62 protein-coding genes and 3 pseudogenes (2 of these 65 only partly in view) are annotated in these 56958 nt (G+C 42.4%); 20 read left to right on the top strand and 45 right to left on the bottom strand.

Going from position 1 to position 56958, the window contains the following annotated elements; all coding sequences use genetic code 11:
• Both LRS05_RS08860 and LRS05_RS08865 read right to left on the bottom strand, forming a co-directional pair.
• A protein-coding gene (locus LRS05_RS08860) for a 2'-5' RNA ligase family protein (protein WP_257867992.1) crosses the window boundary here: on the bottom strand, nt 1-331 show its 5' portion. It extends 215 nt beyond the left edge of the window; the window shows 331 of its 546 coding nt (coding positions 1-331); it begins with the start codon at nt 329-331; the stop codon falls past the left edge of the window.
• Nucleotides 312-839 (bottom strand): peptide-methionine (S)-S-oxide reductase, encoded by a 528-nt coding sequence (locus LRS05_RS08865; protein WP_257867993.1) that lies wholly within the window; start codon nt 837-839, stop codon nt 312-314. The genes LRS05_RS08860 and LRS05_RS08865 overlap by 20 nt, the downstream gene beginning before the upstream one ends.
• 126 nt (nt 840-965) lie before the next feature.
• On the opposite strand from LRS05_RS08865, the gene LRS05_RS08870 reads away from it, so the two are divergent.
• Nucleotides 966-2348 (top strand): exonuclease domain-containing protein, encoded by a 1383-nt coding sequence (locus LRS05_RS08870; protein WP_257867994.1) that lies wholly within the window; start codon nt 966-968, stop codon nt 2346-2348.
• Between the two features lie 73 nt (nt 2349-2421).
• On the opposite strand, the gene ligD is transcribed toward LRS05_RS08870, so the two are convergent.
• From ligD to LRS05_RS08905, 7 genes are all read right to left on the bottom strand, one after another.
• Complete coding sequence (gene ligD / locus LRS05_RS08875; RefSeq protein WP_257867995.1) at nt 2422-4848, bottom strand: DNA ligase D; 2427 nt, start codon at nt 4846-4848, stop codon at nt 2422-2424.
• On the bottom strand, nt 4842-5219 hold the full coding sequence (locus LRS05_RS08880) for a DNA polymerase ligase N-terminal domain-containing protein (protein ID WP_257867996.1): 378 nt from the start codon (nt 5217-5219) through the stop codon (nt 4842-4844). The genes ligD and LRS05_RS08880 overlap by 7 nt, the downstream gene beginning before the upstream one ends.
• A gap of 5 nt (nt 5220-5224) precedes the next feature.
• Nucleotides 5225-5896 (bottom strand): Ku protein, encoded by a 672-nt coding sequence (locus LRS05_RS08885; RefSeq protein ID WP_257867997.1) that lies wholly within the window; start codon nt 5894-5896, stop codon nt 5225-5227.
• Nucleotides 5797-6012, bottom strand: a complete 216-nt coding sequence (locus LRS05_RS08890) for a hypothetical protein (protein WP_257867998.1) — start codon at nt 6010-6012, stop codon at nt 5797-5799. Before LRS05_RS08890 ends, LRS05_RS08885 begins: the two co-directional genes overlap by 100 nt.
• Nucleotides 6013-6098: 86 nt before the next feature.
• Entirely contained in the window at nt 6099-7253 is a 1155-nt protein-coding gene (locus LRS05_RS08895; protein WP_257867999.1) for a zinc-dependent alcohol dehydrogenase, read from the bottom strand.
• A 28-nt stretch (nt 7254-7281) separates the two neighbouring features.
• On the bottom strand, nt 7282-7938 hold the full coding sequence (locus tag LRS05_RS08900) for a DUF6766 family protein (RefSeq protein ID WP_257868000.1): 657 nt from the start codon (nt 7936-7938) through the stop codon (nt 7282-7284).
• Nucleotides 7939-7999: 61 nt separating this feature from the next.
• Nucleotides 8000-8674 carry a ferritin-like domain-containing protein gene (locus LRS05_RS08905; protein WP_257868001.1) on the bottom strand — a complete coding sequence of 225 codons (675 nt, stop codon included), beginning with the start codon at nt 8672-8674 and terminating at the stop codon, nt 8000-8002.
• A 178-nt stretch (nt 8675-8852) separates the two neighbouring features.
• On the opposite strand from LRS05_RS08905, the gene LRS05_RS08910 reads away from it, so the two are divergent.
• The 4 genes from LRS05_RS08910 to LRS05_RS08925 all read left to right on the top strand — a co-directional run bounded on the left by LRS05_RS08910 (nt 8853) and on the right by LRS05_RS08925 (nt 10864).
• Entirely contained in the window at nt 8853-9368 is a 516-nt protein-coding gene (locus LRS05_RS08910) for a DNA-deoxyinosine glycosylase (RefSeq protein ID WP_257868002.1), read from the top strand.
• Nucleotides 9369-9668: 300 nt separating this feature from the next.
• Nucleotides 9669-10145, top strand: a complete 477-nt coding sequence (locus tag LRS05_RS08915) for a hypothetical protein (protein ID WP_257868003.1) — start codon at nt 9669-9671, stop codon at nt 10143-10145.
• Nucleotides 10146-10325: 180 nt separating this feature from the next.
• The gene (locus LRS05_RS08920; RefSeq protein ID WP_257868004.1) at nt 10326-10523 is read left to right on the top strand and encodes a hypothetical protein; all 198 of its coding nucleotides are present in this window, start codon (nt 10326-10328) and stop codon (nt 10521-10523) included.
• 74 nt (nt 10524-10597) lie between these two features.
• Entirely contained in the window at nt 10598-10864 is a 267-nt protein-coding gene (locus LRS05_RS08925) for a hypothetical protein (protein ID WP_257868005.1), read from the top strand.
• Nucleotides 10865-10916: 52 nt separating this feature from the next.
• Here the strand turns inward: LRS05_RS08925 and LRS05_RS08930 are convergent.
• From LRS05_RS08930 to LRS05_RS08940, 3 genes and pseudogenes are all read right to left on the bottom strand, one after another.
• Nucleotides 10917-11752: pseudogene (locus LRS05_RS08930) on the bottom strand (flagellar motor protein MotB).
• Nucleotides 11753-11815: 63 nt separating this feature from the next.
• Nucleotides 11816-12820, bottom strand: coding sequence for a glycosyltransferase family 2 protein (locus LRS05_RS08935; RefSeq protein WP_257868006.1), 1005 nt, complete (start codon nt 12818-12820; stop codon nt 11816-11818).
• Complete coding sequence (locus tag LRS05_RS08940) at nt 12817-13263, bottom strand: type I restriction enzyme HsdR N-terminal domain-containing protein (protein ID WP_257868007.1); 447 nt, start codon at nt 13261-13263, stop codon at nt 12817-12819. Before LRS05_RS08940 ends, LRS05_RS08935 begins: the two co-directional genes overlap by 4 nt.
• 49 nt (nt 13264-13312) lie before the next feature.
• Here LRS05_RS08940 and holA point away from each other — a divergent pair, with 49 nt between their 5' ends.
• The 5 genes from holA (at nt 13313) to LRS05_RS08965 (ending at nt 18321) form a co-directional block, all read left to right on the top strand.
• On the top strand, nt 13313-14317 hold the full coding sequence (gene holA / locus LRS05_RS08945; RefSeq protein ID WP_257868008.1) for a DNA polymerase III subunit delta: 1005 nt from the start codon (nt 13313-13315) through the stop codon (nt 14315-14317).
• A gap of 47 nt (nt 14318-14364) precedes the next feature.
• A complete protein-coding gene (locus LRS05_RS08950; RefSeq protein WP_257868009.1) occupies nt 14365-14547 on the top strand; it encodes a CAL67264 family membrane protein in 183 nt (60 codons plus the stop codon).
• Nucleotides 14548-14623: 76 nt separating this feature from the next.
• Nucleotides 14624-16318 carry an energy-dependent translational throttle protein EttA gene (gene ettA / locus LRS05_RS08955; RefSeq protein WP_257868010.1) on the top strand — a complete coding sequence of 565 codons (1695 nt, stop codon included), beginning with the start codon at nt 14624-14626 and terminating at the stop codon, nt 16316-16318.
• Between the two features lie 184 nt (nt 16319-16502).
• Entirely contained in the window at nt 16503-17840 is a 1338-nt protein-coding gene (locus LRS05_RS08960; RefSeq protein WP_257868011.1) for a BspA family leucine-rich repeat surface protein, read from the top strand.
• A gap of 61 nt (nt 17841-17901) precedes the next feature.
• Nucleotides 17902-18321 carry a T9SS type A sorting domain-containing protein gene (locus LRS05_RS08965; RefSeq protein WP_257868012.1) on the top strand — a complete coding sequence of 140 codons (420 nt, stop codon included), beginning with the start codon at nt 17902-17904 and terminating at the stop codon, nt 18319-18321.
• A 44-nt stretch (nt 18322-18365) separates the two neighbouring features.
• Here the strand turns inward: LRS05_RS08965 and LRS05_RS08970 are convergent, their stop codons facing one another.
• Together LRS05_RS08970 and LRS05_RS08975 are read right to left on the bottom strand one after the other, a co-directional pair.
• Nucleotides 18366-18869 carry a hypothetical protein gene (locus tag LRS05_RS08970; RefSeq protein ID WP_257868013.1) on the bottom strand — a complete coding sequence of 168 codons (504 nt, stop codon included), beginning with the start codon at nt 18867-18869 and terminating at the stop codon, nt 18366-18368.
• A gap of 93 nt (nt 18870-18962) precedes the next feature.
• Entirely contained in the window at nt 18963-19769 is an 807-nt protein-coding gene (locus LRS05_RS08975; protein WP_257868014.1) for a hypothetical protein, read from the bottom strand.
• A 119-nt stretch (nt 19770-19888) separates the two neighbouring features.
• Between LRS05_RS08975 and aroC the strand changes: the two genes are divergently transcribed.
• Complete coding sequence (aroC, locus tag LRS05_RS08980; RefSeq protein ID WP_257868015.1) at nt 19889-20956, top strand: chorismate synthase; 1068 nt, start codon at nt 19889-19891, stop codon at nt 20954-20956.
• Between the two features lie 162 nt (nt 20957-21118).
• On the top strand, nt 21119-22675 hold the full coding sequence (locus LRS05_RS08985) for a T9SS type A sorting domain-containing protein (RefSeq protein ID WP_257868016.1): 1557 nt from the start codon (nt 21119-21121) through the stop codon (nt 22673-22675).
• A gap of 59 nt (nt 22676-22734) precedes the next feature.
• Here the strand turns inward: LRS05_RS08985 and LRS05_RS08990 are convergent, their stop codons facing one another.
• Nucleotides 22735-23148, bottom strand: coding sequence for a thiol-disulfide oxidoreductase DCC family protein (locus tag LRS05_RS08990; protein WP_257868017.1), 414 nt, complete (start codon nt 23146-23148; stop codon nt 22735-22737).
• A gap of 2 nt (nt 23149-23150) precedes the next feature.
• Nucleotides 23151-25325 carry a DNA mismatch repair protein MutS gene (locus LRS05_RS08995; RefSeq protein WP_257868018.1) on the bottom strand — a complete coding sequence of 725 codons (2175 nt, stop codon included), beginning with the start codon at nt 25323-25325 and terminating at the stop codon, nt 23151-23153.
• 130 nt (nt 25326-25455) lie between these two features.
• Between LRS05_RS08995 and ung the strand changes: the two genes are divergently transcribed.
• Nucleotides 25456-26121 (top strand): uracil-DNA glycosylase, encoded by a 666-nt coding sequence (ung, locus tag LRS05_RS09000; RefSeq protein ID WP_257868019.1) that lies wholly within the window; start codon nt 25456-25458, stop codon nt 26119-26121.
• A gap of 159 nt (nt 26122-26280) precedes the next feature.
• Here the strand turns inward: ung and LRS05_RS09005 are convergent, their stop codons facing one another.
• The 12 genes and pseudogenes from LRS05_RS09005 to hutI form a co-directional block, all read right to left on the bottom strand.
• Nucleotides 26281-27213, bottom strand: coding sequence for a transglutaminase family protein (locus LRS05_RS09005; RefSeq protein WP_257868020.1), 933 nt, complete (start codon nt 27211-27213; stop codon nt 26281-26283).
• Nucleotides 27214-27230: 17 nt separating this feature from the next.
• A complete protein-coding gene (locus LRS05_RS09010; protein ID WP_257868021.1) occupies nt 27231-28076 on the bottom strand; it encodes a substrate-binding domain-containing protein in 846 nt (281 codons plus the stop codon).
• 1 nt (nt 28077) lies between these two features.
• Entirely contained in the window at nt 28078-28947 is an 870-nt protein-coding gene (locus LRS05_RS09015) for a nucleoside phosphorylase (protein ID WP_257868022.1), read from the bottom strand.
• 111 nt (nt 28948-29058) lie between these two features.
• Nucleotides 29059-29409, bottom strand: coding sequence for a translation initiation factor (locus tag LRS05_RS09020; RefSeq protein WP_257868023.1), 351 nt, complete (start codon nt 29407-29409; stop codon nt 29059-29061).
• A gap of 129 nt (nt 29410-29538) precedes the next feature.
• Nucleotides 29539-29919 (bottom strand): GxxExxY protein, encoded by a 381-nt coding sequence (locus LRS05_RS09025; RefSeq protein ID WP_257868024.1) that lies wholly within the window; start codon nt 29917-29919, stop codon nt 29539-29541.
• Nucleotides 29920-30046: 127 nt separating this feature from the next.
• Nucleotides 30047-30997: an isopenicillin N synthase family oxygenase gene (locus LRS05_RS09030; protein WP_257868025.1), complete on the bottom strand. Its 951-nt coding sequence runs from the start codon at nt 30995-30997 to the stop codon at nt 30047-30049.
• Between the two features lie 171 nt (nt 30998-31168).
• Nucleotides 31169-32281: a PIN-like domain-containing protein gene (locus LRS05_RS09035; protein ID WP_374707789.1), complete on the bottom strand. Its 1113-nt coding sequence runs from the start codon at nt 32279-32281 to the stop codon at nt 31169-31171.
• Entirely contained in the window at nt 32221-32547 is a 327-nt protein-coding gene (locus LRS05_RS17635) for a PIN-like domain-containing protein (RefSeq protein ID WP_374707766.1), read from the bottom strand. The genes LRS05_RS09035 and LRS05_RS17635 overlap by 61 nt, the downstream gene beginning before the upstream one ends.
• Before the next feature lie 121 nt (nt 32548-32668).
• Nucleotides 32669-32977, bottom strand: a complete 309-nt coding sequence (locus LRS05_RS09040; protein WP_257868026.1) for a hypothetical protein — start codon at nt 32975-32977, stop codon at nt 32669-32671.
• Between the two features lie 65 nt (nt 32978-33042).
• Nucleotides 33043-33354: a hypothetical protein gene (locus tag LRS05_RS09045; RefSeq protein WP_257868027.1), complete on the bottom strand. Its 312-nt coding sequence runs from the start codon at nt 33352-33354 to the stop codon at nt 33043-33045.
• 63 nt (nt 33355-33417) lie between these two features.
• Nucleotides 33418-34178: pseudogene (locus tag LRS05_RS09050) on the bottom strand (SDR family oxidoreductase).
• Nucleotides 34179-34488: 310 nt separating this feature from the next.
• Nucleotides 34489-35724 (bottom strand): imidazolonepropionase, encoded by a 1236-nt coding sequence (hutI, locus tag LRS05_RS09055; RefSeq protein ID WP_257868028.1) that lies wholly within the window; start codon nt 35722-35724, stop codon nt 34489-34491.
• A 71-nt stretch (nt 35725-35795) separates the two neighbouring features.
• Here hutI and corA point away from each other — a divergent pair, with 71 nt between their 5' ends.
• Both corA and LRS05_RS09065 read left to right on the top strand, forming a co-directional pair.
• On the top strand, nt 35796-36902 hold the full coding sequence (gene corA / locus LRS05_RS09060; RefSeq protein WP_257868029.1) for a magnesium/cobalt transporter CorA: 1107 nt from the start codon (nt 35796-35798) through the stop codon (nt 36900-36902).
• Entirely contained in the window at nt 36892-37584 is a 693-nt protein-coding gene (locus LRS05_RS09065; RefSeq protein WP_257868030.1) for a DUF1003 domain-containing protein, read from the top strand. Before corA ends, LRS05_RS09065 begins: the two co-directional genes overlap by 11 nt.
• A gap of 95 nt (nt 37585-37679) precedes the next feature.
• On the opposite strand, the gene LRS05_RS09070 is transcribed toward LRS05_RS09065, so the two are convergent.
• On the bottom strand, nt 37680-38171 hold the full coding sequence (locus LRS05_RS09070) for a GNAT family N-acetyltransferase (protein ID WP_257868031.1): 492 nt from the start codon (nt 38169-38171) through the stop codon (nt 37680-37682).
• A 97-nt stretch (nt 38172-38268) separates the two neighbouring features.
• Nucleotides 38269-39666: a class II fumarate hydratase gene (fumC, locus tag LRS05_RS09075; protein WP_257868032.1), complete on the bottom strand. Its 1398-nt coding sequence runs from the start codon at nt 39664-39666 to the stop codon at nt 38269-38271.
• Nucleotides 39667-39841: 175 nt separating this feature from the next.
• Here fumC and LRS05_RS09080 point away from each other — a divergent pair, with 175 nt between their 5' ends.
• Nucleotides 39842-40012, top strand: a complete 171-nt coding sequence (locus LRS05_RS09080) for a hypothetical protein (protein WP_257868033.1) — start codon at nt 39842-39844, stop codon at nt 40010-40012.
• Nucleotides 40013-40098: 86 nt separating this feature from the next.
• Here LRS05_RS09080 and LRS05_RS09085 read toward each other — a convergent pair whose 3' ends face one another.
• The 6 genes from LRS05_RS09085 to LRS05_RS09110 all read right to left on the bottom strand — a co-directional run bounded on the left by LRS05_RS09085 (nt 40099) and on the right by LRS05_RS09110 (nt 45016).
• Entirely contained in the window at nt 40099-42348 is a 2250-nt protein-coding gene (locus LRS05_RS09085; protein WP_257868034.1) for an ATP-binding protein, read from the bottom strand.
• 3 nt (nt 42349-42351) lie between these two features.
• Nucleotides 42352-42951 (bottom strand): biliverdin-producing heme oxygenase, encoded by a 600-nt coding sequence (locus LRS05_RS09090; protein ID WP_257868035.1) that lies wholly within the window; start codon nt 42949-42951, stop codon nt 42352-42354.
• Between the two features lie 8 nt (nt 42952-42959).
• Nucleotides 42960-43394 (bottom strand): response regulator, encoded by a 435-nt coding sequence (locus LRS05_RS09095; RefSeq protein WP_257868036.1) that lies wholly within the window; start codon nt 43392-43394, stop codon nt 42960-42962.
• A gap of 63 nt (nt 43395-43457) precedes the next feature.
• Nucleotides 43458-43892 (bottom strand): response regulator, encoded by a 435-nt coding sequence (locus LRS05_RS09100; RefSeq protein WP_257868037.1) that lies wholly within the window; start codon nt 43890-43892, stop codon nt 43458-43460.
• A gap of 113 nt (nt 43893-44005) precedes the next feature.
• On the bottom strand, nt 44006-44368 hold the full coding sequence (locus tag LRS05_RS09105; RefSeq protein ID WP_308224971.1) for a response regulator: 363 nt from the start codon (nt 44366-44368) through the stop codon (nt 44006-44008).
• Between the two features lie 96 nt (nt 44369-44464).
• Nucleotides 44465-45016: an AraC family transcriptional regulator gene (locus LRS05_RS09110; RefSeq protein WP_257868038.1), complete on the bottom strand. Its 552-nt coding sequence runs from the start codon at nt 45014-45016 to the stop codon at nt 44465-44467.
• A 163-nt stretch (nt 45017-45179) separates the two neighbouring features.
• Here LRS05_RS09110 and LRS05_RS09115 point away from each other — a divergent pair, with 163 nt between their 5' ends.
• Entirely contained in the window at nt 45180-45887 is a 708-nt protein-coding gene (locus LRS05_RS09115; RefSeq protein ID WP_257868039.1) for a hypothetical protein, read from the top strand.
• Here LRS05_RS09115 and LRS05_RS09120 read toward each other — a convergent pair whose 3' ends face one another.
• Nucleotides 45888-46490 (bottom strand): hypothetical protein, encoded by a 603-nt coding sequence (locus LRS05_RS09120; RefSeq protein WP_257868040.1) that lies wholly within the window; start codon nt 46488-46490, stop codon nt 45888-45890. It abuts the gene before it with no gap.
• 144 nt (nt 46491-46634) lie between these two features.
• On the opposite strand from LRS05_RS09120, the gene LRS05_RS09125 reads away from it, so the two are divergent.
• Both LRS05_RS09125 and guaB read left to right on the top strand, forming a co-directional pair.
• Entirely contained in the window at nt 46635-47498 is an 864-nt protein-coding gene (locus LRS05_RS09125; RefSeq protein WP_257868041.1) for a hydroxymethylglutaryl-CoA lyase, read from the top strand.
• 130 nt (nt 47499-47628) lie between these two features.
• Nucleotides 47629-49101 (top strand): IMP dehydrogenase, encoded by a 1473-nt coding sequence (guaB, locus tag LRS05_RS09130; RefSeq protein ID WP_257868042.1) that lies wholly within the window; start codon nt 47629-47631, stop codon nt 49099-49101.
• A 92-nt stretch (nt 49102-49193) separates the two neighbouring features.
• On the opposite strand, the gene LRS05_RS09135 is transcribed toward guaB, so the two are convergent.
• The 6 genes from LRS05_RS09135 to LRS05_RS09160 form a co-directional block, all read right to left on the bottom strand.
• Nucleotides 49194-51089 carry a monovalent cation:proton antiporter-2 (CPA2) family protein gene (locus tag LRS05_RS09135; RefSeq protein WP_257868043.1) on the bottom strand — a complete coding sequence of 632 codons (1896 nt, stop codon included), beginning with the start codon at nt 51087-51089 and terminating at the stop codon, nt 49194-49196.
• The gene (locus tag LRS05_RS09140) at nt 51079-51693 is read right to left on the bottom strand and encodes an NAD(P)H-dependent oxidoreductase (RefSeq protein WP_257868044.1); all 615 of its coding nucleotides are present in this window, start codon (nt 51691-51693) and stop codon (nt 51079-51081) included. Before LRS05_RS09140 ends, LRS05_RS09135 begins: the two co-directional genes overlap by 11 nt.
• A 17-nt stretch (nt 51694-51710) precedes the next feature.
• Nucleotides 51711-53063, bottom strand: a complete 1353-nt coding sequence (purB, locus tag LRS05_RS09145; protein ID WP_257868045.1) for an adenylosuccinate lyase — start codon at nt 53061-53063, stop codon at nt 51711-51713.
• Nucleotides 53064-53173: 110 nt separating this feature from the next.
• Nucleotides 53174-53860 carry an NAD-dependent deacylase gene (locus LRS05_RS09150; RefSeq protein WP_257868046.1) on the bottom strand — a complete coding sequence of 229 codons (687 nt, stop codon included), beginning with the start codon at nt 53858-53860 and terminating at the stop codon, nt 53174-53176.
• The gene (locus LRS05_RS09155) at nt 53860-54654 is read right to left on the bottom strand and encodes an anti-sigma factor (RefSeq protein ID WP_257868047.1); all 795 of its coding nucleotides are present in this window, start codon (nt 54652-54654) and stop codon (nt 53860-53862) included. Before LRS05_RS09155 ends, LRS05_RS09150 begins: the two co-directional genes overlap by 1 nt.
• Entirely contained in the window at nt 54651-55184 is a 534-nt protein-coding gene (locus tag LRS05_RS09160; protein ID WP_257868048.1) for an RNA polymerase sigma factor, read from the bottom strand. Before LRS05_RS09160 ends, LRS05_RS09155 begins: the two co-directional genes overlap by 4 nt.
• Nucleotides 55185-55236: 52 nt before the next feature.
• On the opposite strand from LRS05_RS09160, the pseudogene LRS05_RS09165 reads away from it, so the two are divergent.
• A pseudogene (locus LRS05_RS09165) lies at nt 55237-55908 on the top strand (TrmH family RNA methyltransferase).
• Between the two features lie 77 nt (nt 55909-55985).
• Here the strand turns inward: LRS05_RS09165 and LRS05_RS09170 are convergent.
• Both LRS05_RS09170 and LRS05_RS09175 read right to left on the bottom strand, forming a co-directional pair.
• On the bottom strand, nt 55986-56750 hold the full coding sequence (locus LRS05_RS09170) for a carboxypeptidase-like regulatory domain-containing protein (protein WP_257868049.1): 765 nt from the start codon (nt 56748-56750) through the stop codon (nt 55986-55988).
• A 91-nt stretch (nt 56751-56841) separates the two neighbouring features.
• A protein-coding gene (locus LRS05_RS09175) for a DEAD/DEAH box helicase (RefSeq protein ID WP_257868050.1) crosses the window boundary here: on the bottom strand, nt 56842-56958 show its final stretch. 1752 nt of this gene lie beyond the right edge of the window; the window shows 117 of its 1869 coding nt (coding positions 1753-1869); its start codon lies beyond the right edge, outside the window; its stop codon occupies nt 56842-56844.

The following is a 56958-nucleotide window of genomic DNA, read 5'->3' on the forward strand; positions in this document are numbered from 1 at the left end:
GTATAGGCTCGGGATTTTCTATCTCTAATATAACGGTTACGCTATGCCCATGGTCATAGTAATTCCATTTGCCGGTTTTAATCCAAAACGAATGCCGGCCACTGGCAAGATCTTGCGTTGTATCTTTTAAATTCTTGTCATCAGTAAGTTTGTCAAACAGCGTTATATGCGCAATAGACTGTACGTTTCGCTCGCCAATGTCAGCAATGGCATTAAGTTCTTTCTTTATTTTTGCAATGGCATCTTTTACCTCCGGCGGAGGAGACAACACAATCAGGTAAGCATATAGCGGCCCAAAAAGTGATGTCTGGTTATAAATACGCCTGGCCATTGCCCTGAAGGTGTTTCAGTTTCTCCATATCGGCAACATCACCAAAACGTTCCAGTATCACCTTTAGCTTAGGGTCTATATATGTCTTGCAGAAGGGGCGGTTCACATCAGTGTAATAGTAATCTTTTTGCTCATCAATATTCTCCCTGAAACCCCAATAGGGCAGTACCTGCGTAACAATAGGCATTTCAAACTCTGCCTGCAATACAAATAGTGCTGCTTTTATTTCGTGTATATCATTCTCATCAAAATAGTAAACAGCTGACCGGTACTTGCTGCGCATACTGTGCTGTGTAGTTGAGCTATGCGTATAAACATGTACTGCTATAAGGGTTTCAGTTGGTATAACAGATGGATCATATTCCACAATTACAGCTTCAGAATAAGCATCGTTGTCGCCTGTTGATGCTATCCAGCCCTGTTGTACAGATAACACGCCCTTGAGCGATGAAAACACCGCCTCAGTACACCAGTGGCATCCGCCGCCAAAGCCTATTTTTCTTACCATAGAGATAAAATTAATAAATTGTGTATAAATCCAAAATCAGGTTTAACATTTTTATAATCAAGAAAATTTAAGAATATTAACTTATGATGTATTATTTTCATATATTTGACGCGTAGCTGTTTCAAAATGAAAAGGAGAGAATATGCCATAGTTGATATTGAGACTACCGGGGGTAATGCCGGTGGCAGCCGCATTACCGAAATTGCCGTGATTATACATGATGGCTTGGCAGTTATTGACAGGTGGGAAACGCTTGTCAACCCTCAAAAAAATATACCACTGCCTATTTTTGCCTTGACAGGAATCAATAACGAAATCGTCAGTGATGCACCAATATTTGATGACATAGCCGAAAAGTTATTTGATATGCTTGACGGTCGCATATTTGTGGCACATAACGTAAACTTTGATTATTCTTTCATACGCCACCAGTTACATGAGTCAGGATTTAAATGGACTGCAAGAAAGCTGTGTACAGTGCGTGCCACGAGAAAGATAAGGCCGGGACTTTATTCTTACAGCCTTGGTAACCTGTGCCGCTCACTTGACATACCGCTTAATAACAGGCACAGGGCAGGAGGTGATGCCGATGCTACTGCCATATTATTTTCGCGCCTGCTGCAGTGGGATATAGATGGGGAAATAGAAAAGATGATCAAAAAAGCATCGTATGACCAACGCCTGCCACCCAACCTGCCGCCTGATGATTTTGAGCAGCTGCCTGAAAAGCCCGGAGTATATTATTTTTATAACCAGGCTAAAAAGGTAGTATATGTTGGCAAAGCGGTTAACCTGAAAAAGCGTGTGGCATCTCATTTTAGCGGGAATAACATAAGTCCCCAGCGGCAGCATTTCTTGCGTGATATCCACAGCATTACTTTTGAAGTTTGTGCCAATGAGCTTATGGCGCTGCTGCTTGAATGTACCGAAATCAAAAAACTGTGGCCTGCCTACAATAAAGCTTTAAAAAGGTTTGAACCTAAGTTTGGATTGTATGAATATGAGGCCCGCAATGGCTACCGGTATCTGGCTGTAGGCAAAGTAAGCAAAAGCCAGCCGTGTATAGAAATGTTCCATTCGTTGTATGATGCTACTGTGCTGTTACGCAGGCTTGCGGAAGAATTTGATATTGACTACAGATTTTGCAAATACGGCACCACATCAGATGAAGCCTTACCAAGACCAATAATTACAGATTTACCTACTGTAAATGAGCACAATAATAAAGTTGAAAACGCTCTTGATCATTACTTAAGCAACAGGCCAAGTTTTGCCATAATCGATAAAGGCAGAGCCGCCGACGAGAAAAGCTGTATCTGGGTTGAGAACGGGCATTTTTACGGTATGGGCTATGTATCTGCAGATATGGGATTTAGCCAGCCTGCAGAGGTTCGGGAGTATGTAACACCGTATAAAAGCAACCAGTATATTATGCAGCTTATCAACTCTTATGCGCAAAAATATCCAGGTAAAGTCTTGATGCAGAATACGCTATCTGAAGCGGTGTAACTTTACACTTAACAACCTCGCACACATAAACTAGTGCGATTAACATGTTGGGCGTAATTGGTTTCGCGGCAAATTATCCTAACTTCTCCAGCACCTTCTCCAAATCCACGGCATCATCGAAGAAATTCGCCCACAGGTCGCCCAATTTTTTAACGCGTTCGGGCAGGGTTTTAATGTTGTAGTCTTTCAGGTTGAACTTAGGGTTGTCAAGCTCTTCCCAGGCTAGCGGAGTACTGGCAGTGGCGCCTTCGCGCGGGCGGAGGGAGTAGGCGCAGCTCATGGTCTTGCCCTTGCCGTTCTGTAAAAAATCGAGGTACACCTTGCCCTTGCGCTTGTTGGGCATGCGCTCAAGGCTCGTGATATCGGGTAGCGCCGAGAGCACAAACTGACTTATGATGTGCGAGAAATCGCGGGTTTGGTCATACGTGTACTTGGGCAGCACCGGGATAAAGATATGCAGCCCCTTGCCGCCACTGGTTTTAAGGTAACCTTTAATGCCCAGGCTGTCCAGTATTTCCTTCACCTTTTTGGCTACGGTAACCAGTTCGGGTATGCCAATTTCATTCGGGTCGAGGTCAAAAATGATATAGTCGGGATTGTTGATGCTGCCCAGGCGGCTGCTCCACGGGTTGATCTCGATGCAGCCCAGGTTGGCCATATACATCAGCGTTTCCTTATCGTTGCAGATAAGGTACTCAATGCTCTCCTGCGTGCTCTTACTCTTTATCTTCTTGGTCTTGGACCACTTAGGCGCGTTACCCTGCATATCTTTCTGGAAGAAACCCTCACCCTGAATACCGTTTGGCGTGCGGCGCATACTCTGCGGACGCTCCTGTATGTAGGGCAGGAGGTACTCGGCCATCATATCGTAATATTCTATGACGTCGCCCTTGGTATAGCCCTCATCCGGCCAAAATATCTTATCCGGATTAGTAATCTCTACCTTGTCTTTATCATAGCCTTTCTTCATGGAGTATTTAGGCGAAATGTTCTTTTTAGTCGTTATTTTCTTTTTAGTCTCAGTCGCAGTCACAGTCACAGTCTCAGTTGTCTTATTCGCAGCTTTTGACTTGTCGCTCTTGGCTTCCGATTTCGGACTTTGGTCTTTTGACTTACTCGTGGCTTTTGGCTTGTCGCTAGTGGCTTTCTTTGAAACTTTCTTCTCAATAGCTTTTTCTGCTGTCGTCTCGTCAAGTTTTTGGCTGCTTGCTTGTGGCTTTTCCCTAACTACATCTTTCGGGTCTTTATCATTCCGCAGCGCAATAAACACCGGGTGGCGAAGCGAGTTGGTTTCGGTCCACTCCGTGTATTTTATCTGGGCAACGAGCTCGGGGTTAATGAAGTGGATACCGCGTTCCCGCGGTTTTACGGCGAAAGGCGAGTCCTTGATTTCCAGCTTCTTCAGTTTGGTGGCCATGTCTTTAAGCGACTCGTCATTAAAGCCTGTACCGCACTTACCGGCATAGATGAACTTATCACCTTCATAATACCCAAGCAGCAGCGAACCGAAGCCTGAGCGGCCGCCTTTTGGGTCGGTAAATCCGCCGATGACCATTTCCTGTTCTTTAGTGATCTTGATTTTGAGCCACTCTTTCGAGCGCTTATTTATGAGGTATTTGGAGTCTACCTTCTTCGCGATGAGGCCTTCGCCTTCCAGTTTTTCAGCTTCTTTCAGTGCCTTTGCACCTTTGCCAACGATATGTTTGCTGTAGATGATCTCGTCCGATTGGGGGAGAAGTGCTTCAAGTATCCGCTTGCGCTGGAGGAGTTTGAGTCCGGTCAGGTCAAACCCGTTGAAGTACAATATATCAAACACATAGCACTTAAGCTGGCCTCGGTCGGGGTTCTCGGCAAAGTACTGCAACCACTGGAAATGGCTCTTGCCTTTACTGTCTTCCACCACAATCTCACCGTCAAGGATAACATCGTCTTTAATCGCCTCAAAAGCTTTTACAAGCGGTTTGTATTTATCGTTGAAAGAAAGATTGTTACGCGAAACCAGGTCGACCTTGCCTTTATTGATGCGGATAAGCGACCGGTAACCGTCATACTTCGTTTCGAAAATCCAGTCGTCATTGTCGAATACTTCATCCGTAAGCGTGGCTAGCATCGGAAGCCAGGTACTAGGGAAGTTCTTCAACGGCTTGGCATCGGCAACGTCCTCGGCAGTAAATTTAGGTGTTTCGGTCTCAGTCTCAGTTGGCGCATCAGGCTCTAAAGTTTCTTCCTCATCAGCCAGGATGTTTTTATCATAGTCGGAATTTTTCTCTGCGCGGTTGCTTTTCCATACATTACTCTTCTTATCATTAGCAATTTCGTCAAGCGTACGGCCTGTAACCACTGACGTCTGGTCAAAATCCTTGCCATCGGCATATTCATCCTTGCCTTTCATCAGCAGCCAGGGGTCGCTGTCGTCTTTGCTTTTTATACGCACAATGTGATAGGAGCCCTTTAATTTTTTGCCGTTAAGCACAGCCTTGATGTTGCCTTCTTTCAGCATTTTTTTAGTATTTTCTCGCTTTCCACGGGGTCATCGCTGCCCTCGGCGAGAAAGGTTCCCGTATCCCAAACCATCACCGTACCACCGCCGTACTGCCCTTTTGGGATAGTCCCTTCAAAGTCAATATAATCCATAGGGTGATCCTCAACATGCATGGCAAGGCGTTTTACTTTTGTATCTGCCGACGGGCCTTTTGGCACTGCCCAGCTTACCAGCACGCCATCAATCTCCAGGCGATAGTCATAGTGCAGGCGGGAGGCATCGTGTTTCTGTACTACAAAATGCAGCTCTTTCCCTGGTTTTTTAACCTTACCCTTAGGCTCTGCAGTTTTCTTGAAGTCACGCTTACGGTTATATTCACTCAGCTTCATGGCGGTTAATTTTTAATAGTGGCAAGGCTGGCGCGCAGTTGTTCAAGCAGGTCATCTTTAGGTTCTGAGGCTTTTTTGCGGCGTGTTTTTGGTTCCGGAGCTTTAGCGCCCGGTTTTTCGGCTGCTTTTTTCTTAATCATCTTGATAAGGTCTTCCTTATAAGTATCCTTGTATTTCTTGGGGTCGAACTTATCTGTTAGCGAATTGATGATGCTCATCGCCAAATCAAGCTCCTTTTTGTTGATGGTAATGTCTCTGGGGATGAGCTCTACTTCTTTTGGGTCGCGCAGCTCGTCATTAAAGCGTATCTGTATGAGCAGTATGGCGTCATCCTCAACTTTTAAAATTCCCATGTGCTGGGCCGTACGCATTACAAATTTGCACAGGCCGACTTTACCCGACTTTTTCATCGCTTCCCTCAGCAGTGCATATACTTTTTTTGCTTCTTTAGCCGGCTCGCAGATGTATGGCTTCTCTAAATATTTACTCGGAATTTCTTCTTCTTTGATGAACTCGAAAATATCCAGCGTGCTGCTTTTCTCGGGTTGGACCTTAGCAAAGTCATCTTTGTCAAGCACTACATAGTCACCATTTTCCTTTTTGTAGCCTTTGGCAATATCATCCCACGATACTTCCTTACCATCTTTTTGCAGACACGCACATATTGTATTGCACATTTGTCTTTCGCGCGTATCATATCGAGATTAAGATTATGTGCCTGCGTGCCGCTGTATAGTTTTATGGGGATGTTTACCAGCCCGAAGCTGATACTCCCTTTCCATAATGCTTTCATGATGTTTTGTTTAAGGTTAATAACCGAAAAGGCAGCAACTATAACAGCTACTGCCTTTTAAAATTAAACACTATAGAATATAATACCTATGGTTTTAATACTACTTTCACACAGTTTTCTTCTTTATTGTTGAAAATGTCATACATCTTCGCGGCATCGGCCATTGGTACGTTGTGTGTGATAATGTCATTAAGCGTAACCTTGCCTGTCTGCACAAGATCAATCAGGTGGTCTATGTAGTTGTGTACCGGCGCCTGCCCTCCACGCATCTTGATTCCCTTATCAAACCACTGGTGCAGCGGGAAATTGTCAAACGGTGTACCGTACACGCCCACTACAGTTACCGTACCGCCTCTGCGAACGGCATCAAAACAGCGCTCTAATGTTTTCATTGTTCCCATTTCACCCTGGATGATGTTCTTGGCACTTGTCCATATAGAGTGGTCAGCTTCCATACCCACGGCGTCCACACATACGTCAGCACCGTAACCTCCGGTCATGTTGCGTATGGCTTCAACCGCATCAACATCTTTACCGTTGATAGTTTCCACATTGGCAGCAAGTCGCGCTTTTTCGAGACGATAGTCAAGTATATCTACGCCTATTACACGGCCTGCACCGCGCAGCCATGCCGATTTCATTGCCATGATACCCACAGGGCCGCAACCCCAAACCACAACCGTTTCACCACCCTTTAGCTCAGCCCAGTCAATGGCGCTCCATCCGGTGGGGAATATATCTGTCAAAAATAGCACTTGCTCATCAGTAAGGCCACTGCTTATTTTACGCGGGCCGTAATCAGCATAAGGTACGCGAACATATTCTGCCTGGCCGCCGCTGTAGCCGCCATACAAATCAGTATAGCCAAACAGCGCAGCACCTTTACCGGTTAGCAGCGCACCTTCAGGGCCATAATTGTCGTTTGAATTTTCACAATGCGTCGGCAAATCCATGTTACAAAAATGGCATGAACCGCACGAGATAGGGAAGGGCACTACCACGCGGTCGCCTTTAACCAGGTTGCGCACATTACTGCCTACTTCTTCGACAATGCCCATGAACTCGTGGCCCATAATCATATTTTTTGCCTGTGGCAGGTAGCCGTTATAAATATGCAGGTCACTACCGCATATGGCAGTTGATGTAACCTTAAGTATTACATCTCTCTGGTCTTCAATAATAGGGTCGTCAACAGTTTCAACCCTCATGTCTTTTGGTTTGTGGAAAACTACTGCTTTCATAAGTTGGATGGTTTTTTATTAGTAATTATTATTCTCCGGTTTCGTCATGCGGTGCATCTACCGGCTTTGATTGCGGTGAGCCCTGCTGGCGCAGGTAAATTGATAGTGTAATTATTGCAAACACCGATAAAAATTCGCTTTGCCAGTTCTGGAATGATTCAAACCAAAAACGTGAGTCAGCTATATATTCTCCCGCTGTTTCCAGTGGTTTTCCCTTTAAAGCATTTTGCTCATTTTCATCGGCTAAACTTCCGTAGAAATGTATAATGAATGATACAATGAACAGTAACAGCAATGACAGCGTTAGTGAGTGCTTATACACAGCCAGCAGCCATCCGCCTTTTTTAACCGGCCACGGGGCATCTTCCACAGTAGGGTCGGGCTCACGGTCAGATTCGTCTGTCCCGTCAAATCTTTTCGACTCAGAAGAGCCTTTCTGCATCAGGAAGATGGTAAACCAGACAAACAATGCCATCTGGAAAAATTCGCTTTCCCAGTTTTCAAATGTTGCCTGTATGAAATGGCCCGTGGTTAAATAGTCAGTTAAAGACACGGCAGCGCCGCCATCTTCAACCTGTTCTTTATTATGCTCCTGAAGGCCAAAAGCTACCTGCCCGATAATTGATGCCAAAAACAATAACAGGAAAGTAATGGAAAGCCCATTATTCCGAAAAAATGCTTTCATGTGGTTAAGTTGTGTAAAATAAAACGGGGCGTTAAAGCCCCGTCTTCATTGATGCTGCCAATTACATCATCTCTTCTTCCGCATCTTCGTCAGCAGCATCAAAATTGATGGTGTTGTAAGCGGCGTCTGTAAGTGTAGTGTCAGCTTCTTTTTCTTCAGCAAGAGTCATTTCAAGAAGTTGTGCAGCTTCTTCTTCGCCAAGTGTTTTGGCAAAAGCTACCAATGTTCCGTATGTTGCAATCTCGTAGTGTTCAATTTTTTGTGAAGCGGCAATGATGCCTGCATCACGCACAGGGCCCGGCTCAGTACTTTCCATAATGTCCTGGCCTTCTTTAATAAGCCCGTCCATAGCCTCGCATTTTTTTGCAGTAGCTTTTTTGCCCGCAAGTTCAAATACTTTTTCGAGGCGTGCTACCTGCTCTTCAGTTACTGCAGTGTGCTCATCAATAGCCATTACAAGGCTTTCAGTTTCAGCATTCTTAGCCATTTTAGGTAAAGCTTTTAAAAGTGCTTTCTCTGCCCAGTAAATATCCTTAAGGCTGTCAATATAAAGTTCCCTTAGTCCTTCAGCTGCGGTAGATTTTGCTTTTACCTTTCCGCGGCTGTCAGTTTTTGATGCCGTAGATTTTGATGCTGTTGCCTTTTTTGCAGTGGTTTTTGATGCTGTAGATTTTGATGCTGCTGTAGATTTAGTTCCGGTACTTTTCTTAGCAGTTGATTTTGTTGCTGTTTTCATGATAATGTTGGATGTTTGTAATTATTATTTTGTAATGCTCTCTAACAAATTTAGAAGTAACTTAGAGCGAGAAATCCTAATAATATATTAAAAATCAGCCGATAACAAATGTTTAACGCTGATTGTAGGAAAACCTTTCGCAGGTATTTGCAAGATTTTACATTTTTGTTGCATAATTATGAAACAGGCTTTTAAACCAGTAGCTGATAACGACTCAAAAATCATTATTTTAGGCACAATGCCGGGAGAAAAATCTCTTGAGCTGCAACAATACTATGGCAATCGCGGCAATCATTTCTGGAAAATTATTTTTGAAGTATTAGGAGAAAGTTTTTCGGCTGATTATGCTGAACGTATAAACCTTTTGCATAAGTACAAAATAGCATTATGGGATGTATTGAAATATTGTGAACGGGAGGGAAGCCTTGACAGCAACATCAAAAATGAAGTGCCGAATGATTTTGAAGCTTTTTACGCAATGCATCCGCAGATTAAGCATGTGTTTTTTTCCAGTAAAAATGCCGCAGCTTACTATGATAGATATGTTGGAAGGAGGGACGGTATTATTTATGATGTACTTCCATCGCCAAGCGGCGCAAATGCATCTATGCGGTTTCAGGAAAAGCTTGTGGTCTGGAGGGAAAAAATTTTGCCGCTGGTAGATAGCAGCGGCAAAAAATCTTTAAATCCGTAATGGTTGGTTACGAAATAAAATAACGCTGCAACCTTTTCTGCCTGTAGCTCCTAAGGCGCGACTGCACCATTGTCCTGACCATTTTTTTCAAAACTGCTAAATTCATAGTGGCTGTATTTATTTACAAAGCAAAATTCAGTATAATAAAATTGAATTGTTTTAAAACTATATTAAAATTTCATAAATAGCGTTATCATGTAACTCAAGGATATATTCTGCTGTAAAATTTTATAATCTTTTTCACACTAAAATATAAATCGATACATTTACTGCATTTGATACATTGTTTACATTTGTAGGATGAAACATTTTCTTCTGCTTTTATTCTTTACACTGCCTGTTTGCTCACAGACAAAGACTTTTGTTGTAAGAGATAATGCTGTAATTTGGGAAAATGTTTTTGTTACCAGCGAAACTAACATTGCATCAATATTAGAAAAGCATCCGAGCCTTACTATTATATCAGATAAGAATAATATTTATAAAGGTATCGCCAGGAATGTAAAAAATTCATGTCCCGGTACATCTGAAGCATTTGTGGATGCCCGGTATGATTTTAATTTTGAAATAGAAAGGAGCGCGGGCATGTATCGCGTTACTATCTCCAATCTAAAAATCCTCCCTGCGTCAAAAAAACAATCTGTTACAGCAGAGAGTTTCTTTCTTGAGAAATGCGAGATTAAAAACACGTCACAAGGCCAAACTGACCTCCAGTGCCTTGATGCACTTTTCAACCGGATTTTTACAGCAACCAGCCTGCTAAAAAATAAGCCTTAACTTACGTAAGCTGAATAATTTCATAACAATTTACTTAACAATTGTTTAAGAAGTTTTAGTATCTTTACCTTAATGATCCCGGGATTATATCCTGTCAGTTTTATTAATGTCTGCATACTATTGGTAAAACTTGGTTTAACGTACTCAAGATACTAGCGGTAAACTTAAAAATTATAGGATATGAGAAATTTCAGTTTTATTTTTTCACTCTCAGCTTTTATAGTTACAATGTATTTCCTGATAACAGATTTCCCTACATTAGATAGTAGTGAAGGCATTATTTACCTGAGCATGGTTATTGTACTGTTATTAATATGCATTACAGGCGTAATCATAAACAGGCCTGCCCTGCCACGCAGGCCATACAGTATGCGCTAAACATTAACTGTATTTTATAATATAGCTGTTTTATTGTTGGCTAACTTTGGTTAATAACCAAAAAATTAAACGCTATGAGTAATAGAGATGATGCTAATAAGCCTCATGATAGTGAGGAGGCAAATAAAGAAGCGACAGAAAAAATGGCCCAAAATCATGATGAGCAGTATGCTAAATTCCAGCAGTCGCAAAACAAAAAAACAAAAAGTGAACAGCCGGATAACCAACACATGCTGGAAAACCAAAACAACATTCCAGATGATGCCCTGCCGGTAGAACAACAAAACCGCAACAGGTTTAAAGATGAGAAGGATGACGACTTTGGTGTAGAGCAATTATAAAAACAAAAAAATCCGCCCTTTCAGGCGGATTTTTTATTTATAAGTCAGGCTTTTATTTACCTGACATATTTTTCATTTCTTTTTCTACCATGTCATAGAACTGGTCAATCTTAGGCAGTACAAGTATCCTTGTCCTCCTGTTTGTTGAACGGCCTTCTGCAGTATCATTACCGGTAAGCGGCACATACTCACCACGGCCCGATGCTACAAGGCGGCTAGGCTCAATACCGAAATCATTTTGAAGTATGCGCACAATAGATGTAGCACGTTTCACGCTCAAATCCCAGTTGTCCTGAAGCACAGGGTTTTTGATAGGCACATTATCAGTATGTCCTTCAACCATACATTCAAACGTTGGTTTATCTTTTACAATTAGTGCTACTTTACCAAGTATTTCTTTAGCTCTGTCAGTCACCTGGTAGCTTCCGCTCTTAAACAGTAACTTATCGGCAAGCGATATATAAACCACACCTTTTTCAACACTTACATTGATGTCAGGGTCATTTACACCAACAGCTCTCTTAATACTGGTAACAAGTGCCAGTGTAACACTGTCTTTACGTGTAAGGGCATCCTGCAGCCTGTTTATCTTCAGGTCTTTTTCACGTAGGCTCTCAAGTGATTTTTCGATGTTCTCTGCACCTTTTGTAGAAAGCGTTGCAAAATTGTCTTTTGAAACTTTAAGGTCCTGGTTGGCAGTCCTTAGGTCTTCAATGCGCGAAGCCATAACTTCTTTTTCAGCAAGGCAGGTATTAAGCTTAATAGTTGCCGTGTTCAGCAAATCCTGGATTTCCTTGTTTTTGGCTTCAAGCTCTGCAATCTTCTTTTTGTGCCGCAAGACGTTAGCGTAAGCACCGCTAATGAAAGTGTTAAGATGGCTCTCTTCATAAGAATAACATTTTGAATTTTAACAAAATTAGTAATTAAAGTATATATAGTAACGCAATAGTCTTATAAACTATTGTTAAAACCGGAATCAAAAATCCTGCCACCTTTCAGAAAATACTTATAAACGATGCTGTTAGTCTTGTAGTAATTTTTGTATTTTTTTGATTTTCTTTTGTTTAGGAATTTGAACTGTAGCGAATAAAATGAAAAATGTGCTTTTAAAATTGCAAAGCAATGCGCAAATTTCCCTTGGAATATAAAGTGTATACCTGCAACACCATCTAAACACAGGCGCGCGAAGATGATTGGGAAGACCATTTCGCGGGGCAGGTTTTTAAGCATTGAAAGCAGCGAATTCCTGAAATTAAGGAATGTTTTTCTTGGATTTGTATTTTGCAGCGTAGCCCCGCCCACATGATAGATTACGGATTTGTAGCAGTACTTCGCCTTATAATTAAGGTTGAAAGCCCTCCAGCAAAGGTCTATCTCTTCCTGGTGGGCAAAAAAATCTTCATCAAAGCCGCCAAGTTCGCGGTACACATCTTTCCTTATGAATAAACATGCTCCGGACGCCCAGAAAATCTCGCTGTTGTCATCATACTGCCCGCGGTCTTCTTCCAGCGTGTTGAAAATGCGGCCCCGGCAAAACGGGTATCCAAGCCTGTCTATAAACCCGCCCGCAGCACCGGCATATTCAAAATAAGATTTGTTTTTGTAATCAAGTATCTTAGGCTGAATAATAGCCGTTTCAGTATCAGATTCAAATAGTTCTAAAACAGGGTTAAGCCAGCCTTCGGTAACTTCAACATCGCTGTTTACAAGCGCGTAAATATCTTCTTCAACTTCACGCAGGGCATCGTTATATCCTTTGGCATAACCGTAATTGCCTGTGTTTTGAATGATCTTTACCTGTGGGTAAGCGTCCCTGACAAATGCCATAGAGTCATCGGTTGAGGCATTATCTGCCACATATATTGTTGCTTCCTGTGAGTAGGCCGTAACCGATGGTAAAAACTTTTCCAGCAATCCCTTCCCGTTCCAGTTTAATATTACAACCGCTATGCTCATTTTGTGTATTCAGGTATATCGGGCAAAAACTGATATTGTTCCTGCTCATTGTCAATGCGGCAAAAGTAGTGATTAATGCCGTTGGTCACCATCATGTTCTGTGCCTTCAGCTGCATATTGTAGCGCGCAATCTGGTCAAAAGTATTTTGTGAAATTGTAACCTCCGGCGCCTTGCACTCTACAAGTAAAAAGATGCCTCCATCAGGCTGATATACAACCACATCATAGCGCTTAACTAAACCGTTCATCCTAATGATTTTTTCAACATTTACATGGCTTACAGGGTACTTTTTGTCAACGGTAAGAAAACGTACCACATGCTGTCGCACCCATTCTTCAGGCGTAAGGATGATAAACTTTTTACGCGTCTCACAAAAAATAGCAATTTTGTTTTCACTATTTTTGAAACGGAAAGTATAGTCAGGGAAGTTAAGCTTCTGCATCGGCGCAAATGTACTGCTTTTCGCTAACAGCACAAATCACGATAACAGGGTGGACGAGGTTATAAAGATTGTAAACGATATAAAAGCGGGCAATATAAAGCCCATTTATTTCCTGATGGGGGAAGAGCCCTATTATATTGATAAGCTCACGGAATATATTGAAGAAAATATACTTTCTGAAGATGAGAAAGGCTTCAACCAGATGGTGCTTTATGGTAAAGATGTATCTATAGAAGATGTCATCTCAAACGCTAAGCGCTACCCCATGATGGCCGATAAGCAAGTGGTAATCGTGAAGGAAGCACAGGAACTGTCGCGCACTATTGACAAACTGGAATATTACGCCGAAAACCCACAGCCTACCACAGTTTTGGTTTTTGCTTATAAATACAAAACCCTTGATAAACGTAAAAAAGTAACCAAAGTGCTTGAAAAGGCTGGAGTAGTGTTTGAAAGCAAAAAGCTGTATGAGAATCAGGTAGCCGACTGGATTAAGCGCATACTTGCCGGTAAGAAATATGGCATTGAACCAAAGGCCGCTGCTATGCTGGTGGAGTTTTTGGGTAACGACCTGAGTAAAGTGAATAATGAGCTTGAAAAGCTTACAATTATACTACCAGAAGGCAGCACCATCACACCAAAAGACATCGAGGAAAATATCGGTATCAGTAAAGATTACAATGTGTTTGAATTCCGGAAAGCCATAGGGGAGCGCGACCAGCTGAAGGCTTATCGTATAGCTGACTATTTTGCACAGAACCCCAAAGACAATCCGCTGGTTATGACAACAGGGCTTGTGTTTGGCTTTTTCTCACAGCTGCTGCAATACCACGGACTTAAAGATAAATCGCAGGCGAATGTGGGTAAAGCGTTGCGTATCAATCCCTATTTCGTGAAAGATTATGATATTGCCGCGCGAAATTACCCAATGAAAAAAGTGAGCGCCATTGTAGCTGCCCTGCGTGATGTTGACGTGAAAAGTAAAGGCGTTGGCGCCAACAATATACCTACGGCAGATTTGCTTAAAGAGATGCTGGTAAAGATTTTTAATTAAGCGGTATTATCACGATATTTGCAGCCTTCTTAAACAGACATGAACTAATGGGGATGAATAAAAACACAATACTTGGCTGGGCTACTTTTATAATGATAATAATGGGGCTGCTGCTGATAGGCCTGGGCGTTTACCGCTATGCCGATGTTGCCGGATGGGGATTTTCAGCCGTGGGCGTTGGCTTTTTTGCCATAGCATGGGTATTTAGCTCGCTTAAAGGGCGGGTTTAATTATATATGTTACTATTTTGCAGGCTTAGAAACCTGAAACTTTAAACTTGAAACAAAAACTACAAACTTATTAAGTATGTCAGACGATAAGAAAGTTATATTTTCAATGTCGCGGGTAAACAAAACTTACCAGGGCGGCAACAAACAGGTACTTAAAGACATCTACCTTAGTTTCTTTTACGGAGCAAAAATCGGTATACTCGGTTTAAATGGCTCGGGTAAATCTACACTATTAAAAATTATCGCAGGCGTAGATAAAAGCTACCAGGGTGATGTGGTTTTCTCGCCGGGCTATACCGTAGGTTACCTTGAGCAGGAGCCTCAGCTTGACGAAAACAAAACTGTTATTGAAATTGTTCGTGAAGGTGTGGCGGAAACAGTAGCGCTTCTTGAAGAATTCAATAAGATAAATGACAGTTTTGGTGACCCTGAAGTATATGAAGATGCCGATAAGATGCAGAAGCTGATGGACCGCCAGGGCGAGCTACAGGATAAAATTGACGCAGCGGGCGCATGGGAGCTTGACACTAAGCTTGAAATTGCGATGGATGCACTGCGCACTCCGGATGCCGACACACCTATTAAAGTACTTTCGGGTGGTGAGAAAAGGCGTGTGGCGCTTTGCCGATTACTACTGCAACAGCCAGACGTGTTACTTCTTGATGAACCTACCAACCACCTTGATGCAGAAAGCGTGCTTTGGCTCGAGCAGCACCTTGCGCAATATGCAGGTACGGTGATTGCCGTAACGCACGACCGCTATTTCCTTGACAATGTAGCCGGCTGGATACTGGAACTTGACAGGGGAGAGGGTATCCCATGGAAAGGGAACTACTCATCATGGCTTGACCAGAAATCTAAGCGTATGGAGCAGGAAGAGAAAGTGGCAAGCAAGCGCAGGAAAACCCTTGAGCGTGAGCTTGACTGGGTACGCCAGGGAGCGAAAGGCCGCCAGACTAAGCAGAAAGCGCGTTTACAAAACTACGACAGGTTATTGAACGAGGACCAGAAAGAGCTTGAAGAAAAACTGGAACTGTACATCCCGAACGGGCCGAGGCTTGGTACAAACGTAATTGAAGCACAGGGTGTAGCTAAAGCCTTTGGTGATAAATTATTATATGAAAACCTGAACTTTACACTGCCACAGGCGGGTATTGTAGGGATTATTGGGCCTAACGGTGCAGGTAAAACTACCATCTTCCGTATGATAATGGGCGAGGAACAGCCAGATAAGGGTGAGTTTAAAGTGGGTGAGACCGTGAAGATTGCATACGTTGACCAATCTCATGCCAATATTGACCCTGAGAAAACGATATGGGAAAACTTTGCTGACGGGCAGGAACTTATAATGATGGGTGGCCGCCAGGTAAATTCACGCGCTTACCTTAGCCGTTTCAATTTCAGCGGAAGTGACCAGAATAAAAAAGTAGGCACGCTCTCAGGCGGGGAGCGCAACAGGCTGCACCTTGCCATAACGTTGAAAGAAGAAGGTAACGTACTGCTTCTGGATGAGCCTACCAACGACCTTGATATTAACACGTTGCGTGCGCTTGAAGAAGGGTTGGAAAACTTTGCAGGCTGTGCGGTAATAATATCACACGACAGGTGGTTCCTTGACAGGGTTTGTACACACATCCTTGCCTTTGAAGGAAACTCTGAAGTGTATGCATTTGAAGGCAGTTTCTCTGAATACGAGGAAAACCGCCGTAAGCGCCTTGGCGGAGACCTTACACCGAAGCGTATCAAATACAAAAAGTTAGTTCGCAACTAAGAATAAAAAGCCCTTCAGAAATGAAGGGCTTTTTATTCTTAGTTTAATCTTATTTATTGTAGAATGTTAATTTTTATCATAAACTTGCAAAAAAAGCTCATGACGAAATTCTACACTTTCCTTTCACTTTTTTTTTATCACTTATGTTTGCGTTGCGCAACAACCATTTATAACTACATGGGAAGTGCAGGGGAATAGCCTCAACATTGATTTTCCAGTTGGTAATTGGACTGCGCCGCTTACAACTTATACGATAGATTTTGGTGACGGAACTGTAATTCCCAATCAAATAGGTACTGCCTTTCACACTTATAGCTCACCTGGTATATATACTGTTACCGTTTCAGGCAATATTGATTATGTCTCAATTGGAGTTTCCAGCACCAGCGAAAAATTCAGAACTGTAGAGCAGTGGGGCAGTGCACAATGGGTACACTTTAGTTACGGGTTTGCTAATTGTCCACACGTTGTGTTTAATGCTACAGACGTACCCAATTTATTGAATACAGTGAGTATGGATAATATGTTCAGAGGATCTACGAACTTTAACAGCCCAATCGGACACTGGGATGTTTCGGCAATTACAAATATGAGTTATATGTTCTTTGGAGCAAATTCATTTGATCAACCCTTAAACAATTGGGCGACGGAAAATGTAACAGATATGAGGGCTATGTTTTATGCCGCAACTTCATTCAATCAACCTATTGACACATGGGACACATCTTCTGTAACAAACATATCAAATATGTTTCATGGTTGCGCCTACAATCATCCCCTGCCGTGGGACGTTTCTCAGGTTACAGATATGAACAGCATGTTTGAATACAGCGCATTTAATCAACCGATTGACAATTGGGACGTGTCTTCGGTAACCACTATGGAGGAAATGTTTTATGGAGCTGATTATAATCAACCTTTAAATAATTGGGATGTAAGTTCCGTAACAAATTTTAAAGCGATGTTTCGCTTCTCAGAGTTTAATTTCTTCATACATGAATGGGATGTATCGTCGGTAACCACTATGGAGGAGATGTTTGTCGGAAGTGAGTTTAATCAGCCGTTAAACAGTTGGGATGTATCTTCCGTGACCAATATGAGGTATATGTTTAGTGATTCAAAGTTCAATCAGCCAATTTCTGACTGGGATGTTTCAGCGGTTACAAATATGATAAGAATGTTTATGAATAGCAAATTTAATCAGCCGCTTGACGAATGGGATGTGTCTAATGTTCAAAGTATGGCAGGAATGTTTGAAAGATCGATATATAATCAACCGCTTAACAACTGGGACGTATCGTCAGTGCAATCAATGTGGTATATGTTTCATGCGGCAGAATTTAATCAGCCTATAAACCAATGGGATGTAACCAGTGTAACAACAATGGAAAATATGTTTAAATATAATGTTGTATTTAACCAACCGCTCAATGATTGGAACATTTCCGGAGTTTTAGATATGCAGGGAATGTTTTTAGGGGCAACCCTGTTTAACCAGGGACCTGTCATCGTGGAACTATAATCCTTCAGTCAAGCTTAGTCTCTTTTCTTTAGAAAATACTGGTTTTTTAAGCCACAGTGGTATGAATGTTTCAAATTATGATTCACTTTTGTCTAAGTTTGTACAATTGGGCCTTCAAAGTAAGAGGTTTACAGCTACTACCCTAAAGTACTGTAATGTTGCAGCAAGAGCGGCGTTGGTACAGGCAGGATGGATAATTGCAGGCGATAGCCTCTCAGCTAACTGCGTAGCAGGCACTGATAGTTTTGAGAATACTACTTTATCATTATACCCTAACCCTGTAAAAGATATACTAAATGTAAAGTTAAAAGATAACGTAGTGGTAAAAGGAGGCAAAATTCTTGATACTAATGGAAGGAATGTTTTGTCTTTCGAGGGTTTGCCTGACAATTTAGATTTATCAGGTCTTTTGTCAGGATTTTATTTTATCTCACTTGAAACTACAAACGGAAATCAATTTGCCAAGTTTATAAAAGAATAAATATAAAAAAACCCGCCACGGCGGGTTTTTTTATATTTATCTTGTTAGAATCTGAACCTCACACCAAGCGCAATGTCCGGGCCAAAGTTTTCATCACGGAAATCATCTCCAAAATAAAGTTCCGGCCTGAAGTCAAGCGATAACTGAAGCGGGAAAGGGAAGTTGTACTCAATACCTATATCACCCGCTACAAAAGCAAATGTACCGCTGTCGTCATGACGATCATCCCAAACAGGGTGGTCGCGGTGGTCATACTCCCATGTGCCCAATCCGCCGCCTACACCGGCATACCAGTTAAATCCGCCATCAATATTCCATACCCATTGGTAAAGTGCCGCCAGTTTCACAGCATCATAATGACGTGAATCTCTCCATCCAAGGTCAAATTCAAGCCTGTTATTTGTATCAAGCCATCTCTGGTAAGAAACCTCACCGCCAAAACCATCGTTATCGCCAAGACGAAGTCCTATGGCATTTTTCTTGTCCTGTGCTTCTGCGCTGAATGCCACTGCAACGAGCATAAAAGCTGATAAAAGTAGTCTCTTCATAATTGTTTTGTTAGATATTTCATACAAATATAAATCCCCGCTTTGAGCGGGGATAGTACATTATGCAATCTTTAACACCAACAAAAATTAATGTTAATTTACATTATAGCTACTCAATATCTCTTCCTGATGGTCATTAAATGATGTGGGAACAGGTAGTGGCAAGTTCTGTGCAAATGGTGATAAATTATAATTGATATCTGTCTCTACATGCACCACGCCAATTTCCTTTGCATAATATTGTGTAGATACCACAGCATTTTGAGCCGGCATTATTGTAACACTAGACTGAACTCCACCTATTGTCACCGGAGACGATATAGTAAGATTTAGTACAGTCTCAACCTTCTTTACATCATTATAGGTATGTGTGCCGGCAGTATGCGTAGCAAGGCTGCCTTTTGCAGTTGTTGTCAGCACATAATTTATCTGCAAGTCATAGCCTTCAATAGTCTGGTTTATGGTGCCGCTTGTAGTGCCGAGCATTTGCCCGCTCACAGCATTTTCTTTAAAAATTACAAAGTCCGTTACGTTTATATTAAGAGGCACACCTTCGGCAAAAGCAAATTGTGTTTGCCCGGTTACTAAAAGCTTATCGCCTTCCTGCCTTACACCGCTGTTGTAAAGGCTGCTTGAATAAAACCCCATTGGGGCTTCCTGAGTGAGGAATTTATCATATACCTTCCCGTTGATTGTTTCTGTACCGGAAATATATAAATGATCCTGGCCGGCCGGCGCTGTCTCGCTTTCAACATTATAAACCCAGTAGTTGCCTTCCTGCAAGGGCAGAAAGTCAGCCGTAGGTGTATTGTTTTCATTAGGATTTGCAGCGCTGTCGTCGCTTGAACATGACATGAAGAATAAAGCTACTGCCGCAAACGGAATGATAATCTTTTTCATTTTGGTTTAGTTTAGCAGGCTAATATACTTATTTTTAGAGAATACGATTATTTATTGAATAAGAATACTGCTATTAAAATTAATATACAGAACATGTATCTTTGTTTAAAACAATAAATATGTCGGGTAATACTTTCGGAACCATTTACAAGCTTACAACTTTTGGGGAATCACACGGCGAAGCCATCGGTGGAGTGATAGACGGCTGCCCTGCCGGCCTTGAAGTTGATTTTGAGGCAATACAGCATGAGCTCGACAGGCGCAGGCCGGGACAATCAGCCATTGTCACGCAGCGGAAAGAAAGTGATACGGTACAGTTTCTTTCAGGGATTTTTGAAGCAAAGACTACAGGCACACCAATTGGGTTTATAATACCAAATGAAGACCATAAATCTGCAGATTATAACCATATTAAAGATGTGTACCGCCCCAGCCATGCCGACTATACTTACGATAAAAAGTATGGCATACGCGATTACCGCGGAGGTGGGCGCAGCTCTGCCCGCGAAACGGCCTGCAGGGTTGTAGCGGGGGCAATTGCAAAGCAGCTGTTGCCTGATATTAGCATCAATGCTTTTGTGTCTTCTGTAGGAGATATATTTATTGATAAACCCTATCAGGCTCTTGACTTAAGTGTTACTGACAGTAATGATGTACGATGCCCTGACAGCGCAACCGCAGAAAAAATGGAAACATATATTAAGGAGATACGTAAGGCGGGAGATACTGTAGGCGGTACGATTACCTGTGTTATAAAAGGTGTACCGGCAGGATGGGGCGAGCCTGTATTTGATAAGCTGCATGCGGAACTTGGTAAAGCCATGCTATCAATTAATGCTGTAAAAGGCTTTGAATTTGGAAGCGGATTTTGCGGCTCAAGGATGAAAGGCAGTGAGCACAATGATCTTTTTAATTCAGACGGCACTACAAAATCAAACCTTTCGGGTGGTATACAGGGCGGCATAAGCAACGGAATGGATATTTATTTCAGGGTGGCGTTTAAGCCGGTTGCAACTATTATACAGCAACAGAAAACAATTAATAATGCTGCTGAAGAAGTAATAATGAAGGGCAGGGGCAGGCATGATGCTTGCGTTGTGCCTCGTGCAGTACCAATTGTTGAAGCTATGGCGGCAATAGTTTTGGCTGATTTTCAGCTTCGTAACAAGAGCGCTAAATATATTTGATTTAAAATATTGATATTTTTTGTAACATATTTAATTTTCTGATTACTATTATAGAAACAATTCATCATTCTGCTTTAAAAAATAAACGATTTTGCAGGTTATGTGATTGTTATCATTTATTTTTTTATTACATTTGGCAATCAATTAAAAAAAACTTTCATTATGAAAAAACTTTTACTCTTAGGGGCCATGGTGTTAGGGTCTCTTTTTACAGCACATGCACAGGTAGGTTCTACATGTGCAACGCCGGCTACTGTTACTAACACTACAAGTAATCCTATTACGGCACCAAATATGACCGGTACATACGTTCCTTATTGCCTTGCCAGTAATACCAATATTAAAGCGAGGTGGTACAAATATGACGCTACTGCAAATGGTGAAGTAACGATCTCAAGTGACCTGGCTGCCAATAACGGTACAACTTACACAAATGATACCAGGGTTTCTGTTATTGAAACAAATAACTGCAGTACTACTACATTTACATGTATCGCTACCGCTGACGACGTATCGGCAACAAACTTCAAAACTACTTTAACATTCCCTGTACAAGCTGGTAAAACCTACCATATTCAGTGGGATAGCTACTGGAATGGTACCAGTACACTGGGATTCCAATGGACATTTGCATTTAACGCAGTATCTTGTGTAAGGCCTGGCCAAAATAGTGTTTACCTTCCTGGTGATTATACAACGACCAGCGCTGTACTTGCATGGAATAATGCTATTGGCAGCCCTTCAAGCTATGATATAGACTGGAGTACAAATATTACTGCTGCTGCCGGCACTGGTACAATAGTGCCTATAACTGCTGCTACTGCTACACCATATACTCTTGGAGAAATTACAGGTTTACCGGCTTCAGCAAACTTCAGGTATTACATCAGGTCTAACTGCGGCTTTACTCAAAGTGGCTGGCAGGGCCCATATTATGGTTATCTTCCTAAAGTTGGAAGCTTTAATCATAACTTCAACACTGCAGCAGACCCTGAAGACGGATTTATCGGAGATTTCGCTTTATTCTACCCACCTTCAACCAGTACACTTCTTAGCTATACTGACGGAAGTACAGGTGGATCAGTTTATAGCTTCAATGACGACACTGCTTCAGATGAGTGGAGCTTCTCAAGAGGTATTTATTTAAGCGAAGGGCAAGTTGTAAGCATTAAGTATAAAACTCGTTTATATGTTTCACCTCCGCAAAGTGGTCCTACACCGGCTCCAGCTCCAATGTCTTTAAGGGTTACTGCAGGTTTAGATCAAATTGCTGCATCTCAAACTCAGGTGCTTCAGGCTATTAACCCAACAGGTACTGCGGATTTCACACAAAACACTACTCCAAACTGGACAGTTCCTGCCAGTGGCGTATATTACTTTGGTTTCCACAATAACTCTGCTGCAAATGCTACAGCTACAGCTATCTTCCTTGATACTATTGAGATTACGGTAACCGGTACTGCCGGTACTAATGATGTACTTGCTTCTACATTTGCTGTATTCCCTAACCCTGCTTCAAACGTTATAACTGTATCTGGTAAAGATGCACTTGTAAATGGCGTTGAGCTTATAGATCTTAACGGCCGTACTGTTAAAGCTCTAAAAGTTAACAATGTATCTGAAGCTCAGATTAACATTTCTGACCTTTCTGCTGGTGTTTACATGATGAACATATCTTCAGATAAAGGAATGACAACAAAGAAAATTGTTAAGCAATAATATAATTGTCTTGATATAAAAAAGCCCTTGCATTTGCAAGGGCTTTTTGTTTTTATATATTACAGAAATTTAGCTTTCAATTCCGGTGTAGGTATCATGCACTCATTTTTCTTACCATACCATTTATACCTGTTGCGGGCAACGTAATCATACATTCCGTTGGAAATCCATTCAGGTAAAAAACTGAACCAGCCCACAATACTATACCAACCACCCATTTGTTTGGCTATCTTCATTGCGGCTTCTGCTTTATAATAGTAGGCATGGCCTGGTTCATATAATATTATTGAGTCTGTTTTAGCTGTATCTATACCGATATGATTTATTATTTGCCGGCCAATTTCAGACTGTATGGCGGCAAAACGGAAAACGTCTTTTTTATCATGTTCAATCACACGCTGCACAGTAGCATCACACAGGTTGCATACGCCGTCAAACAGTATTATCTTTTTATCTTTAGGAAGGTTGTCCATAATTATTTCTTTTTAGCCTCTACTAGTTCCAGGGTATCAAGGCTTACTTTAGATGTAAAGATCCCATAATTTACCGTAGCCTTATTTTTCTCAACAGCATCAAGCGTACCTACTGCCTTACCATCAATAAGCCGAACACGGTCACCTACTTTAAGAGGTACTTTCGGTTTGTTCGCTTCTTCTTTTATATCTTTTATTTTCTTCTCTTTCTTTTCCTGGCGAATTTCCTCTACCTTAACTTTAACTTCAGCCATGACTTCTTTTTGAACGGCTTCTTTCTGCTTTTTCTCTTTCGGGGTAGCCTTTTTGCGCTTTGAGTTTTCTATCTCTACCATCTTCAGGAATTCACCGATAAGCTCTTTCTTGTTTTTATTATTAAAGTACTTATCACTCATTTCATCAAGCCGCTGGCCAAGATAAATCAGTTTTTGGTTGGCATCATACAATTCCTGGTAACTTTCCAGTTTCTGTTGTATTTTGCTGTTGATGCTCTCCATCTTTTTACTTTCTTCGCGGGCTTTTACTTCTTCCTCCTTAAGCACCTGCGATGTTTTTTCAAGCTTAGACCGTTCTTTTTGCAAGTTGGCAATAGTCTTATCAAACCGCACTTTACTGCCTTCAATTTTCTTCTTTGCACGGTTTATCAACCCATACGGAATCCCGTTTTTCTGGGCCACTTCAAAGGTAAAAGAGCTACCTGCCTGCCCAAGTATCAATTTATACATCGGCTCAAGCGAACGCTCATCAAATAGCATGTTGGCGTTGGTGGCATGCGGCAGTTCATCAGCCAGTATTTTTAGGTTGGTGTAGTGGGTTGTGATGATACCGAAAGCCTCACGATGGTAAAATTCTTCAAGAAATGTTTCTGCCAGGGCTCCGCCGAGTTCAGGGTCAGACCCCGTACCGAACTCATCTATCAAAAACAAGGTTTTGTCATTACATTTCCGCAAGAAATAGTTCATGTTCTTCAGCCTGTAGCTATAAGTGCTCAGGTGATTTTCTATAGACTGGTTATCGCCAATATCCGTCAGTATCCTGTCAAATAAAAATGTCTCGCTGCGTTCGTGTACGGGTATCAGCAGCCCGCTCTGGAGCATCAGCTGTAATAACCCTATGGTTTTAAGCGTGATACTCTTACCCCCGGCATTAGGCCCTGAAATTACGATGATGCGGTTATCATTCGTCAGTTCAATTGTCTGCGGGTACGTTACTTCGTTCTTGCGCTTGTTGTTCAGGTACAGGATAGGGTGAAATGCTTCACGGAAAAACATTTTTTTCTCTTCAGTAATTGCAGGCAGCAGCCCGTTTATCCTTCGTGCATACTTTGCTTTTGCAGCAACTACATCTATATCCGTTAAAAAATCCTGGTACTGGTAAAGCACAGGAACAAATGGGCGTATGATGTCACTAAGGAGCAGTAATATCTTCTTTATCTCTTCCTTTTCCTCGTACTCGTAATTGTTCAGCTCACGCGAATAACGAAGGGTTGCTTCCGGCTCAATATAAGCGATGCTCCCGGTTTTTGAACTTCCAAGTATTGAGCCCTTTACTTTACGGCGATACATGGCAAGTACAGCCAATACACGGCGGTTCTCCACCACGCTTTCACGGATGTCATCAAGATAGCCCAGGCTTGCATACTGGCTTAGCGCTGATGCAAAGCTTTGGTTTATTTTGCCCTTTACGGCTGCCATCTCGCGGCGTATCTCGCTAAGCTTTAACGAGGCATCATCTTTTACTTCACCATACTTATCAATAACCTTGTCTATATTCTTAATAATTTCCTTACTATACTCTACCTGTTGTGCACGCTGGTTCAGCATAGGGTAGTAGTCATCAAACTTCTCAAGGAATTTGATAAGCGTGTTGGCTGTTTCAGACAATGCGGCCAGTTTCCTGAAGGCAGCAGCGTCAAGGTGGCTGTCTTCAATAGCAAGGAATTTCAGCTCATTGGTTATCGGCTCAAACCCGTGGTTAGGCAGCGCATTATTATTGTCGAAAGACGACACGTATTCTGATGTCTGGCGGAGGGCCTGCATCAGTTCGTCTTTATTTTTAAAAGGTTGTATAGCAAGTGCCTTGTCATGCCCCGGTTCTGTTACGCAGCCTGCGGCAACAGTTTCAAGAACGGTATGGAATTCAAGGTCTTTTAGTGTCTTTTCTGTTATGCTTATCATGCTTAATCTTAGAGCAAATAGTATGCAAATTTACTACATAAAGGTACAGCCTGTAAGTTTGGCAGAAAGTTTACCATTTGTTTGGATGTGAAAAAATTTCCTGATGGTTATATTTGCTTAAAATTATATAATGAAAGTTGATATTGAGGCATCGTGGCAAAACGTTTTGCAGGATGAGTTTGACAAACCTTACTTTGAGTCGCTTATAGAATTTGTGAGGTCTGAATATAAAAAAGGTGAGGTTTATCCTCCGGGAAGAAAGATTTTTTCGGCATTTGACAACTGCCCGTTTGATAAGGTTGAAGTTGTGATACTTGGGCAGGACCCATACCACGGGCCGGGACAGGCACACGGACTGTCATTCTCTGTAAATGATGGGGTACCGCTGCCGCCGTCACTGCAGAATATCTTCAGGGAAATCCAAACAGATTTAGGGAACCCATTCCCGCCTACAGGTAATCTTGAGCGCTGGGCCAAACAGGGCGTGCTGCTGCTGAATGCGGTGCTTACCGTGCGGCGTGGTGAAGCCAACAGCCACCAGGGTAAAGGCTGGGAAACGTTTACTGATGCCGTTATCCAAAAAATATCCGACCAAAAGAAAGACGTAGTGTTTATGCTATGGGGCGGCCCTGCCAAAAAGAAGGGAGGCCGTGTTGATAAGTCTAAGCACCTGGTGCTGGAATCAGGCCACCCGTCTCCATTAAGTGCAAATAAAGGCCATTGGTTCGGCAACAGGCATTTCAGTAAGGCAAATGCTTTTTTAAAGGAAAAAGGGAAAAGGGAGATTGAGTGGTGATTTAGATACAAGCCACAAGCCAAAAGGCATTAGCCAAAAGCCACAAGCCAAAAGTCACAAGCGAAAAGCCAAAAGTTGTAATTGAAATTCCAAAAGACAAATATGAAGTAACAAACTTGAAGCTTAAAATCAACGAATCACCAAATCAACAAATCAACATCAGTTAAATGTCAGCGCACCAAGTATCTCTTCACTCATGAATGGCCCTCCGGGGAAGCTTGCGGTGTAGTCAAGGTTCATCCATACCTGGCCGCGTTCATCTACATGGTAATGCACTTCTTTGCCACGGCTTTCTTCCACAAACAAGACTTCTTTTATTAGGTAGTTGGCTGTTTCAAGGTCGGCCTTAGTACCAATGAGCATTTCAGGGTAAAGATGTCCGCCGGTGTGAATGATTCGGGGTGTCCCGCCCACGGCACGTATGGCAGCTGACATTAATATCGCATGGTCATCGCAGTCGCCCGAAAAGTGCTGTAATGATTCGCTGGCCGATGCTATATATTCCCTGCCTTTTGGGTCATCAACATAGTTCCACCTATTGCGTATTTCCTTAAAAACCGCGAAACACTGTATCATGCGGCGCTGCTCACGGTAGCCCTTTACCTCTTTAAAGTATTTTGTAGTGGCCATTAGCGCAAAATTCCTGACACGCGGGTTGTCATAATTTACGGCATCAATAATTTTACCTTTATTAGGGAAGGGCAGCAGTTTCGACAGGATAATATCCTGCGGGTTTGGGTCATCAGCCATGGTGTATATCATAGAACGGTAATCTTCATACACAGCATTAAACCCATATTTACCCGATAAAGAACCTATCATCAGCACAACAAAGTAGAGCGCCAGGCAAATTATCAATACCGTTTTAAGCATACGCAGAATGAGCTGAATTGCAGCCACCAGAGTAATCAAGATCAGTATCCTGTCAATATGGAAAGGCCATTCCGGGTCAATGATATTTTGGTGGATGATGATAAAGACCGGGACGGCGATAAGGATATTCAGTGCAAAAATGATAACAGAATCCCACGGCTTCTTTACCTGAAGCTTTTCTTTCAGCTTTTTAAGGGTTTCCGTATTCAGTTTTGCCATTATGATGAAGCTACATTTTATCCCGCAGCATTTTCATAGGTTGTTTTTTCGGTGATTATGCCAAGCTCTGCCAGTTGGTCCTGTACTTCATTAAACGTTTGCCTGTCGAGTTTGTTTTGCGACCATTCTGTAATATCCAGCCAGTCGTTTACATCTTCAACATCCAGGTTATAGCGTTGCGCTATGCTGCGGTGAATGCTTGGTATATCCTGGAACTCTTCCGTAGTACGGTTTATGATATCCAAAACCGTTCCAATGGCTTCACTTTCATTTGCTAAAACTTCCTTGCGAACGGCAATCACAAAACATGGCCATGGGGTAGGGCAGTCACCCAACCTGCGGAAGACACCTTTATCAACCACCGGCTTGGTCATGAAATGCTCCCACATAAAATAATCGGCCTCGCCATTGGTCAATGCTTCAATGGCACCATCCATGGTATTTACGATAACGAACTTCATTTTAGACGTATCCCAACCTTGTGCTTTAGCATTAACGATAGCCATAAGGTGTGAACCCGACCCGTACCTGCTTATCGCCACGCGGGCATTTTTAAGGTCATCTAACTTTTTAAACGATGAGCCCGCAGCTACGTGTATGCCCCACAGCAGCGGGGTTTCCACATACACCTGAACTATTTTACTTTCATTCCCGGCAGCGATGTCTTTTACAATGCCTTCTGTTAAAATCACAGCAATGTCCGTTTCACCCTCGCGCAGCATCTGGCACAGCTTGCCCGTCCCCTCCGGAACATCTGTCCATTGCAGGTCAATGCTTTCGTCTTCAAACTCGCCATTTTCAATGCACATCTGCCACGGCATATTGAAATGCTCCGGTACACCGGCTATCTTTATTGTCTTCATATTAGCTGTTTGCTATTTTATCAAGGGTATATTCAATCAGTTTGTTTACAGCTGCATACGGGTCGGAGCTGAAAGTACCACTTGCCCTGTTGGCAATAATAGCGTTCATAGAAAGCGCGTTATGACCAAGCAAAGCCGACAGGCCGTAAATCGCTGCTGTCTCCATCTCAAGGTTGGTAATGCGGTTGCCGTTGTAGCTGAAGTTATCCATCTTGCTGTTCAGTTCCGCATCCTGTAGCGGCAGCCTCAGCACACGCCCCTGCGGGCCGTAAAAGCCTCCTGCCGTGGCTGTGATGCCTTTATGGATGTCTGTACTCTCAATCATCTTTTCCAGCATCTCACTACATTGTACTGCGTAGGGCTGGCCCTTGCGGCTATCCCAATTGGTATGGCTTACAAAGGCTTCCTCCAAAGATGCATCAGTAATATTATCTACCTGATAGGAGCGGAGCATATTGTCAACACCAAGCGCGTATTTGCTCATTACGATGCTGTCTACCGGGATATCTGCCTGCAACGAACCCGATGTACCAATACGGATGATATTAAGCGCTGTGAGGCTTGTTTTGGGTTGACGCGTTTCAAGGTCGATGTTTACCAAGGCATCAAGCTCGTTTATTACTATATCGATATTATCCGGGCCAATGCCTGTTGACAGTACCGTCATACGCTTGCCTTTGTAAATTCCGGTCTGTGTTTTGAATTCCCGCTTTTGGGTAGTGAACTCAATCGAGTCAAAGTGCGCCGTAATCTTTTCCACACGGTCCTGGTCTCCTACGAAAATAATGTCGTGTGCAATGTTTTCAGGCCGTAAGTTTAGGTGGTATATGCTCCCGTCAGGGTTAAGTATAAGTTCAGATGATTGGATCATTATTGGTTAATTCGTTGATTTGTTAATTCGGTATTAGGTCTTGGGCGTTGGGTTTTGAGTTACGTGTGAATGAAGCTTAATTTAAAATTTATAATTCAAAATTTAAAACAGTTATCCTCCAACCCTTTTCACTTTATATCCTTCTTTTGCCAGGTAATCCATGATCTTGTCACGGAAATTTCCCTGTATTATTATCTCGCCATCTTTTGCCGAACCACCCACGCCGCAAAGGGTCTTGAGTGATTTCGCCAGCGCTTTTAGGTCTTCATCGGTACCCTCAAAGCCTTTTATTATGGTTGCGACTTTTCCACCGCGGTTTTTCTTGTCGAGGTGCGCTTCAAGGCGCTGTTCGTTGTTGGGCAGCGTTGCCTGTTGCTCGTCGTTATTGTCAAACTCGAAGTCTTTGTTAGTGGAGAATACAAAGCCGCCGAGGGCGCTTAAGTCGTTTATCTTTTTGCTCATAGTTTTTTGGAACGCGGATGACGCGGATTTAGCAGATTCCGCTGATTTCTTTTAATTTCTATTTACTAATTTGTAATCTTTTCAATGGAGCTCGCCTGCCCAACGGTACAGGTGGGGATGACGCTGATTTTATTTATTTTCATTTTGAAATACCTTCCTGATAAATTCTGCTTTTTTGCCGAAATTAAGTAACAGACCTACTTCACATTCTGTACCTTTTAAATAATTCATTAATTGATGATGGAAATCTTCCGTCAGGTGTTCACAAGCTTTTAGTTCAAGTATGACGGTATCGTTTATAACCATGTCTGCTGTATAATTTCCAACAGGTTGATTCTTATAATAAACCCTTATCTTTTTCTGTGGCTCAACTTTATAACCTAATTCGGTTAATTCCAGAAACAAAGCGTTTTGATAAACACTTTCCAGAAAACCATATCCGAGCTCGTTGTACACATCGTAAAACGCTCTAATAATCTCGCTCGTTAATTCTTTATGCAGTAATTCCATTATATAAAAAAATCCGCGCTATCCCCCAAATCCGCGCCATCCGCGTTCCCTAAAACACCCTGACAACAGAAAACAGAAAAGCATCAGGCTAAAAAACCCAATGCTTTTTCAGGTATAAAATTAAGAATTATTTTTTGATTAGCCCCAAGTCAACCAGCCTCTCATGCAGGAATTCGCCCGCCGTGATATCATCATACAGCTTAGGGTGCTGCTCATCGATGCAGTTCTCAAGGCAGTCCAGCTTCATTTCGCTTACCGGGTGCATAAAGAACGGGATAGAGTAGCGCGATGTGCCCCACAAATCGCGCGGAGGGTTCACCACCTGGTGTATGGTGCTCTTCAGTTTGTTGTTAGTGTGGCGTGAAAGCATGTCGCCCACGTTTATCACAAGCTCGTCCGGTTCGGCTATAGCGTCAATCCATTCGCCGTTGTGGTTCTGCACCTGGAGGCCTTTGCCCTGTGCGCCCATAAGCAGCGTGATCAGGTTGATGTCGCCATGCGCGGCGGCACGTACGGCATCTTTAGGCTCTTCAGTAATAGGCGGGTAGTGGATAGGTCGCAAAATGCTGTTGCCCTCTTTGGCGTACTGGTCAAAATAAAACTCGTCAAGGCCAAGATATAATGCAAGCGCACGAAGCACGTAAATACCTGTTTTCTCAAGCATCTGGTAGGCTTCTTTGCCCACTTTGTTGAACTTCGGCAGCTCTTCAACCTTTACGTTGTCAGGGTATTCGCCTTTGCGTTGTGAACCTTCGTCAAGGTACTGGCCAAAATGCCAGAACTCCTTAAGGTCGCCTGCCTTACGGCCTTTGGCGTGTTCTTTACCAAACGAAACATAGCCACGCTGACCGCCGATGCCGGGTATCTCGTACTTTTCTTTGGTCTCCACCGGCAGGCTGAAGAAGTTTTTCACCTCTCCGTACAGCTCCTCTACCAGGCGGTCATCAAGAAAATGGCCTTTTAATGCTACAAACCCTATATCTTCATAGGCTTTACCGATTTCATTTACAAATTTTTGTTTGCGTTCCGGGTCATCCGAAAGGAAATCACGCAGGTCAACACTTGGAATGTTTTGCATAAAAACGTTGTTTGTTAATAACTTTTACAGGCGCAATGCCTTGTAAATACAAACATAAGGATATTTTTTGAGTGGGCGAGGGGAAAGTTATTCACAGGGGGGGTAATCGTTATCAAACATACCTCGATTACGTCGTGATGTTTCAAAATTATCAGAATGTGATTATCTGATCTAAACTGAAGGAATTACAAATTTATTATCGAAATGCAAATCAATATAAAATACGTCATTAGCTCTAACATAGGAAGTAAACCCATAACCAAACATAAATTGTTGAATCCGCCCGAGTCCAAGTTGTCGTGATGTATTTTGTATCTGAGGTAAATTCATATCAATCGCGTTTTCAAATCTTACTACAGTAAAATCACCTTCATGTCGTAAGTTTACATTCAGTGTAAGGTCAGCAGAAAATCTATCAGCATTATTAAGAATTTCTGTAAGGCAAGAAATGAATTGTGACTGCGGAATTTCAAAGTTATAGTAACGTAACTTTTTATCCATTCGTAAAATCAGTAGATAACGACTAGATAATTCAGTTAATAGGTTTTCCAGATTTACTGATTTGAAAGGTTCAACACGATGTTCTACTGATTCAATGATGTCCTTAGCTTCTGCAATAGATTCATCTCTAATATCAATCTCTAAATTTTCTTTAGAATATTTCATGAAATTATGGCTGTCATACATATGAAAAAGTTTTAAGTCTTCAGCCTCAAAATAAATCTCGTTCAAAAGTTCATATCTTGGCCCTAAAGTTTTACCTCTCCTAATTGTCCACCAGTCTTTTTTATTGTCATCAGTAACAAAAATTACATATTTCAGATTCTCAGCTTTCGTTTTTTGTATAATTTCTTTCCATATTACCAAATCACCATACTGTCTAAGATAGCGTTTATCTTCAAATAAGTAAAAGTTTGGTTTTTCGTTTTCTTTGCTTGCATCCTTATAACCTGGCGGAATTTCATCTTTATATCTTTTTTCACCATCAGAGTAAATGGCTTCTAATTGACTTTTATCGAATGATGTTCCAATTTTTCCGGCGAAAATTTCTAAAATTCTCTGTTGTATGCTGTCATTTTCATTTACATCTAATTGGTTTTCATTAAGCTCCTCCAGTTCACGTAGGAAGGACTTAAGATTGTCCTTTACTGACTTTGTTAAGTCGTCATTTAAAATGCTTTCAGGATTAATTACAGAATGTCTTTTTGAAAGATTTAATTCTTTTATTTTGGATAATAGATTATTATATGCGTGATCAAACTCTTTGATACTATTTTCAACAATATCTTTGACCGAAGAAAAAGTTTTTTTTGCTCACTGATTACACTTAGTCTGTTTTGCGAGAATTCCAAAAAAGATTGGAATGGAAGCCAAATTCGATTATTTATTTTCTCATCACTAAGAATGTTCAGAAAGTCATCTTTTGCAAACTCAGGTAAGCGATAAATGTTCAATAGAGCATTCGTATCAAAAATAATCAAAGCATCACGCCACAAATATTTAAAATCTTCACTTGAGATATTTTGAAATGTTTTAAACGCACGACTCATAAAATAAATTTCCACTAACCTACAAAAAATCTTCTTACAAAAATTATCTTAATTAAAATTTAAATAAAAAAAGCCGCGACTCTCATCACGGCTTGTTCAAAATTATTTACTGCACTTAAAATTAGTGATAATAGTAATACCAGGTACTTTGAAAATTGTTGTCAAAATTCTCTTTGCTGTCTATGTTAATTTCAAATGTATCCCGGCTTAGATAACCAAACTCATTATATGGATCGAGCAAATCGAAATATTTATTTTTCCATTCTTTCCTAACGGTGGACTTTTCATATTGCTTTACCTGCTCTTCAGTATATAAAAAAAAGGTCACTTGTGCGCCCATTCTGGAAATCTCCCAAAGATTATTATCTCGTAAACTTTGTTTTAAATTATCTATTTCTTGTTTAGTGACTTTATTACCAGCTTCTGTCATTGCAACCCGCTTAAATGAACTGTAACAAATAAAAACTGATTTGTTCTTAGATTTAAAAAGTGAAGCTATAAAGCTTGGTTTTGGCTCTCTCTTTTAATCTGCTTGTACTTTTCAGCAATTAGTCTTTGTTTTTCCGGATCATAATTTGTAAACAACCCGTCTACGTGAAAGATTTTTTCCTCATCTTCAGTTTCAAGGCATATTCTCAACCTTTCTGTCTGCCCGTAATTAATTGTATCTTTTATAATGTTTAAGGTTTTTACTTTGAATGTACTATCAATGTAATTTGCCAGCGGGATAAATTCTTCAGGCATAGATGCCTTACCCTGAACTATTTTTTTTGTTGCAATATATTCTTTGCCAGGAGGAATTATCATGGTTGTTGATTATAAAGCAAACATATGAAATCTTTGTAAACATATATTGTTTTCACAAATACCTTACATCAACATCCCGCCCGAGGCTTCAATGCGCTGGCCGTTTATCCAGCGGGCCTCTTCGGTGCAGAGGAACGCCATTATGCCGCCAATATCATCGGGCAGGCCTACGCGGCCCAGGGCTGTCATGCCGGCTACCAAGTCGTTGTACTCTTTGTTGTCACGCACGCGCCCGCCGCCGAAGTCGGTTTCTATCGCGCCGGGAGCCACCACGTTTGCCGCAATGCCACGCCCGCCAAGTTCTTTCGCCAGGTAGCGGGTGAGCACCTCGATGGCACCCTTCATGCTGCCGTATGCCGCCGACCCCGGGAACGAGAACCGCGCCAGCCCCGACGATATGTTGATGATGCGCCCGCCGTCATTGAGGTACGGCAGCGATTTCTGCGTGAGGAAGAACACGCCTTTGTAATGGATGTTCACCATGTCATCAAGCTCTTCCTCGGTGGTTTCGGCAAAAGGTTTGTACAGCGCCGTACCCGCATTATTTACCAGGAAGTCGAAGTTTGTGCTGCCGTTTTCCTTTTGTAGATTCTTCGTCACTTCCGCGATGAAACCGTCAAACTCCTTTATGTTGGCCGTATTCAGCTGAAACGCATAAGCTTTTTGCCCAAGCGATTCAATTTCGGCAACCACTTCGTCAGCGGCTTGTTTGTTGCTGTTGTAGGTCAGCACCACATCAATACCTTTTTGGCGAGGGCTATGCTCATGTTCCTGCCCAGTCCGCGGCTGCCGCCGGTAACCAAAGCTATTTTTGATCTTGTCATGTTGATTGAATTTATTTTCAATCAAAATTACAAGAAGTGACACTTTGGATAATTGCGAACATCAAAGTAAAAGTTGCAAAAATCAAACGGTGATTTCATGCAATTAATCATTTTGAAATTTGACTTTAAAACGCCTTAAATTTCTGTACGCAAATACCTCCTAAAATAATGTTAATAAAATCAAGTTGCCTGCTCTGAATATAATGCAATCTGCACACAAAATATTGATAAATATGTTGCTGACTGTAAGAATTTAAATTCCAATTTGTAAGGCAAACCCAATGATGTTAAAATTTTAACAGCAGAAGATTTAGATAGGTTTTCCATTTACGATTACGGTGTCAATCAGGTTGCTCCCGAACGCGTATGGCAGTTGATAGTATGAAGTTAATGGCTTAGTAATTATAAAATTAGCGGCTTTACCTCGAGTAATACTTCCATGCGTTTCTGATATCCCCATAGCATACGCACCGTTAATTGTAGCGGCGTTTATGGCTTCTTCCGGAGTCATTTTCATTTTGATGCAGGCGGTTGCCACAACCAGGTTCATATTGCCCGACGGGGTTGTTCCCGGATTGAAATCTGTCGCCAGGGCGAGGGGCAGTCCCGCCTCGATCATCTTACGCGCCGGAGTATATGGAATACTGAGGAAAAATGAGCACGTAGGCAGGGCCACAGGCATCGTTTCAGACCCTCTGAGCGCTTCAATGTCGCCATCCGTCACAATCTCCAGGTGATCCACAGATAACGCGTTGTGGCACACGCAGGCCGCGATTCCGTCAATCGCCGTGAACTGGTTTACGTGTATTTTTGCAGAGAGCCTGTAGCGTTTCCCTGCCTCCATAATTCGCTCTGTTTCCTCCACCGAAAAGTACCCGGTCTCTAAAAATGCATCGATATAATCAGCTAAACCTTCACTTGCAATTGCAGGTAGCATTTCATTGATAATTAAATCGATATATCCTGAGTGATTTTCTTTATATTCTTTCGGGAAAGCATGTGCCCCAAGGAAGGTCGCTTTGATTGCGATAGGATAATTTTCACGCAAACGCCTAATCACGCGCAGCATTTTCAGCTCGCCTTCCACAGTGAGTCCGTAACCGGATTTAATCTCCACAGCTCCTGTGCCTTGCTGCATTACTTCTTCCAGACGCTGCGCCGATTGCAGGTAAATTTCATCCTCACTGGTCTCGTTCAGCCTTGCCGCAGAATTGAGAATTCCCCCGCCACGATTGGCGATTTCCTCATAACTCAGGCCGTTTATCCTGTCAACGAATTCCTGTACACGATTGCCGGCATAGACGATGTGAGTATGGCTGTCACACCAGCTTGGCAATACGGTTTTTCCGGTGGCGTCAATTATCTGTGCGTCAGGTAGGTTAGGGCATGTATCCATCGTGCCGAAGTCTTTGATAATGCCGTGTTCAGCCATTAGCCAGGCGTTGTTGAGAAGCGGGAGATCAGCCATTTCTTTGCCTGAAACCTTGTTTACATTTGGTTCGCGGACTTGTAAGAGTTGTTTTATGTTGGTGATGAGTAGCTGCATGATTAAACTTTTGGTAAAAATAGCATTGATTTTAAAAAACACCTATATTTAATGAATCAAATCAACACTTTGTGAAAAGAATTGAATACCGAAAGGTGCGCCGCGTGCAGCCAAATTACTACGAATATACCGGCGAACATACCACTGAACCTGTTAGCATGCAGTTGTTTATATTTAATGAAGAAGGCTATGAAGAGTATAAAAATGTATCGCTGGAAAGGATTACGAAAGAATGTACCGATGAGCGCCAGGAAGGTGATGTAAAATGGCTTAATATACACGGACTGCATGATGTAGAGCTGATTAAGAATATCGGGACTTTCTTTAGTATTGAGCCTGTGGTTATTGGCGATATACTCAATGTTTCCCGACGTACCCGCATTGAAGAATTTGGCGATGTGCTTTTCTTCAGCGTGAAGTCGGTTTTGCCGGAAGAGTTTGAAGGCGAATTACGAACTGAACAGGTCAGTTTCCTGCTGAAGGGTGACGTGATTGTATCTTTCCAGGAAAAGAAAAGCGATTATTTCGGGCATATCCGCGAAAGGATAAGGACAGGAAACGGCATTGTACGAAAACGTAAGAATGATTACCTGCTTTACCTGATGCTTGATGCCATCATGGAAAATTTCTTCATTACGACTGAGAAATACGAAACGCAGATTGACAAATTGAGTAAAGATACCAAGGTTGCGAGACAGACCGACTTTATTAAATCAGTAGAGCAGACTAAAGAAAATCTGTATTTTCTAAAACGTTCGGTTACTCCGCTGCGTGACGCGCTTTATAACTTAAAAACACATAGGGAAGATGATGATGAATTTGTTACAATACGCAAACCAACACTATCATTTTTCGCGCGCCTTCACCAAAAATGCCTTGAGCTGCTTGACCAGGCGGAATACGACCTGCATTCGGTTGACAGTGCTAGCAATTTTCACTTTTCAGCGCAGAGCCAGCGTATGAACCAGATTATGAAAACGCTTACCATTTTCTCGGTGATTTTCATGCCATTGACCTTTATTGTTGGCGTTTACGGAATGAATTTTGACAATATGCCGGAACTCCGCACTGAAAATGGCTATTTTGTGGTGTTGGGTGTCATGGCTGTAATCATCATAGCTATGGTTATATATTTTAAAAAAGAAAGACTGGTTTTAAATACATACAATGAAATTTAAAAGTGATATCTCCGGTAAGGAATTCCTACAGGATGAAAAAGTTTCGGCAGCGTCATTGCGAAAGCCGCTACTTGAAATGATAAAAGCAGAAAATTCGGATTTTGATGAATCGTGCTCGCTGGCTTTAAGTGAACTGAATATCTATCGTGAAAAATATATCTCGGATTTTCTTTCAAAAGAGTTGGGCGAACTGGATGAGATGGAGAAGAAGGTCGTACAGTCACTCAAAGACAACTCACTTGTTGCAGATAATCCTGATGATGAGGACAATACACTTACTGTAGGGCAAAGGGTTGCAGACAAGGTAGCGAGCTTTGGCGGAAGCTGGACGTTCATATTGTCATTCCTTTGTTTCCTATTGGGATGGATAGGCATCAACGTGTTTTTACTCATGAACAAAGGCTTTGATCCGTATCCGTTTATATTGCTTAACCTGATACTTTCATGCGTAGCGGCATTGCAGGCACCGGTTATCATGATGAGCCAGAACCGTCAGGGTGAGAAAGACCGTGAGAAGGCACAAAATGATTATATGGTTAACCTGAAGTCAGAACTGGAAATACGGATGCTGCACGAAAAAATTGACCATATCATTTTGCATCAGGAACAAGCGCTTTTAGAAATACAGCGTGTTCAGATTGATATGATGAATGATATACTTGCGAAAATGAAGAAGAAGTAATTAGTCGCAGTAATTCAGTCTCAGTCTCAGTCTTCGGTCTTGGGTTCAATTATCTATTTTACTATACTGTGAACTGCAACTGCGACTGTTAACTCTTAAAGCATTTTCTGCATAAAAAGTAAATCAAGCCAACGGCCAAATTTAAAACCTGTTTCTTTTAATAATCCGGCTTCAGTAAATCCATATTTTTTGTGGAAGGCAATGCTGCCTGCATTTCCGGCGTCTATTCCGCCAATTATGGTGTGGTAGCCGCCAACTTTAGCAAGATGAATTAGCTCTTTAAGCAACTGCCCGCCCATACCTTTACCGGAATAGCCGTCAGCAACGTACACTGAATGTTCCACCGTAAATTTATAGCCGTCTTTATAGCGGAAAGGACCATATGTGCCGTAACCCACAACTTTGTTATCGTCAACTGCAACAATAACCGGCCATCCTGCTGATTGTTTGTCGGCAAACCAAGTATCTATGTATTCCTGCGGCTTTATATGATAATCATACAGCGCTGTAGAATGCAGGATGTTATGATTGACAATGTCAAGGATTTCGGGCAGGTGAGATGGCAGTGCCGGGATTATTTCAATCATGATGTAGCGCTATAAGAATCATTGCGAGCGAAGCGCGGCAATCTTTAACAGATTACTTCGTCGTGCCTCCTCGCAATGACAGTATGTATAGTTGATATTATTTAAGCGAGCCTACCATGTCTTCAGCTTTAACCCACTGGTCAAAATCGTCAGCAGATACATAGCCTAAACGTACTGCTTCTTCTTTAAGCGTAGTGCCATTCTTGTGGGCAGTCTGTGCAATCTCAGCAGATTTGTAGTAACCTATTTTTGTATTAAGCGCCGTTACAAGCATCAATGAATTGTCAACCAACTCTTTAATACGAGTATGGTTTGGTTCGATACCCTGTGCGCAATGCTCGTCAAAAGACATACAGGCATCACCTATAAGCCTTGCTGACTGAAGGAAGTTGGCAGCCATGAGCGGTTTAAACACGTTTAGCTCATAGTGGCCCTGAGTGCCGCCAATTGTTATCGCCACATCATTACCCATAACCTGTGCGCACACCATAGTCATGGCCTCACACTGCGTTGGATTTACCTTGCCTGGCATGATTGAAGAACCCGGTTCATTTTCAGGGATGAATATCTCACCAATACCTGAGCGAGGGCCTGAAGCCATCATCCTGATATCATTTGCGATTTTGTTAAGCGACACGGCAAGTTGTTTCAGTGCACCGTGTGTTTCAACAATTGCATCATGTGCAGCAAGGGCTTCAAATTTGTTCTCTGCGGTTACAAATGGGTGGCCGGTGAATTTAGCGATATACTCAGCAACCTTTACATCATATCCATCAGGAGTGTTTAGCCCTGTACCAACCGCAGTTCCGCCCAGCGCAAGCTCACTAAGGTGGGCGAGCGTATTTCTAAGTGCTTTAAGGCCGTAGTTTAGCTGAGCAACATAGCCCGAAAGTTCCTGCCCAAGGGTTAGGGGAGTGGCATCCATTAAGTGCGTACGACCAATCTTCACTACATTCATAAACTCCTTTGACTTTGCCTGAAGCGTATCGCGAAGTTTCTCTACACCGGGTATAGTTACTTCAACAACAGCTTTATAAGCTGCTATGTGCATGCCTGTAGGGTAGGTGTCGTTTGATGATTGTGACTTGTTTACATCGTCATTAGCTTTTAGCACCGGTTCGCCTTCACCTATTTTACCGCCGGCAAGAACCTGAGCACGGTTAGCAATCACTTCGTTTACATTCATGTTGCTTTGAGTTCCCGAGCCCGTTTGCCATATTACAAGAGGGAATTCGTTCCACAGCTTTCCGGCAAGTATTTCATCACACACCTGGCCAATAGCGTCACGTTTTTCTGCGCTTAGTACACCAAGGTCGTGGTTAGCATAAGCTGCTGCTTTTTTAAGGTAAGCGAAGCCTTCCACTATTTCTTTCGGCATAGAGCCCGGCTCACCAATTTTAAAGTTGTTGCGTGAGCGTTCGGTTTGTGCGCCCCAATATTTGTCGGCAGGTACTTTTACCTCGCCCATGGTGTCTTTTTCTATCCTGTATTCCATTATGTTATGTTTGATTGTTGTTTAGGTTTTATTTAAATCCTGCCAAATTTAAGGATTATGCACAGGTATTTAAAAGCTTTTCGCTAAAAATATGTTGTGCATTTACTGCCGTATTAGTTGGCTGTAAAAAATACTATTGCTATATTTGAAGCTGAATTCGAAAATTCCGGAAAACATGTTTGAATTTCAACAGTATTTAGGCTTTTTAGCGTTTCTTACCATCTTTACAATTGGCTTCTGGCTTATGCTTTTCCTTGTAAACTTTGTGTTTTACTGGTTGGGCGGCGCAACAGTTGAGCTTATTAAAGAGAAAAAGGCTGAAAGAAAGCTTAAGGGTAAAGAGTAAATTTTACCTCAAATCGCAAAAGGGCAGGCATCAATTGAGTCGGCCCTTTTTTATTTTAAAATTGTTGATTTGGGATTGATTCCCTATTATTTTACGGGGAAATATAAGCTGAATACTGCGCCTACACCGGCCTCACCGCTTGCCGAAATATAGCCGTGATGCGTTTGCATTATCTTTTTACAGAGAGCGAGCCCGACACCTGAACCCTTATAATCTGATGAGGCATGAAGCTTGGTGAATATGTTGAAGATAGATTCTGCGTACTGCTGTTCAAAACCGATGCCGTTATCAGCGACATGAATAACATGATACAAAGTACTTTCGCCATTGGTATAAGGCAGAGGATTGTGTTCTGCAGTTATCTTAATCTTTGTTTGCCGCTCGGGTGATGAGTATTTAAGTGAGTTGGTAACAAGGTTTGAAAACAGCTGCTTGATTAGGAAAGGGACACCCTGCACAACCGGCAGCGGGTCAATAATTACCTCAGGCCTGTCAGCGCTTTCTGAAAGTTCAGTGCGAATTTCCTCCAGTACTTCATTAAGGTTTACATCAATAAACGCATCATCGCTTTGTTTCAGTTTAGTGTACTTTAATATATCAACAAGCAATGTCTGCATACGGTTAGCCGAAGCATTCATGCGCTGGATGGAGTCCTGCACAGTTTCCGAAAGTTCGGGCTCTTTAAACAGGATACGCGATGATATGAGCTGTATTTTACGAAGCGGTTCCTGCAGGTCATGCGTACTTATCCAGTTTATGTTTTCAAGTTCCGCATTTGTTTCTTTCAGTATTTCGCTCAGCTTGCGGTATTTTTCTTCTTCGCGTGATATTACAAGCAGGTTTATCTGTCGCTGAAGGCTGTTGGCGTAAGCAGCGGCAGTATCAAGTTCGGGCTGCAGCCAGGGTTTGCTCTGGCAGCTTACTATTTCTTTCCAAAGCTTGAATGAGTTTCGGGGTGATAATCCTTTTTCGTCTTTTATAATAGCCTTTTCAGGATCGCCGCCCCAGTTAACTTCTGTTTTTGTTTCGGGCCTGTACCAGATAATGCAGTTGCTGTTTTCAGCATCAAGCGAATGATAAATGATGCCCGAAGTTATAGAGCACATATTTTCATTTTCAGGCAGGTAATCAATAAGTTTATCGGTGCTAAGCTTACCGTTATTCGTGTATAATGCTAGCCATCCGGCCATTTGCCTAATCTGGTCATCACCCGGCGTAAGCCCGTTTTTATAAACCTTATTATCAAAAACTACAGAAACCCCAGCCGCGTTGCAAAGGGCTGTAAGCTCGGGCATGGCAACAAGCTCGGCAATATTACGGCTTTGCTGGCTGGCCGCGTTCATAGCATCAAGCGCCATGGTTGCCTTGCGCACCGTTTCATATTCTTCATTGCGCTGGCGCAGCTCTATCTGCGAAGTTATAAAATGTCCCTGAAGCTGCGCCGCAAGGCGTATTTCAGGTGTAATATTCTTTGGCGAATAGTGGTGGCATGCTATAAGGCCCCACAATCTCTTTTGGTGTATAAGCGAAATCGTCAGCGTGGCGCCAACGCCCATATTGTGCAGGTACTGCACGTGTATTGGCGAGGTGCTGCGCAATATAGATAAGCTCAGGTCAAGGTTTTTACCGGGTGCATCATCTATAGTGTATATTGGTACGGGTGTGTAATCTATATCTGTTATAAGGCGCAACAGGTTTGTCATGTACAACTGCCTTGCCTGCGGCGGAATATCTGTATGCGGGTAGTGCAGCCCAAAAAATGGCTCAAGGTCGTCGCGTACGCTTTCGGCAAAAACCTCACCGTTGTAGTCTTTATCAAAACGGTAAATCATTACTCTGTCATACCCCGTAATTTCTCTGGTGCCTTTAGCTACAAGCGCGCAAAGCTCTTTTAGGGTATGGGTATCGTGCATGTAATTAAGAAACTGCGATGTCTGGTCATACACCTGGCTTGCAGCGCGGCCTGTATCCGCTACTGGTTCTGCTTCAAGCACATAAACACCGTTGCTATTGTGCAGGGTACAGACAAAATCAACGCCGTTCAGCGTAAGCTTCAGCAGGCTTGATGAAAGCATGTTTCCCTGCTCTACATACTGCCTTAAAGTGTTTTCGGCATCTTTGCCAAAAATATTGCCAAACGTTTTGCCCAGCAATTCACCATACAGCATTGTAATATATTCAGCCGTATTGGCGCTGCAATAATCTATTTTAAGCCCGTTTTCGGTAAGGCCAAGCAAAAAACCGTGTGGCTGTATACTTCCGGGTATATGTATAGGCTCCTGCTCACAGTTTTCCAGGTTTACAATTTCGTTATTTACAATACTCTTAATTTCCATGAACTACTGCACCGAATTTTCTTCTAAATGTTTTTTAATCGCCCCAAAAGCATAATTTGCGCCTGCTACTATTTCTTCGGCACTATTTGTTTCAGAGGCATAAGCCTCCATCATCATGATAAAATTTCGCCATGTGCTGCCTGTAGTGGCGCCATAGCCTGCAAAATACCTGGCACCCCCGTTTTCATCAAGCTTAAGCGCCGGCTTTATATTTTTCAGTATAACCCTTCCGCCCAAAGACGAACCCTCCACTACATAATAAATACCAAGTGCAAAAGCAGGCGTAAATGTCTCGCCTGTACTTATTGGATATTTAGCGTCATTAGCAGGCCTGTTTAAATATTTCAGGTCATCCTGTATCAAATGTGTCTTTTTACGAATGCCAAGGTCGGCGATAATATCACTTATAACAGGCATTATATTATCTTCTGTGTCTTTCACAACATCATGCATCAGCGAAAGATAAGTACCGTACCGGCCTATCGAAATATCAGGGCTGATGATGGCTTTTGAAATAGGCAGCTCTTCGAGTTGTGTGTGTAGCGTAGCTGTTTCGGTGCGTAACTTATCCGCAACAGTTTGTATTGCTGTATGGTTTTCCATGAAAGGTTTTATGCAGTGTATAAAAAGTTTTGATCGGTTGCCCTGAAGGTAGCCCAGTTTATGCTCAGTGCATGTTCAATAGAACGTTTAAGCTGGTCAAACATACCTGATTTTTGTACATACAGGCTTGCACCAAGTTCACGGCTTCGTTCAATAGTGCTGTCATCTCCCGATGTTGAAAACATAACAACAGGCAGTTCTTTATGGGCTGACAGGGCGCGTACTTGTTTCAGTGCTTCAAGGCCATTCATGCCCGGCATGTTTATATCTAGAAATATGCAGTAGGGCGTTGGTGGTGGGTTGTTAAGCGCGTGTATAAGATCATGGCCGTTACGAAGTGTGACAACCTCAACGGTTTCATCAATCATATCAACGATTTCCTTGAAAAACTCAAGATCGTCTCGGTCATCATCGATGTAAAATATGGTTAATCCTGAGTTCATGGTAACATTTTTAGAAGTTGGAATTTGTGTTGCCGCAAGGCTATATTATTGGTATTGGCTGAATCATGCTTTGTAAACAAAGTTAGTATCGGTAGGCTCAAAGGTTGCCCAGTTTATATTAAGCGCATGCCTTATAGACTGCCTTAGGTTTTCAAGAAGTGCAGATTTCTGTACAAAAAGGTTCGCTCCCAGTTCTTTGCTTTTTTCAATTGTAACTGCATCACCTGATGTAGAGAACATAATTACGGGAAGGTCTCTGTGGGCGTCTGATTCGCGTAGCTTAGCCAATACCTCAAACCCATTCATGCCGGGCATATTGATGTCAAGAAAAAGGCAGGCGTGCTCCTGGGAACCTACCTGCAGGGCATCTAACAGTTCCTGACCATTCCGGAAGGTGACAACCCGCGCGTTTTCATCAACAAGGTCAACTATCTCGCTGAAGAACTCGCGGTCATCCTGGTCATCGTCAATATAATATACTGTTAATCCCGAATTCATATTTGAAGTATTGATACATTCTTACAAATATAAATAATACAGGAAGAATATGAAAATGTATATAACTATTTAACTAAGATTTTGCTTATAAGATTATACGATAATCTTACGTTTTAAGTAACATTCATTATGAAACTGTCTTTATTCAGCCCATCAGTAATATACTGCCAGTTTACAAGCATAATGTCATTCAAAATTTTAACGAGGTAGTCAAAGTTATTAGGCTTCTTAATGTAAACATTGGCTCCTGCAACAAATGTATTTTCAATGTCATCGTCAGATGACGAGGTGGAATATATTGCGATAGTAATGTCTTTGAGACGTTCATCTTCCCTGATTTCACGGAGGCATTCCATACCCGACTTCCGGGGCATATTTAAATCCAGGAAAATTATATCCGGCAACGGATTGGCTTTATCAGCAAGGTGCTTTGTAAGCTTTTCACCATCAGTAAACTCAATAATCTGGTGTTTAATTTTTACTTCTTCAAAAGCTTCCTTAAAAAAAGGCGATCATCGGCATCATCATCAGCCAGCATTATGTTAAGGGCGGTCAGGCGCATTCAGTACAACTTATTCAGTATAGCGTTTTTGCCGCATAATCTTCTGGAAAGAAGTAGGGGTTACGCCGGTTATGTTTTTAAATTGCTGTGAAAGGTAGGCAACACTGCTGTAATTCATCATGAATGATATCTCGGTAAGCGAGAGGTTTTCTGTAAGCAGTAATTGCTTTACTCTTTCAATCTTATGCAAGATTATGAAATTCTCAATCGAAATAAAAGTGACTTCAGAAAAAATCTGTGACAATGTGCGGTAATTTTCATTGAGCTTTTCAGCAAGATAGGTTGATATTTTTACTGAAGGGATGCCTTTCTCAGAATATATCATTTCAATAATGGCATTCTTTACTTTTTGCACCAGTATGCTTTTCTGGTTGTCAACTATCTCAATGCCGTACTCTTTTAGTGAAGCTATGAGCCGTTCATACTTCTCCATCGGGATGTTTTCCCTGAATCTTACATACCCGGGTTCAGTAACTTTACAGTCAATTTCAAATTTGTCAAGCTGCTGCTGTAAAATCACTTTGCACAGTGTATCAATGTTATATTTAATGTATAGCTCCACTAACTATTTTTTTGGTTGGATGTGTTTGAAGGTTGGCAATGTAATAAAAAGTAAGAAATTTAGTATTATATATTCATAGCCCAATTTTATGTTTTAAGACAAAGCTAATTTCATAAAAAAATATTAATTCTTCCCGAAGGATAGATGCATGTATACTAAATTTATGCCAAACATTTTAATGATGCAGATTAATACTATGCCGCCTGATGGCGGAATGCTTTATACCGAAACAAACCTTGACAGGTTTTTTCCTGAACCACTGAACGCCATAACATCATTGCTATTTTTGCTTCTGGCCGGCTACTGGACGTATAGACTGGCCGGTAAAGGCAAAACGCACAAATTTCTGTCTTTTGCAGTGGCGCTTTTATACATTGGCGGTATAGGAGGCACAATTTACCATGGTTTAAGGCAGTGGAGTATTTTTATAATGATGGACTGGCTGCCTATTATGCTGCTCTGTGTTGCGGCAGGGGTTTACTTCTTGTCAAAAATTGTAAGGTGGTATTTTGCTGTAAGTGTTGTTTTGCTTTATGCGGCATTTCAGTTTTTCCTGCGCCAAAAATTTGCACAGGGAAATGATATACAGTTATTCATAAACATAAATTATGCTGTGCTTGCATCTATTGTTTTATTTCCTGTTTTAGGATTTCTGGTCAAAACAAAGTTCAGGCACGCGCGTTGGGTTGGCTTTGCCTTAGTAGCGTTTGTATTTGCGCTTACCTTCAGGGTGACAGACGGCTGGGGATGGGTATCGTTCGGTACACACTTTTTGTGGCATGTGTTTGGCGCTGTGGCAGCATTTTGTATGTTCAACTACATTTATCTTATTAATGAAGATAAGCAGGCTGTGGCGGCATTGGAAGAATGATTACCGCTTTACATCAATTGACTTTACCAGCTTATCAAACTCAGCGCTACAGTCTTCGTTTATAAGACCGTCAGTAAAATTTATCTGGAAGTAATAATCTTTTTTCGGGATGATGTACATCCGGTTCCTTACACGGTATTGTTGGCCGTTATCAGTTTTCATTGTGAACTTGGTACGGAAGTAAATGCATTTAATCCCGTCAATTTTCACATCAGCAGGCTCTTCCATAAACTCGTAGTCTTCAAGCAGCTTACCCATGTCGCGTGCGCTTTTTACAAGGGTTGACTTAAAAGTGTCCCAGTCTTTATTTCGCCTCTCCCGTAAGTTTATCTGGATGGCAGGTATAAGGCCGGGATGCGTTTGCGGATCATATTTGTAAAATGATACCAGGTGCAGCGAACCTTTGCGATCTTCCAGTATCTTCATCACCTTGGCATCATCAAGGTCAAGCTTTTCAAGGTTTTCCAGAACATCCTGATTATTGGCAACAATCCAACCTTCAGGTTCGTTCATGCTAAAGCCATGCGCTTTGCTTTCATATTTTGCCTGCGCAAACGAGGCTAAAGAAAATAGAGTTATGAAACAGGTGATTATAACTTTCATGTGATAATGTAAAGCAACAAAATTATATAAAAATCTGTAAATCTTAATATTATGTTAAAGTAAACGTTGTGCTTGCGTCGGTTTATAATGTTAGCAGAGAAATCGATTTCGTAAAATGTAATAGTTTTTTATCTTTGGGCATCTATGAGTAAAGTAAAAATCATCGAATGCCCCCGTGATGCCATGCAGGGCATTAAGGCGTTTATACCGACGGAGAAAAAGGTTACCTACCTGCAATCTTTGCTGCGTGTTGGCTTTGATACACTTGACTTTGGAAGCTTTGTCTCGCCAAAGGCTATCCCGCAAATGCAGGACACGGCTGAGGTATTGGCACAGCTTGACCTTTCGCGTACGCAGACTAAACTCCTGGCTATCATAGCAAATGTTCAGGGTGCTCAGTCGGCAGCCCAGCATAGTGAAATACAATATTTAGGGTATCCTTTTTCGATTTCTGAAAACTTCCAGATGCGAAATACCCACAAAACAATTGCCGACTCGCTTATCACACTCCAAGAGATACTCAACATTGCCGATGCTTCTAATAAGGAGGTTGTGGCGTACTTATCAATGGGTTTTGGAAACCCTTATGGCGACCCTTGGAGCGTAGAAATTGTAGGGGAGTGGACAGAGAAATTGTCATCAATGGGTGTAAAGATATTGTCTTTAAGCGATACTGTTGGCAGCTCAACGCCCGACGTGATTGATTATCTTTTTGCAAACCTTATCCCTAAATACCCTCATATAGAATTCGGTGCCCACCTGCATACTACTCCGGATAAATGGCACGAAAAGGTTGATGCTGCCTACAAAGCCGGCTGCCGCCGTTTTGATGGCGCTATACAAGGCTTTGGCGGATGCCCCATGGCAAAAGATGACCTCACCGGTAACATGCCAACTGAACGTATGCTATCATATTTTACAACGGTTAAAGAAGATACCGGCACCAGCCCTATGAGTTTTGAAAGCGCCTACAATGAGGCTACCAAAATATTTGGCGAGTATCATTGATGCCAGGATTTAGCCAAAAGCCACGAGGCACAAGCTTTTTTAGCTTCATGATTATCTTTTGGCTGATGCCTTGTGGCTAGTCACTAAAAAAACACTACATTTGCATGCAATTTAACTACAAATTGCAACGATGAAAGCACACACAACTAAGATCATCGGCGAGGGTTTAACCTATGATGATGTTTTGCTCGTCCCCAACTATTCTGAAGTACTTCCGCGCGAAGTAAGCATTAAGACAAAATTTTCACGAAACATAACACTTAACGTTCCTGTGGTTTCAGCTGCGATGGATACCGTTACCGAAAGCGCTATGGCTATCGCTATGGCTCGTGAGGGTGGTATTGGCGTACTTCACAAAAACATGACTATAGCCCAGCAGGCTGCTGAAGTCCGCAAAGTAAAGAGGGCTGAATCAGGCATGATCATAGACCCGGTTACTTTACCTCTTACAGCCAATGTGGGCGATGCCAAAGCTGCCATGCGAGAGTATGGCATAGGCGGAATACCAGTTGTAGATGAAAGCGGGAAATTGAAAGGCATCGTTACCAACCGCGACCTTCGCTTTGAGAAAGACAACAGCCGTTCAATACTTGAGGTGATGACATCTCAAAACCTTGTAACAGCAGGCGAGGGCACCACCCTTGAAGTTGCTGAGGGCATTCTTCAGGAAAACAAAATTGAGAAACTGCCGGTAGTTGATAAAGACAATAAACTGGTTGGACTGATAACTTTCCGTGATATTACAAAGCTTACGCAGAAACCTATGGCCAATAAAGACCGCTTTGGGCGCCTTCGCGTAGCTGCTGCACTTGGTGTTACTACAGATGCGGTTGACAGGGCGGAAGCGCTTGTAAATGCAGGTGTTGATGCCGTGATTATTGATACAGCCCACGGCCATACAGCCGGCGTAGTAAAAGTATTGAAAGAGGTAAAAGCTAAATTCCCGCAGCTTGATGTTGTGGTGGGCAATATTGCAACCCCTGAAGCTGCATTATACCTTGCACAAAACGGCGCTGATGCCGTAAAGGTGGGTATTGGCCCGGGATCTATATGCACTACACGTGTTGTGGCAGGTGTGGGCTTCCCGCAATTCTCTGCGGTGCTTGAGGTTGCTGCTGCACTCAAGGGTTCAGGTGTACCTGTTATTGCTGATGGCGGCATCCGTTATACCGGTGATATCCCAAAAGCCATAGCCGCAGGTGCGGATTGCGTAATGCTTGGCTCGTTGCTTGCAGGCACAAAGGAATCTCCGGGTGAAACGATTATATTTGAAGGGCGTAAGTTCAAATCATACAGAGGTATGGGTTCAGTTGAAGCCATGAAAGAAGGCAGTAAAGACCGCTATTTCCAGGATGTGGAAGATGATGTAAAGAAACTTGTTCCCGAAGGTATCGTGGGCCGTGTGCCTTACAAAGGCGAACTTTTTGAAAGCATGCTGCAGTTTGTAGGCGGGCTACGTGCAGGTATGGGTTACTGCGGTGCAAAAGACATCCCTACACTACAGGAAACAGGCCGTTTTGTACGCATCACTTCAAGCGGAATATCTGAAAGCCATCCGCATAATGTAACGATTACTAAGGAAGCTCCTAATTATTCGCGCTAACCGCGCTAAAAGAAGTTAGCCACAAGGCACAAGCCACTAGTTCTCACTCATATGCTGAGCAACTAGTGGCTTGTGGCTTTTTAACTCTTGGCTTATCCAGTGGCTTGTGGCTCATCACTCTCACCGGCTTCTTTCTTAAGCGAAGTATTTTCCCATGCATGGTCATTAGCGCCAAGCTGGGCATACAGGTCGTTTTTAAGTAGTTGTTCCTGCAATTCAATCTCTTCCATTGTAGTCATAAGGAAGGCTTTTTTATCGTGCCTTTTCTCCGCAAGCTTAAATATCGACAGTTCATCATATTTAATAAAACGCTGTCCCTGGCGTGTGGCAGTGTAGCGCCTCTGCCCAAGCTCTACCAGTGCATCAACACCTAAATGCACGGCACTGTATAAATTTTCACGGTAAAAATTGCTTACACCCATGTCTACCAACTCAAAAGCGTCGCTGCGGTTACGGGCACGGGCCAGTACCTTCAGGTTAGGGAAGTGCTTCTTAATCATCTCAACAACCGCAAAATTTACACGAGGGTTGTCAATCGCGGCAATGAATAATTTTGCGTCATCACAACCGGCAGCCTTCAATAGCTCAAGCCGTGAGGCATCTCCGTAATATACCTTAAAGCCCATTTTACGCAGTGAATCCACACGATCGCTGTCCATGTCTAATACTGTTGCAGATATACCGTTGGTTTTCAGCAGGCGAACAATTGTGCTTCCGAAATTTCCGAACCCTGCTATTATAACATCATTCTTTTCGTCAATGCTGTCATATTTATTTTTCGGCTGTTTTTCTTTAACGCCAAAGAAAGGGTCAATCCATTTTTCATTTATAAGCAGTAAAAATGGCGTACCTATCATACTCGTAGCAATTACGGCCATCATTTGGTTGGCAAGGGCTGTAGGCATAAGATTCAGCTGAGTAGCAAAGCCCAATATTACAAAACCGAATTCACCTGCCTGGCTGAGTGCAAAACCAAACAGGATGTTCTGGTCAGCGCTCTTTTTATACAATTTCCCGACTGCAATTAGTACGAGGAATTTAATGATATTGAATATGGTGCAGAAAATTATGATGAATGCCGGGTCGGCTAGTATAAGCCCAAAATCTATAGATGCGCCTACGCCTATAAAAAACAGTCCCAACAACAATCCCTTGAAAGGAGCTATATCACCCTCCAGCTCATGGCGAAACTCACTGTTTGCCAATACAAGCCCAGCCATAAATGCCCCAAGTGCCGGGCTTAGCCCAACCATTTGCATAGCAAAAGATACAGCCAGGACCAGCAATAGGGCTGAAGCAGTAAAGAGCTCCTGCAGCCTTGTACGGGCCACCATGTGCAGTATCGGGACAAAAAGGTAGCGTCCTGCCAAATATACCCCGCCAATTGTGCCGAATACTAACAGCGTTTGCAGCCAGGGTGAGAAATCTGCAATAAGCGAATCACCAACGTCGGTATTTTCAATATTCCCGGTGGCTATAAGCGGAAGTATGGCGAGTATAGGGATTACCGCTATATCCTGGAAAAGCAAAACGGCGAAAGATGACCTGCCCATTGATGTGTTAGACAAGCCTTTTTCTTTCATTGTCTGCAGCACAATTGCTGTGGATGATAGTGTAAGCGCCAGCGCAATTGTAATGGTGGATTGCCATTGCCACGGCAGTACGGCTGATATTGCAATGAACAGTACGGCAGTAGTACCAACCACCTGCAAGCCACCCATGCCTACAATAAAGCGGCGCATCTTCCAGAATTTATGCGGGTCTAGCTCAAGCCCGATAAGGAAAAGCATCATTACCACGCCGAACTCGGCAAAGTGCATAATATCTTCACCTTCCTGACCGATAAGGCCAAGCACGTGCGGGCCAATAATTATCCCGGCAAAAAGATAACCCAGTATAGAGCTAAGCCCTGCTTTCTTTGCTATAGGTACACATATAACAGCAGCAGCCAGGTAAATAATGGCTTCAAACAATATACTATTTTCCATAAGCTGCAGTTTTAGTTTGTAACCAGTCGTTGAAGTAATTGTATTTATTCAATTCAGCAGGGTCAATCTCATTGTTGGCGAGATACTCCAGTACTTTACAATACAGCTCGCCGTTTTCAGCATAGCCATTATCATCCATAGAATGTGTTCCGTGTACAACAAACGGCGGAAGATATTCCATCCGGCATACGCGGGCGGTCTGGTTGAATGGCTCTAAAAGTTGGGGTATAGTATATAAGTCACGGCCCGTAGCACAATAGTTTTCCTTTTTGCCTCCTGTAGTTATTGCCTGAAGCAATAGTTTACCTTTAAGCGCGTAACCATCATGGCCATAGGCCCATCCATGCTCCAGGACTATATCAATCCATTGTTTCAGCAGAGGTGGGCAGCTGTACCAGTACATGGGGTGCTGCCAGATTATTATGTTGTGGTTGTAGAGCAATTCCTGCTCACGTTTCATGTTGATGTCAAAGTCCGGATATTCCTGGTACAGGTCATGAAAAGTAATGTTTGGCAAGTTCGGGATGCAGCTTACCAACGCCTTATGGGCATTAGATTTTTCATATAATGGGTGAGCAAAAAGTATCAGGATTTTGTTTGGCATAAAATGATGATTTTGGTTTATGGTGAAATACCCAGGTAATTTGATGGGGTAATCTTCAGCAATTCCTTTTTGATTTCATCGCTAACATTTAATGTACCGATGAAGGTATGTATTGCATCCCTGTCAATCGCTTTATTTGTACGTGTAAGCTCTTTTAAAGCTTCGTATGGGTTTGGGTATGCCTCGCGGCGTAAAATTGTTTGTATGGCCTCTGCTACAACCGCCCAGTTTTTTTCGAGGTCTTCAGCAAACTTTTCTTCGTTCAGCAAAAGCTTGTTAAGGCCTTTCAAAGTAGCTTCAAAAGCTATAAGCGTGTGTCCCATTGGCACGCCTATGTTGCGAAGTACGGTGCTGTCGGTAAGGTCGCGCTGCAACCTTGATATAGGCAGTTTTGCAGACAAATGTTCAAAAATCGCATTAGCAATACCAAGGTTACCTTCGCTATTTTCAAAGTCGATTGGATTCACTTTGTGCGGCATTGCCGATGAGCCAATTTCGCCTGCTTTTATTTTTTGCTTGAAGTAATCCATTGAAACATACGTCCAGATATCCCTGTCAAGGTCTATCAGGATTGTATTGATACGCTTTAGTCCATCAAAGAAAGCCGCAAAGTGGTCATAATGTTCAATTTGTGTAGTAGGGAAGGAGTGCTTGAGACCCAACGTGCCTTCCACAAAATCATTGCCGAATTTTCGCCAATCCTGTTGAGGATAAGCAATAGCATGCGCATTGAAGTTACCGGTAGCGCCGCCAAACTTTGCTGCAAACGGAATATTAAAAAGCAGGCGAAGCTGTTCTTCAAGCCTTTCTACAAACACACCAATTTCTTTGCCGAGGCGGGTAGGAGAGGCAGGCTGCCCGTGGGTACGAGCCAGCATTGGGATGTCCTTCCATTCAACGCTTAATTCTTTAAGTTTTGAGATAACAGCGATTAGCGATGGCATGTACACATCTTCAAACGCCTCTTTGGTTGAAAGAGGAATAGCAGTATTATTGATGTCCTGCGATGTCAGTCCGAAATGAATGAATTCTTTGTGTTGTGAAAGTCCCAGGGTCTCAAAAGCGTCTTTAATGAAGTATTCTACAGCCTTGACATCGTGATTGGTAACTTTTTCAGTTTCTTTTATTTTAAGGGCATCCTCAGAAGTGAAATTCTTATAAAGATTTCGCAATGAGTCAAAAGTAGATTTGTCAACGCCTGATAATTGTGGCAGCGGCAATTCGCAAAGCGCGATGAAATACTCCACTTCCACAAGTACGCGGTAGCGGATGAGCGCTTCTTCAGAAAAAAAGCGCGATAAAGAAATAGTTTTGTTTCTATACCTCCCGTCAATAGGTGATATAGCATTAAGTTCAGATAAGTTTTGCATTGTGTTGTTGTACTGTAGGTCTATTCGCAAATATAGGGTTTTACGGTATAAATAAAAAGGCGCAAACTTAAAAAGCCGCGCCCTTCATTATTTTATAAGAAATGTATGTTTTACAGATTTGTTCTCAATTTTTCAGCCACTATCGGCATACCCTCACTTGCTTTCATTGCCAAAACCTCAAAGGGGTTGCGCAGGTTGTGCAGCTTTGCAGGGTTGGGGTCAATGTAGTATACCGGAACATCATCGGCGGCATAGTCTACAAGCCCGGCGGCAGGGTATACCTGCATTGAAGTCCCTACAACAATAAGGTAGTCCGCTTTGGCAACAATATCCATAGCATCTTCAATGGCCGGCACAGGCTCACCAAACCACACGATGTCAGGCCGCAGTTGCGAACCGTCAGTATGCAGATCACCAATGTGCAGGTCTTTTTTCCATTCAATAGACTCGTAACCATGAACGCTGCGGACTTTCAGTAATTCGCCATGCAGGTGCAGCACATCGGTACTGCCGGCGCGCTCGTGCAGGTCGTCAACATTCTGGGTGATTACGTTTACATGAAAATCTTTTTCCAACTGCGCAATGGCAATGTGGGCTGCATTAGGTTGTACTTCAAACAGCTGGCGGCGGCGCAGGTTGTAAAATTCCATTACCAGTTCCGGATTTTTGGCAAAACCCTCAGGAGATGCCACTTCCATTACGTCATGGCCTTCCCACAGCCCGCCTGCATCACGGAAGGTTTTTATCCCGCTTTCAGCACTAACGCCGGCTCCTGTGAGTACTGCAATTCTTTTCATTATACTTTGCCCAGGGTATATAGCTGCTCCATGGTTGGTGTAGGGCTTCCGCCGGCAGGTTCAAGGGTAATACCAAAGGCTTGTGCACCTTCAAAAGTTTGTACGGTATGAATTCCGTTATTAGCCTTTGTGTCGTCTGCTATACCTATGCTTGTTGGGGTAAGCGGGTCAAGCTTTAGCGCCCAAATCTGGTATACATGGCCTTGTGGTGGTTCAGGTAATCCGGAGAGATCTACCGACGTCTGGTTAGTCAGCGTATTGACATAAACGCGTGCATAAGAGTCAGGCGCTGCCTGCTGCCCTTCAAGGTAAATGGCATTGGTGTTCTTATGTTTTACAAATTCCAGTACATCTTCCGTATTTTTTTGTTTCGCAGATGTCGCTGCCAAAAGTTCTTCAAATTGTGAACGTTCTTTAACAACCTTATCCCTTTCAGCAATTACTTCATTATACTTATAATATTGGAAACCAAGTCCAACCATCAGGATAACTGCTGCTGCCCAGCCTATAATTGCGGAAACATTAGCCCTGCGGCGCGGCATGGCTACAACACCTTCTTCGTGGCTGTATTTCTCAATCAGCTGTTGGCGTATCCTTTCAAAATTTTCAGATGAAAGGTGAGGGGCAATGCTGTAAGACAGATTTATCACTGCTTTTTCAATGGCTATTATCTCTGCCTGCACATCGGGATGTTCCGCCGCCATTTGCTGCACTTCGGCTGCTTCGCTTTCCGAAAGTGAACCGAAAACGTAAAGTTCTAAAATACCCGATTCTATATATTCCCTGTTACTCATTGTACCTGTAATATTGCACGCAAATCATTTATACACGTGCGATTTTGTGTTTTTACCGTGCCTAGCGGAATTTCAAGCTCTTCACTGGCTTCCTGTTGGGTATAGCCTTTAAAAAAGAGCAGGTCTATCAGCTTTATGCATTTGGGCTTGAGTTTTTTTACAAATTCCCTTATACCTATTGCGTCTATCCTGTTGATTGCCGTAGCGTTATTGTCGAGGATATGTACGAAGTTATCTGCGCTGAGGTTTTTAAGGCTGTTGTTGTGGCTTTTAGACCGTAGCCTGTCAATGCTGGAATTACGTGCAATATTAAGTATCCAGGTAAAGAAACGGCCTTTGGTTTCGTTATAGCTGTCTATATTTTTCCAGATTTTTACGAATACTTCCTGCAGCACATCTTCTGCTTCTTCTTTGTCTTTTATAAGATTGAAGATAACACCGTAAAGGCTTTTCGAGTACATGTCATAAAGCAGGGTAAAGGCTTTGCTGTCTTTTTTGTAGATTTGTTGAAGTAAGATTTCCTGTGTCATACCTTGTTTTTGGTTCGACTAATTTAGGAAAAGATTTGTTAAACGCTTCATAATGACTAAAAATACTGCTGACGAAAATTACCTGCAATACCTTGAAACTTTCATTACTGAAAACCGGAGGGATAAATTTGCCGAAATACTTAAACAGCGCACAAAGCATTTTACCATAGCAGTTGAAGATATTTTCCAGCTGCACAACACCAGCGCAGTAATGCGTACCTGCGAGGTTTTCGGTATACAGGAGCTTAATGTTATTGAAGAAAAATACGGCAAGACAATAGACAAGGAAATTGCTATGGGCGCCCAGAAATGGGTCGACATCAACCTCTACAACAATACCCAAAGCTGTATTGATGCACTGAAATCTAATGGGTATAATATTATCGCTACTTCACCACATGATGACTCCTGCCTGCTGGATGACTTTGATATTTCGGAACCTGCGGCGCTTTTCTTCGGCACAGAAAGACTCGGCCTAAGTGAAGAAGTATTGTCTCAGGCAGATGGTTTCATCAAGATACCCATGCACGGTTTTACCGAGAGCCTGAACATATCATCTTCAGCCGCAATTATCATTCAGAGTATAATGTCGCGTTTACGGAAATCAGATGTACAATGGTAATTATCAGAAGAAGAAATATTGGAAAAGCGTATTGACTGGGCCAGGAAATCGATTAAAGATATTGATTTTGTAACGGAACGTTATTTAGGCACAAGCCATTAGCCTAAAATAGTTTTCAGTCGCAGTCACAGTTTTCAGATTGATTCGTAACGCGAAACTCGCAACCTAAAACCTAAGACCTATTTGTTCAGCACCTTATACTCCTCATAGCATCCGCTTATGGCATCCATGATCTGGAGGTCGTTTGCGGTTTTTATGAAATCTTGTGAGTAGTTGCAGCGCTCCAGTATTTCGGGGATTTCGTCTTTGCTTACGCCGAGAAGGGCAGCAAGCGTTTCACGGTCAAACTTGGTTGCCAGGGCGTTGCGCACGGTATCATCTTTTTTCATTTCGCGAAGGCGGCGCATTTCAGATGATTTTTTACCGAAAACGTTGTGCAGGAAATCCGCGGGGTTAAAGATAGCGCTTACCACACGCCTGAAAGCTCCCGGGGAGCGATCTCCGCCCTCATACCCGGCGGGAAGGCCAGATATGCTGTACCTGTAGTTATCTTTTACAGGGGCCAGTTTTGCATCTATGGCAAGATAGCCCGTGAGGTTATATTTGTTTACCACCACCTCTTCAAGCGTGTAGGCCCTTTGCGTGAGCGGTATTTTAGTGTTGCCTTTGAGTTTTACCCAGTCGCTGGTAACACGCACTTTTACAGACGTATAGCCGATGATTGAAACGTGCAGAGTGTCGTTCACTTTTGCCAGGATTTCAAAATCACCCTGTGTATTGGTAACCGTACCCTTAACTGTGTTAATGTTGATGACATTAACGCCTGAGATAGGCAGTAACGTGGCATCATCAATGATCTTTGCTGAAATCTCGGTACGGCCGCCCTCCTGCGAGAATACCGGCAGTGAGAGAAGTATAAAAAATAAAACTACAAAATATCTCATTTGCATATATAGTACGGTAAAGGTACTAAACAAACGTGATATTTTGCAGTTAGTATACATTTATAAGAAATATTTAAGCCTGATTTTCAGGTTAGCTCCTGCGCGGCCTCTTTTCGCGAGAGCTGCTGCGTGATGCATTGCCACCCCCAAAACCGTCACTGCGCCTCGGGGCACGGCTTCCTCCGTCACGCGAGCCACCGTCTCTTGA

The sequence above is a fragment of the Flavobacterium sp. J372 genome, assembly GCF_024699965.1.
Lineage (GTDB): Bacteria > Bacteroidota > Bacteroidia > Flavobacteriales > Flavobacteriaceae > Flavobacterium.

Coding starts and splice junctions, on each gene's coding strand:
- LRS05_RS08865 (WP_257867993.1), bottom strand. CDS start 839: ATGGTAAGAAAAATAGGCTTTGGCGGCGGATGCCACTGGTGTACTGAG.
- LRS05_RS08870 (WP_257867994.1), top strand. CDS start 966: ATGAAAAGGAGAGAATATGCCATAGTTGATATTGAGACTACCGGGGGT.
- ligD (WP_257867995.1), bottom strand. CDS start 4,848: ATGCTGAAAGAAGGCAACATCAAGGCTGTGCTTAACGGCAAAAAATTA.
- LRS05_RS08880 (WP_257867996.1), bottom strand. CDS start 5,219: ATGAAGCTGAGTGAATATAACCGTAAGCGTGACTTCAAGAAAACTGCA.
- LRS05_RS08885 (WP_257867997.1), bottom strand. CDS start 5,896: ATGTGCAATACAATATGTGCGTGTCTGCAAAAAGATGGTAAGGAAGTA.
- LRS05_RS08890 (WP_257867998.1), bottom strand. CDS start 6,012: ATGAAAGCATTATGGAAAGGGAGTATCAGCTTCGGGCTGGTAAACATC.
- LRS05_RS08895 (WP_257867999.1), bottom strand. CDS start 7,253: ATGAAAGCAGTAGTTTTCCACAAACCAAAAGACATGAGGGTTGAAACT.
- LRS05_RS08900 (WP_257868000.1), bottom strand. CDS start 7,938: ATGAAAGCATTTTTTCGGAATAATGGGCTTTCCATTACTTTCCTGTTA.
- LRS05_RS08905 (WP_257868001.1), bottom strand. CDS start 8,674: ATGAAAACAGCAACAAAATCAACTGCTAAGAAAAGTACCGGAACTAAA.
- LRS05_RS08910 (WP_257868002.1), top strand. CDS start 8,853: ATGAAACAGGCTTTTAAACCAGTAGCTGATAACGACTCAAAAATCATT.
- LRS05_RS08915 (WP_257868003.1), top strand. CDS start 9,669: ATGAAACATTTTCTTCTGCTTTTATTCTTTACACTGCCTGTTTGCTCA.
- LRS05_RS08920 (WP_257868004.1), top strand. CDS start 10,326: ATGAGAAATTTCAGTTTTATTTTTTCACTCTCAGCTTTTATAGTTACA.
- LRS05_RS08925 (WP_257868005.1), top strand. CDS start 10,598: ATGAGTAATAGAGATGATGCTAATAAGCCTCATGATAGTGAGGAGGCA.
- LRS05_RS08935 (WP_257868006.1), bottom strand. CDS start 12,820: ATGAGCATAGCGGTTGTAATATTAAACTGGAACGGGAAGGGATTGCTG.
- LRS05_RS08940 (WP_257868007.1), bottom strand. CDS start 13,263: ATGCAGAAGCTTAACTTCCCTGACTATACTTTCCGTTTCAAAAATAGT.
- LRS05_RS08950 (WP_257868009.1), top strand. CDS start 14,365: ATGGGGATGAATAAAAACACAATACTTGGCTGGGCTACTTTTATAATG.
- ettA (WP_257868010.1), top strand. CDS start 14,624: ATGTCAGACGATAAGAAAGTTATATTTTCAATGTCGCGGGTAAACAAA.
- LRS05_RS08965 (WP_257868012.1), top strand. CDS start 17,902: ATGAATGTTTCAAATTATGATTCACTTTTGTCTAAGTTTGTACAATTG.
- LRS05_RS08970 (WP_257868013.1), bottom strand. CDS start 18,869: ATGAAGAGACTACTTTTATCAGCTTTTATGCTCGTTGCAGTGGCATTC.
- LRS05_RS08975 (WP_257868014.1), bottom strand. CDS start 19,769: ATGAAAAAGATTATCATTCCGTTTGCGGCAGTAGCTTTATTCTTCATG.
- aroC (WP_257868015.1), top strand. CDS start 19,889: ATGTCGGGTAATACTTTCGGAACCATTTACAAGCTTACAACTTTTGGG.
- LRS05_RS08985 (WP_257868016.1), top strand. CDS start 21,119: ATGAAAAAACTTTTACTCTTAGGGGCCATGGTGTTAGGGTCTCTTTTT.
- LRS05_RS08990 (WP_257868017.1), bottom strand. CDS start 23,148: ATGGACAACCTTCCTAAAGATAAAAAGATAATACTGTTTGACGGCGTA.
- LRS05_RS08995 (WP_257868018.1), bottom strand. CDS start 25,325: ATGATAAGCATAACAGAAAAGACACTAAAAGACCTTGAATTCCATACC.
- ung (WP_257868019.1), top strand. CDS start 25,456: ATGAAAGTTGATATTGAGGCATCGTGGCAAAACGTTTTGCAGGATGAG.
- LRS05_RS09005 (WP_257868020.1), bottom strand. CDS start 27,213: ATGGCAAAACTGAATACGGAAACCCTTAAAAAGCTGAAAGAAAAGCTT.
- LRS05_RS09010 (WP_257868021.1), bottom strand. CDS start 28,076: ATGAAGACAATAAAGATAGCCGGTGTACCGGAGCATTTCAATATGCCG.
- LRS05_RS09015 (WP_257868022.1), bottom strand. CDS start 28,947: ATGATCCAATCATCTGAACTTATACTTAACCCTGACGGGAGCATATAC.
- LRS05_RS09020 (WP_257868023.1), bottom strand. CDS start 29,409: ATGAGCAAAAAGATAAACGACTTAAGCGCCCTCGGCGGCTTTGTATTC.
- LRS05_RS09025 (WP_257868024.1), bottom strand. CDS start 29,919: ATGGAATTACTGCATAAAGAATTAACGAGCGAGATTATTAGAGCGTTT.
- LRS05_RS09030 (WP_257868025.1), bottom strand. CDS start 30,997: ATGCAAAACATTCCAAGTGTTGACCTGCGTGATTTCCTTTCGGATGAC.
- LRS05_RS17635 (WP_374707766.1), bottom strand. CDS start 32,547: ATGAGTCGTGCGTTTAAAACATTTCAAAATATCTCAAGTGAAGATTTT.
- LRS05_RS09040 (WP_257868026.1), bottom strand. CDS start 32,977: ATGACAGAAGCTGGTAATAAAGTCACTAAACAAGAAATAGATAATTTA.
- LRS05_RS09045 (WP_257868027.1), bottom strand. CDS start 33,354: ATGATAATTCCTCCTGGCAAAGAATATATTGCAACAAAAAAAATAGTT.
- hutI (WP_257868028.1), bottom strand. CDS start 35,724: ATGCAGCTACTCATCACCAACATAAAACAACTCTTACAAGTCCGCGAA.
- LRS05_RS09065 (WP_257868030.1), top strand. CDS start 36,892: ATGAAATTTAAAAGTGATATCTCCGGTAAGGAATTCCTACAGGATGAA.
- LRS05_RS09070 (WP_257868031.1), bottom strand. CDS start 38,171: ATGATTGAAATAATCCCGGCACTGCCATCTCACCTGCCCGAAATCCTT.
- fumC (WP_257868032.1), bottom strand. CDS start 39,666: ATGGAATACAGGATAGAAAAAGACACCATGGGCGAGGTAAAAGTACCT.
- LRS05_RS09080 (WP_257868033.1), top strand. CDS start 39,842: ATGTTTGAATTTCAACAGTATTTAGGCTTTTTAGCGTTTCTTACCATC.
- LRS05_RS09085 (WP_257868034.1), bottom strand. CDS start 42,348: ATGGAAATTAAGAGTATTGTAAATAACGAAATTGTAAACCTGGAAAAC.
- LRS05_RS09090 (WP_257868035.1), bottom strand. CDS start 42,951: ATGGAAAACCATACAGCAATACAAACTGTTGCGGATAAGTTACGCACC.
- LRS05_RS09095 (WP_257868036.1), bottom strand. CDS start 43,394: ATGAACTCAGGATTAACCATATTTTACATCGATGATGACCGAGACGAT.
- LRS05_RS09100 (WP_257868037.1), bottom strand. CDS start 43,892: ATGAATTCGGGATTAACAGTATATTATATTGACGATGACCAGGATGAC.
- LRS05_RS09115 (WP_257868039.1), top strand. CDS start 45,180: ATGCCAAACATTTTAATGATGCAGATTAATACTATGCCGCCTGATGGC.
- LRS05_RS09120 (WP_257868040.1), bottom strand. CDS start 46,490: ATGAAAGTTATAATCACCTGTTTCATAACTCTATTTTCTTTAGCCTCG.
- LRS05_RS09125 (WP_257868041.1), top strand. CDS start 46,635: ATGAGTAAAGTAAAAATCATCGAATGCCCCCGTGATGCCATGCAGGGC.
- guaB (WP_257868042.1), top strand. CDS start 47,629: ATGAAAGCACACACAACTAAGATCATCGGCGAGGGTTTAACCTATGAT.
- LRS05_RS09135 (WP_257868043.1), bottom strand. CDS start 51,089: ATGGAAAATAGTATATTGTTTGAAGCCATTATTTACCTGGCTGCTGCT.
- LRS05_RS09140 (WP_257868044.1), bottom strand. CDS start 51,693: ATGCCAAACAAAATCCTGATACTTTTTGCTCACCCATTATATGAAAAA.
- purB (WP_257868045.1), bottom strand. CDS start 53,063: ATGCAAAACTTATCTGAACTTAATGCTATATCACCTATTGACGGGAGG.
- LRS05_RS09150 (WP_257868046.1), bottom strand. CDS start 53,860: ATGAAAAGAATTGCAGTACTCACAGGAGCCGGCGTTAGTGCTGAAAGC.
- LRS05_RS09155 (WP_257868047.1), bottom strand. CDS start 54,654: ATGAGTAACAGGGAATATATAGAATCGGGTATTTTAGAACTTTACGTT.
- LRS05_RS09160 (WP_257868048.1), bottom strand. CDS start 55,184: ATGACACAGGAAATCTTACTTCAACAAATCTACAAAAAAGACAGCAAA.
- LRS05_RS09170 (WP_257868049.1), bottom strand. CDS start 56,750: ATGAGATATTTTGTAGTTTTATTTTTTATACTTCTCTCACTGCCGGTA.